This is a genomic window from Serratia quinivorans (assembly GCF_946227985.1).
Taxonomy (GTDB): Bacteria; Pseudomonadota; Gammaproteobacteria; order Enterobacterales; family Enterobacteriaceae; genus Serratia; species Serratia quinivorans_A.
On the sequence record NZ_CAMKGL010000003.1, the window covers coordinates 173,015 to 229,808 of the forward strand.

A 56,794-nucleotide genomic window follows, 5' to 3' on the forward strand; every position below is an offset into this window, starting at 1 on the left:
CGCACTGAAAGCAGTGGCGCCGGTACTGGTGCTGGTGCTGGTAATGGCCTCAATCGCCAATCACAAACACGGGCAGAAAACCAATATCCGGCCGATCCTGTTCCTCTATCTGCTGGGAACCTTCGCTGCGGCGCTGGTGGCGGTCGTGGTCAGCTTTATGTTCCCGTCCAACCTGGCGCTGGTGGCTGGCAATGCCGACATCAACCCGCCGGGCGGTATTATTGAGGTGCTGAAAGGCCTGTTGATGAGCGTGGTGGCCAACCCGTTCCAGGCGCTGATTAGCGCTAACTATATTGGTATTCTGGCCTGGGCTGTGGGTCTGGGGCTGGCGCTGCGTCACTCCTCTGACACCACCAAATCGCTGATTAACGATCTGTCACATGCAGTCACCATGGTGGTACGTGCGGTGATCCGCTGCGCCCCGCTTGGCATCTTCGGCCTGGTTGCTTCGACGCTGGCCGAAACCGGCTTCGGCGCGCTGTGGGGTTATGCGCAACTGCTGGTGGTGCTGATCGGCTGTATGCTGCTGGTCGCACTGGTGCTGAACCCGCTGATCGTGTTCTGGAAAATCCGCCGCAACCCTTATCCGCTGGTGTTCGCTTGCCTGCGTGAAAGCGGCGTGACCGCGTTCTTCACCCGCAGCTCGGCCGCCAATATTCCGGTAAATATGGAGCTGTGCAAAAAGCTGAATTTGAGTGAAGACACCTATTCGGTTTCTATCCCGCTGGGTGCGACCATCAATATGGCCGGTGCGGCGATCACCATTACCGTACTGACGCTGGCGGCGGTGCATACTCTGGGGATCCCGGTTGACGTGCCGACCGCGCTGCTGCTGAGCATCGTGGCTGCCGTCTGCGCCTGTGGCGCTTCAGGTGTGGCCGGGGGTTCACTGTTGCTGATCCCATTGGCGTGTAACATGTTCGGCATCCCGAACGACGTGGCCATGCAGGTGGTCGCCGTCGGCTTTATCATCGGCGTACTGCAAGACTCCGCCGAAACCGCACTGAACTCTTCTACCGACGTCCTGTTCACCGCCGCAGCCTGTCAGGCGGAAGACCAGCGTTTGGCAGATGAAGATCCGCTAAAGGTGCGTTAATTTCCGAGCTTATTCAACAAGGCGCTCATTATCGGGCGCCTTTTTTTGACCTCAATATCACAACCCTACAAGGTTACTCCGCTTTTAAAAATCGCTAACTCACGGAAATCATTCACTTCGTTACGTGTCGCCTGACCATTGGCAATCGCCACGATCAGGTCGACAAACTGCCCCAGCAGACTCTCCATTGAGGTGCCATGGATCAGCCTACCGGCGTCAAAATCAATCCAGTGGGGCTTCTTCGCCGCCAGTTCGCTGTTGGTGGCCAGTTTCACCGTCGGCACAAAGCCGCCATAAGGCGTGCCGCGTCCGGTGCTGAACAGCACCATATGACAACCGGCACCGGCCAACGCGCTGGTCGCTACCGCATCATTGCCAGGCGCACTGAGCAGGTTTAAGCCGGGCTGCCGCAGACGTTCGCCATACTTGAGCACGTCCACCACCTGACTCTGCCCGGCTTTCTGCGTGCAGCCGAGGGATTTCTCCTCCAGCGTGGTAATGCCGCCGGCTTTGTTGCCGGGTGAAGGGTTTTCATAAATCGGCTGATTATGGGCGATAAAGTACTGTTTGAAGTCGTTGACCATGCTGACGGTCTTCTCGAAGGTCTCCCGATCGCGACAGCGGCTCATCAGGATACGTTCGGCACCAAACATCTCCGGCACTTCGGTCAACACCGTGGTGCCGCCGTTGGCGATCAGGTAATCAGAAAAACGCCCCAGCAGTGGGTTGGCGGTTATCCCGGACAGTCCGTCCGATCCACCACACTCCAGTCCGAACTTCAACTCGCTCAGCTTACCCGGCTGACGGCGATCGTCGCGCATCACCTGATACAGCGCATGCAACTGCTCCAGTCCGGCTTCGACCTCATCGTCCTGCTGCTGGCACACCATAAAGCGCACCCGCTGCTCATCGACCCTGCCCAGCGTACTGCGGAATACATCCACCTGATTGTTCTCGCACCCGAGTCCAATCACCAGCACCGCCCCGGCGTTCGGGTGGCGCACCATATTTTGCAGCATGGTGCGGGTGTTCTCGTGATCCTGACCCAGTTGCGAACAACCAAATGGATGACTGAACAGATGCACACCGTCGATCCCCTGCGCATCCTGAGTTTCCTTCAGAAAACGCTGCTGGATCTGCCGGGCAATGCCGTTGACGCAGCCAACGGTCGGCACGATCCACAGCTCGTTGCGGATCCCCACCTCTCCGCTGGCACGGCGATAAAGCTGTACCTCACGGTCCGCAGCCTGTGGTGGCAGCGCACAAAAAGCGGGTTGATACTGATAGCTGTCGAGATCGCTCAGGTTGGTTTTGGCATTTTGCGAGTGAATATGTTCACCCGGCGCTATGGCGTCCAGCGCATGACCAATCGGCAAGCCGTATTTGGTGATGGCCTCACCGGCGGCGATCGGCTGCAGCGCAAACTTGTGCCCACGCGCCACCGGTTGCGCCAGCCGAATCGTCTGTGCTTCCAACGCCAACATTTCGCCGACAGCCAGATCGCGCAGCGCTACCGCGACATTATCCAGCGAATGAATTTTTACCATGCTTTGCATAAACCCACCTCGGGCAACGGCTACGCCAGTTCAATGGCGAAATAGTTTTTGGCATTGTCGAAGCAGATGTTTTTCACCATCTCGCCCAGTAACGTGATATCCGCCGGCGCTTCCCCGTTCTCCACCCAGCGGCCAATCATCTGGCAAAGGATGCGGCGGAAGTATTCATGACGGGTATAAGACAAGAAACTGCGGCTGTCGGTCAGCATGCCGACAAAGCGGCTCAGCAGGCCCAGTTGCGCCAACTGCGTCATTTGCCGCTGCATACCGTCTTTTTGATCGTTGAACCACCAGCCGGAACCAAACTGCATCTTGCCCGGCGTGCCCTCCCCCTGGAAGTTGCCGACCATGGTGCCGATCACTTCGTTGTCGCGCGGGTTCAGGCAGTACAGAATAGTTTTCGGCAGGCCGCCCTGGCGCGACTGGGCGTCCAGCAGGCGAGAAAGCGCCTCCGCCAGCGGCCGGTCGTTAATCGAGTCGAAGCCGATGTCCGGGCCCACACTTGCCAGCATGCGGCTGTTATTATTGCGCAGCGCGCCGATGTGATACTGCTGTACCCATTCGCGACGTTGATATTCGGCGGCCAGAAACAGCAGCACCGCACTTTTGAACTGGGCGCTTTGCTCCGGCGTCGGCAGCTTGCCACTCAGGCGCGCCGCTAAAATCGCGTCCAATGTGCTTTCGTCCGCTTCGCCATACACCACCACGTCCAGCGCATGGTCAGCCACCTTGCAGCCATGAGCGGCAAAATGATCCATTCGTTTTTTCAACGCGTCACACAGCGCACTAAAACGGCCAATATTGATATCCGCTGCTGCTTCCAGCTTTTGCAGGTAATCAGTGAAACCTGGCGCGTCGATATTGAACGCCTTGTCCGGTCGCCAGCTTGGCAACACCTTGATATCGAAGCTACTGTCAGCCGCAATCGCTTTATGGTGGCGCAAATCGTCGATCGGATCGTCGGTAGTACCAACCATCTTCACATTCATTTGCTGCATGATGCCCCGCGCCCTGAAATCGTCCTGCGCCAGCAGGGCGTTTCCGCGCTGCCAGATATCGTCCGCAGTCGTCGGGGAAAGCAGCGTACCGGTAATCCCGAACGGGCGACGCAGCTCCAGATGGGTCCAGTGGTAAAGCGGGTTACCTATGGTATGCGGCACGGTAGCGGCCCAGGCATCAAACTTTTCGCGGTCACCGGCATCCCCGGTACACAACCGCTCAGCCACACCGTTGGTGCGCATCGCCCGCCATTTATAGTGATCGCCCTTTAGCCAAATCTCATATAAATTTTTGAAGCGGGTGTTTTCGGCGATCTGCTCCGGCGGTAAATGACAGTGGTAGTCAAAGATCGGCTGGTCTGCCGCATAGTCATGATACAAACGCCGGGCAAATTCGCTGCCCAACAGAAAATCTTCGCTTAAAAACGTCGCCATCTTTTTTGGTTCCTCGCCTTGCTTGCCGTTCGATACTTTGTCCAATGCGACAAAGTTATCACACCAATTTTATTGAGCGTCCAGCAAAATATCACCCTCTGCTTTGGCACCATCAGCCATAAAAGGCCATTAACCGGCATTTTTACGGCAAAAAACCGCCTGTAACGCATAATTATCCAGCAATCAGTATTGCCCAATTGAAAAATGGCTTTTGTGATATCACTCAACTTTTAAATCTGTATGACAAGTTATTGTCTCGCCACCCAGTCGTTCATGCGGCGGGAAAACGTCGGTGACGGACAGGCCGGCGCAAATCAACGAAGAGGGGGAGCCCCCTAAAACGCTGCCGCCATCTCGGCGTCACCTATTGAAGACTGGGAGATATTTTGGATGCGTAAAATTAAAGGGTTACGCTGGTACATGATCGGGCTGGTGACCATCGGCACCGTGCTGGGCTACCTGACCCGCAATGCTATGGCCGTGGCGGCACCGACGCTGGAAGGCACCTTACATATCACCACGCAACAGTACTCGTACATTGTCGCGGCCTATTCTGCCTGCTACACCCTGATGCAGCCGGTGGCGGGATACGTGTTGGACGTACTGGGTACCAAGGTGGGTTACGCCATGTTCGCCATTCTGTGGGCGCTGTTTTGTATGGGCACAGCACTCGCCAACAGTTGGGGCGGTCTGGCACTGGCACGCGGTGCCGTTGGCATGGCAGAGGCGGCGATGATCCCCGCCGGGCTCAAGGCCAGCAGCGAGTGGTTCCCGGCCAAAGAACGTTCGATAGCCGTTGGCTACTTCAACGTCGGCTCGTCGATCGGCGGCATGATCGCCCCACCGCTGGTGGTCTGGGCCATAGTGGCACACAGTTGGGAAATGGCGTTTATCATCACCGGCGTGCTGAGCCTGATTTGGGCCATCTGCTGGCTGATTTTCTATAAGCACCCGAAAGACCAGAAGAAACTCAGCAGTGAAGAGCGCGAGTACATTTTGGAGGGCCAGGAAGCGCAGCACCAAACCGACAACGCCAAGAAAATGTCCGCCTGGCAGATTGTGCGCAACCGCCAGTTCTGGGGCATAGCGCTGCCGCGTTTTCTGGCGGAGCCTGCCTGGGGCACCTTCAACGCCTGGATCCCATTATTCATGTTTAAAGCCTATGGTTTTAATCTGAAAGAGATCGCCATGTTCGCCTGGATGCCGATGCTGTTCGCCGATCTCGGCTGCATCGTGGGTGGCTACCTGCCACCGTTTTTCCAAAAACACTTTAAGGTGAACCTGATCGTTTCACGCAAACTGGTGGTCACTATGGGCGCGGTGCTAATGATTGGCCCTGGCATGATCGGTTTGTTTACCAGCCCTTATGCGGCTATCGCGCTGCTGTGCGTCGGTGGTTTTGCCCATCAGGCGCTGTCTGGTGCGCTGATTACCCTGTCTTCAGACGTGTTCGGTCGCAACGAAGTGGCCACCGCTAACGGCCTGACCGGCATGGCAGCCTGGACCGCCAGCACCATGTTTGCCCTGGTGGTCGGCGCATTGGCCGATACTCTGGGCTTTAGCCCGCTGTTCGCCGCGCTGTCGGTATTCGATATTCTTGGTGCTATCGCCATCTGGACCATCCTGCAAAATCGACCGGCCTCCCAGCCGCAGGAAGATCCGCTGCAGCCGGCCTCGGCGCGCAGTTAACCCCACCGCCCGGCGACCGTGCCGGGCGTTACCCCGCAGCCACTGGTAGCTCTGCCGGATAAGTGGTATAACAAATCTATGGTTATGCGCCCCTCCCTACCCTAAGAGCATTCACTATGGAATTCACTGAAACCAGACGCCTGTATCAGCAACTGGCCGCCGAGCTTAAGCAGCGTATTGAAAGCGGCCGGTATCCGGTTGGCGATAAACTGCCGGCCGAACGCTATATTGCCGAAGAGATGAACGTCAGCCGCACCGTCGTGCGGGAGGCGATCATCATGCTGGAAGTGGAAGGCTACGTTGACGTGCGCAAAGGCTCCGGGATCCATGTGATGTCCAACCAGCAGAAAAACCTGGTGATTCCGGGCGACAGCATCGAGTTTGCCACCGCCGGGCCATTTGAACTGCTGCAGGCGCGCCAATTGATTGAAAGCAACATTGCCGAATTCGCCGCCACCCAGGTCACCAAACAGGACATCGTTCTGCTGATGGAGATCCAGGAACAGGCACGCAAGGAAGATCGCTTCCGCGACTCGCAGTGGGATCTGAAATTCCACGTTCAGGTCGCGCTGGCCACTCAGAACACGGCGATGGCCACCATCGTGGAAAAAATGTGGGTACAGCGCGTGAATAACCCATATTGGATCAAGCTGCATGAGCATATTGACGACCGCTCGATCGCCAGCTGGTGTGACGATCACGATCAGATCCTCAAAGCATTGATACGTAAAGATCCTTACGCCGCCAAACTGGCCATGTGGCAGCATCTTGAAAATACCAAGCAAATGCTGTTCAACGCCACCAGCGACGATTTTGAATATAACGCCGACCGCTATCTGTTCGCCGATAACCCGGTGGTTCATCTGGACGGCGTGGCCGCAGAAAATAAATAGCGCGAGCAGTCAGAAACCGTAGTGTTATGTCAGGTATTGTAAAATCCGCTGAATCGATGCCTGAACGGCGATTTGCCGTGTAGTATTTCACCGCTGGCAACGTAGATTTCCCTGTTGCCAATCGTGCTATTTTGGTAGAGTTGAGCCACTTTTTACCCTCTGCTACGGGGCGGGACGCGAATACATGCGCTGGTTGTTTGCCATGCTTATTGCTCTTTTTTGCTGGACCGGTTCGGTCTCCGGCCAAAAGCTATGCGTGGCGCCTTCCAAAGCTATTCCCACGGCTCTGAACGGTCAGCCATCGCTTGCCGGGTCGGTGTTTTCTCCTGATGACCCGGTTTACCGGTCACCGGCAGAACTGCGACGTAAAGCGCCAGGTAAAATGCCGTTGCTGCTGCCGCGGGTACATTCTTACCCCGGTTCGCTACCCGCCCCCGCCCAACTGCTGCCGGTTTATTCGTTAGCCACAGAGTTGGGTCACAGCACTCGACTCCCGCGCCAGAAATCACCTGCGCCAAACCGGCTTGCCCAGATGAACTGGACGCTGCATGCCCCGCAGCAGCAAAACAGGCTGGGTGGCTGGAAAGAAAGTAATATGCTTTATCGTGGCACGCTGACTTACCACTCTTGACCGGTGTCGCACCGATTAGAATTCACTAAAAGCAACGCCGTTTCATCATTATCAGCAGCCAGGATCGCCCGCGCTCAGCGCCCACTCCCGATCCGCCGCTGAGACAAAAACAAACAATGACGTTTTAGGAACACCGGATGGACATCATTAAAGAACTGTTACATGCCTTATGGCAGCAGGATTTTGAGACGCTGGCAAACCCTTCGCTGGTCTGGACGCTCTACGCCCTGCTGTTTCTGATTCTGTTCCTGGAAAATGGCCTGTTGCCGGCGGCGTTTCTGCCGGGTGACAGTCTGCTGATCCTGGTTGGCGTACTGATCGCCAAAGGCACCATGAATTTCCCGCTCACCATTTTTATCCTTACCGTCGCCGCCAGTCTGGGGTGCTGGGTCAGTTACATACAGGGCAAGTGGCTCGGTAATACCCGAACCGTGCAGGGCTGGCTATCCCATCTGCCGGCTCACTATCATCAGCGAGCCCATCAGTTGTTCCACCGCCACGGGCTTTCCGCTCTGCTGGTCGGTCGTTTCCTGGCGTTTGTCCGCACCCTATTGCCGACCATTGCCGGCCTCTCCGGTCTGAGCAACGCACGTTTCCAGTTCTTCAACTGGATGAGCGGTCTGCTGTGGGTGGTGATCCTGACCTCGCTGGGCTTTGCCTTGGGCAAAACTCCGGTGTTCCGCAAATATGAAGACCAACTGATGTTCTGCCTGATGTTACTGCCATTGGTGTTGCTGGTCGTCGGGTTGGTCGGCTCGTTGATCGTACTGTGGCGCAAGAAACGTGCCGATAGCCAAGATCAGGGGAAAGGGGCGTGATGTCCAAGCGCCCGCGCTGGCAGTACGTGTTGTTGATTGCGCTAGCTTTGCTGGCGCTCGCCACGCTGTTGGTGCCCTGCATGGTGCGTACCGAAAGCGAACTGCGCATCCGTGCCGGCCAGCAAGGCCTTTCGTTGCCTGACGGTTTTTATGTCTACCAAAGGCTGGATCAGCGAGGCATTCGCATCAAAAGCATCACCCCGGAAGGCGATGGCCTGGTGATCCGTCTGGACTCGCCGGAACAACAGTTGCTGGCGCGCGAAGCATTGCAAAACATTTTGCCGCCGGGCTACATCATTGCCCTCAGCGAATCCCCTGTTCCTACCCATTGGGTGCGTGAATTTGCACGCGCCCCACTCAATCTGGGATAATACCCACTTCAAATGAAAGGTTTTCCTTTCATTTAGCCTCTCTGTTCAATTAATCACCAATCACCATCGAACTAGGGCGGATTCTTTGGGGGTCTACGCTTTCCATGACTATGCTAAAGGTTAGCGTCAGTCAGCTGCGTAGACTTCTGTCGCACTGCCCTATTGGCAGTCAGGAACACAGGATGCATGCCAATGCATCCCATTAATAAGGAACTGTTAGTATGAAATTACGCCCAGCAATTTTAGTGGCTCTCCCATTATTCTCCTTACCGGCACTGTCGTTCGCAGCAGAAAACGGCTGTGTGACCAAGGCACAAGAAATTCAAAAGCAGATCGATTACGCCACCCAGCACGGCAATACTCAACGTGTGGCCGGGCTGAAAACGGCATTGAGCGAAGTGCAGACCCATTGCACACCAGCCAGCCTGCAGGCCGATCGTCAGAAAAAAATCGATGAAAAACAAGCAAAGGTGACCGAGCGTCAGCAGGAGCTGAAAGAAGCCCAGCAGACCGGCAACCTGGATAAAGTGGCCAAGAAACAGAAAAAACTGGCTGAAGCTCAAGCCGAGTTGAAACAAGCCCAAGCGGAATAATTTTTTTACACCAGCGGATTTATCGCTGAGAGCCACGCCACACGGGATTTTTATTGCATATAAAATGGATGCTTAGTGATATCAGCTACCCATCTGCCCTTTGCTCCGGCGAAAAAATCCGCTATGTTGAAAGTCTGTCGAAGTTAACGTTAAGGAATAATCACATGGCACATGATTCAAATGCAGAAAACTTACGCGCTGAACTTAAATCCTTAGCCGATACGCTGGAAGAAGTGTTGAACTCTTCCACCGATAAGCCAAAAGCTGAACTGGAAAAGCTGCGCTCCAAAGCCGAAAGCGCGTTGAAAGATACCCGCGTACGTCTGAGCGATGCCGGGGACAAGATTGCCTCCCACACCAAAGAATTCGCCGGTCAGGCAGATGATTATGTTCGTGATAATCCGTGGACCGGTATCGGGATTGGCGCTGCGGTCGGCGTAGTGCTGGGCGTTCTGCTAGCGCGCCGCTAATTATGGCAGAACAACCGCAAGTTCGTGCACAGGGCCCCGCTAAAGGGGTCCTGGATGTCGCCCAGCGCATCATCACTATTCTGGTCGGTATGGTGGAAACCCGGGTTCGCCTGGCCGTGGTCGAGCTGGAAGAGGAGAAAGCCAACCTCATTCAGTTACTGATTATGGCCGGCATGACCCTGCTATTCACCGCATTTGGCCTGATGAGTCTGCTGATCCTGATTTTCTGGGCTATTGACCCTATTTACCGTTTGATGGCATTAGGCGCGACGACCGGTGTGCTGTTGTTCCTGGCCGTGGTTGGGGCTATCTGGACGCTGGTCAAAGCCCGCCGCTCCACGCTGCTGGGCACGACGCGCAAGCAGTTGGAAATCGACCGTTCCGAGCTGGAAGGTGAAAAATGAATCGCCGCCGCTATCTGGAATGGAGAAAAGAGAAGCTCGTTCGCAAGATCCAGCAGCAAAGGCTGGATCTTGCCGAGAACAAAACCCTGTGGCTGGAAAAGACCGAGCGCATCGATCGCGGCTGGCAAACCCTTTTCGGCCTGCGTAAATATCTGGTGGTCGGCTCCAGCGTGATGGCGTTGTATGGCATCCGTCACCCCAGCAAGCTGATTCGCTGGTCACGCCGTGCCTTTGGTGCCTTTGGCACTATCCGCTTGATCCAGAAAACGTTTTCCAGCAAGTAACCGTCCACCACTCCATCAATACTTCCGATGTTTTGCCCGCCTTTTCACAGAGACTTTACGTTTCTGCCGGTGAAGGCTGGGCAACTTTCTGATTCCCCACGATTTGTTAGCAGGCTAAAGATTCAGTTTTTTTGAAAAAATACGACAGTTTTACTTGCTAACAAAGCGTACTCATCCCGATTAACATTCACTCCATCAAGACGAAACGGGCAGGACAGGGTCAGAGATCCGGCATACCGCTCACTAAACATGACAAACGCCAAGACTGGCAAACAAAAATCACTTTGGAGTAAATGATGAAAAAATTAGAAGATGCAGGTTTGCTGGTTGCTCGTATTCTGATGCCAATCCTGTTTATCGTGGCAGGCTACGGCAAAATGGGTGATGCCTATGCCGGCACCCAACAGTATATGCAATCGATGGGCGTACCTGGCTTCTTGCTGCCACTGACCATCCTGCTGGAATTTGGCGGCGGCCTGGCAATTTTGTTCGGTTTCCTGACCCGCACCGTGGCACTGTTTACCGCCGGTTTTACCATCCTGACCGCGTTACTGTTCCATACTAACTTTGCGGATGGCGTAAACCAGCTGATGTTCATGAAGAACCTGACCATCGCCGGTGGCTTCATCGTACTGGCCGTTGCCGGCCCGGGCGGTTTCAGCATCGACCGTATTTTGAACAAAAAGTGGTAAGGTTTTAACACCGACTCAGGGGCCCGCATGTCGGGCCTTTTTGCTTTTTACTCGGACACGAAGGAGATTCCCATGGGACAACTCGTCGATGGCGTTTGGCAAGACATCTGGTATGACACTTCATCCACCGGGGGCCGTTTCAAACGCTCAACCTCTCAGTTCCGCAACTGGGTGACCGCTGACGGTCAACCGGGCGAACACGGAGTCGGGGGTTTTAAAGCGGAGCAAGATCGTTATCACCTGTACGTTTCACTCGCCTGCCCCTGGGCACATCGCACCCTGCTGATGCGCAAATTGAAAGGGCTCGAATCACTTATTCCTGTTTCCGTGGTGCATCCACTGATGCTGGAAAATGGCTGGACCTTTGGCACCGATTTCCCTGAAGCGACTGGCGACGATCTGTATCACTCAGATTTTCTCTACCAGCTCTACCTGCGCGCCGACCCACACTATACCGGCCGCGTGACGGTACCGGTGCTGTGGGATAAGCAACGGCAAACCATCGTCAGTAACGAATCCGCCGATATCATCCGCATGTTCAACAGCGCATTTGATGGCGTTGGCGCACGCGCCGGCGACTATTACCCCACCGAGCTGCGCGGAAAAATTGATGAGTTAAACGGTTGGATTTACGATCAGGTAAATAACGGGGTGTACAAGGCCGGTTTCGCCACCAGCCAGGAAGCCTATGACGAAGCAGTGAACGGGGTATTTGACGCTCTGGCGCGGCTGGAGCAGATCCTGGGGCAACAGCGTTACCTGACGGGCGATCGCCTGACTGAGGCCGACCTGCGCCTGTGGACCACGCTGATACGCTTCGACCCGGTGTATGTCACCCACTTTAAATGCGACAAACACCGCATCAGCGATTATCTCAACCTGTATGGCTTCCTGCGGGACATTTACCAGATGCCGGGCATTGCCGAAACGGTCAGCCTGCCGCACATCCGCCATCACTATTACCGCAGCCACGCCACCATCAATCCGCACGGTATTATTTCCATCGGGCCGGCACAAGATTTGGATGAGCCACACGGCCGCGACCGGCGTTTTGGTTAACGCACGCCTCCCTTTTGCTTAACGGCAAGAGGGAGTTTTACTGGCGTTCCAGTTGGGCGAACAGTCGTGGAATTTCGCGCAGGAACCAGGCTTTCGCCTCCCCCATGCTGTCGCGTCGCCAGGCCATGATAATGTCGGCCTCACGGCTGTATTCTGGCCCCACAACGCGTAAGCGCCCTTCTTCGATGTCTTTCTCGACCATCGGGTAAGGCATGGTCGCCACACCCAGCCCTGCCAGCAAAGCCAGGCGCTTGTCTTCAATGGTGCTGACCGTTAGCCGCTGCTGTTTATCCAGTAATTGCACCGTCAGTACCGGGCGTTCCCGGGCGGTATCCGCGACCGCAATGCCGCGGTACTTCACGCGCGTCATTTCAGACAGCGGCTCCGGTTCCAGATGTATCGGATGGTTCGGTGCGGCCACATACACGCTCATTACCTTGTACAGCTTACGGGTATTTATTTCCGACGACGCGCGGAAATGCATATCCGGAGCGATAACAATATCGGCGCGCCCCTGCTCTAGCCTTTCCCAGGCACCGGCCAGCACTTCGGTCAAGATCGACACCTGGGTATTGGCCTTCAGCGCCAATTTGTCGACCAGCGGAAACAGCTTACTCGGCGGCGACAACGCTTCGCTGACAATCGTCAGGTGGGTTTCCCAGCCGCGTGCCAGCGCTTCCGCATCGGTGGTCAGCTTGTCTGCCGCCTCCAACAGCACCCGTCCACGCTCCAGCAGCATACGCCCGACGTTGGTGAACTTGGTACGGTGACCGGAGCGGTCGAACAGCACCACGTCCAATTCTTCTTCCAATTTTTGCATGGTATAGCTGAGCGCCGACGGCACGCGCCCCAGCTCATCGGCTGCCGCAGCGAAGCTGCCACGTCGGTCGATCGCATCCATAACCCTTAACGCTTCAAGCGTTAACGCCCGATCTCTGGCCATCGAATCTCTCTGTCAGGAAATTTGAATATACCGACCAGATTAACTGGCTAACAATCCGTCGTCCAGATGCTTACCATCTAGATAATGAATTTAGAGAGCCGATTGCCATGATTACATGCAGAACAGCACAACAATGCGGGCAAGCTGACTTTGGTTGGCTGCAGGCTCGTTACACCTTTTCTTTTGGACACTACTTCGATCCCAAGCTGATGGGCTATGCCTCATTGCGGGTGTTAAATCAAGAAGTGCTGGCACCGGGCGCATCGTTCCAGCCACGTACCTACCCCAGCGTGGATATCCTGAATTTAATCCTGCAGGGTAAAGCGGAATACCGCGACAGCGAAGGCAACACGGTGAGCGCCAAGGCCGGTGAGGCTTTGCTGCTGGCCACTCAACCAGGGCTGAGCTACAGCGAGCAGAACATCAGCAGTGATACGCCGTTAACCCGCTTGCAACTGTGGCTGGATGCCTGCCCAGAGCGCACCAACGAACGCGTACAGCGTCTGATGCTGCCAGAGGCCGGTCTGACCCTGCTGGCCTCGCCAGACGGTGCTCAGGGCAGCCTGCAACTGCGTCAACAGGTGTGGATCCACCATCTGGATTTACAGCCCGGTGAGCAACAAACGCTGGCGTTGAACGGACCCCGTGCCTATTTACAGTCGATCCACGGCACCATTGAAGCCCATGGCGAACGTCACGACGGCCAACGGCTAACCTGCGGTGATGGGGCGTTTATCCATGAGGAGAACCGTCTGACTGTCCGCGCCGAAACACCACTGCGCGCGCTGCTGATCGATTTGCCGGTGTAATGGGCATCCAGAAAGGAAAAAACCCCGCGTAACTTGCGTTACGCGGGGTTTTCTTTATAGAGGGAGCTGACCGGTAAGCCGGGTTCTGTCGTGGACAGTCATTCCTCTAGGCCAGCAATCGCTCACTGGCTCAAGCAGCCTACCCGGGTTCAGTACGGGCCGTACCATGTGAACCCCTATTTGGCCTTGCTCCGGGTGGAGTTTACCGTGCCACGAACTGTTGCCAGTCGCGCGGTGCGCTCTTACCGCACCCTTTCACCCTTACCTGATCCCGCTTGCGCGGGCCATCGGCGGTTTGCTCTCTGTTGCACTAGTCGTAGGCTTGCGCCTCCCAGGCGTTACCTGGCACCCTGCCCTATGGAGCCCGGACTTTCCTCCCCTCCATCTGTCTCCCCCGAAAGGGACGGCAATGAAGCGGCGACTGTCTGGTCAACTCCGGCGCGGATAGTAGCGTTGCGCTCACTGCAGGTCAACCGCTTTACTGTTCTTGTTGCTCTAAAGCATATTTATACAACGCATTTTTCTTCACGCCGTGGATCTCCGCCGCCAGTGCCGCCGCCTTTTTCAACGGCAGTTCTTTTTGCAGCAACGCCAGGGTTCGCAGCGCCTCCAGCGGCAATGCGTCCTCCTGCGCCTTGTGGCCTTCAACGATCAGTACCATTTCGCCACGGCGTCGGACTTCGTCTTCCTGCACCCAGGCCAGCAGTTCGCCAACCGGCGCGCCGGTAATGGACTCCCAGGTTTTGGTCAGCTCGCGCGCCAGCACCACATAACGCTGCGGCCCCCAGACGGTGACCATGTCCTGCAAACTTTCCAGCAAACGGTGGGTAGATTCGTAGAAAATCAACGTGCGCGGTTCCTCTGCCAGCGCCATCAGCGTATCCTTACGCCCCTTGGTTTTCGCCGGCAGGAACCCTTCGTAACAGAAGCGGTCTGAAGCCAAACCGGCGGCACAGAGTGCGGTAGTTGCCGCACAGGCACCTGGCAGCGGCACCACGCGGATGCCGGCTTCGCGGCAACGGCGCACCAGGTGATAACCCGGATCGTTGATCAACGGCGTACCCGCATCGGAAACCAGCGCAATGCTCTGGCCTTCCTGCAGTTTCGCCAACAGTTGATCGGCCTTTTGTTGTTCGTTATGGTCATGCAGCGCAAACAACCGCGCGCTAATCGCAAAGTGTTGCAACAGCAACCCGGTATGGCGCGTGTCTTCGGCCGCAATCAGATCAACGCTTTTCAGTACCTCTAACGCACGGTGGGTAATATCCCCTAAATTGCCGATTGGGGTGGGCACCACATACAGCGTTGATGCAGAAATGACTGATTGTTGGTGTTGATTCATTGTTTCATCCGGGTTGCCGATTTAATATTGAGCATCTTGAAAAAAACATCACTGGATACAGTATGCTTTCCTCAACATTCGTTCGTACCAAAGCAGGGCGTTCAAAGCCTGTCCGACTTACCGCAGTTATCGCAGCAGCCCTTTTCCTTGCAGGCTGTCCGAGTCAGGCCCCGCAGACGCCGCCTGCCAATATACAGGACGAAGCGAGCGCCAGTTCCGATTACTATCTGCAGCAGTTGCAGCAAAGCAGCAATGATAACAAGGCTGACTGGCAATTACTTGCTATTCGCGCGTTGTTACGTGAAGGGAAACTGCCGCAGGCCAGTGAACAACTGAACCAACTGCCGAAAAACCTCAGCAACGTGCAGCAGGTGGAAAGCCAGTTGCTAACCGCAGAACTGCAGGTGGCGAACAAAAGCTACGTCAGCGCGCGCAGCACACTGGGCCATCTCGATAGCGGCTCGCTATCAGCCAATCAGCTGGTGCGCTTCTACCAGGCGCAGATCGCGGCCAATCAGGGTAAACCTTCCCTGCCGCTAATCCGCGCTTACATTGCCCAAGAGCCACTGCTGACCGGCAAGGCACATCAAACCAACCTCGATCAAACCTGGCAGTCGCTGCTGCAGCTGACGCCACAGGACATGAACAGCCTGGTGATCAACGCCAATGAAAATGTGCTGCAAGGCTGGCTGGATCTGCTGCGGGTGTATCAGGACAACAAACAGGATCCTGACCTGCTGAAGGCCGGGATTAAAGACTGGCAGAACCGCTATCCGCAGAATCCGGCGGCAAAAACGTTACCGACCCAGTTGAACCAGGTGCTGAACTTTACCCAGGCTTCCACGTCGAAAATCGCCCTGCTGCTGCCGTTGAACGGCCAGGCCAAAGTGTTCGCCGATGCGATCCAAAAAGGCTTTGAAGCGGCTAAAAATGGCGTGACGCCTTCCACACCGGTTCAGCAACAGCAACCCGCCAGCGTACCTGAGCAGGCAGCGCAGCCTGCATCAACCGATCAAAACGCCAATGGGGCGGTCAGCACCTCAGCACCAGATGCGGCCCCGGTAACCGCCGCCCAGCCGTCTGCGCCTTCTACTGCGCCAATGACACCGCCGCAGGCCGCTAACGCACAGATTAAAGTGTATGATACCTCCAGCCAGCCGCTGGCCGCGTTGCTGACGCAGGCACAGCAGGATGGCGCGACCCTGGTGGTCGGTCCGTTGCTGAAAGAAAACGTCGACCAACTGGCCGGCAGCACCACTACGCTGAACGTGCTGGCGCTCAATCAACCGGAAACGCCAAAAGATAACCCGAATATCTGTTACTTCGCCCTTTCTCCGGAAGACGAAGCACGTGATGCAGCCCGTCACATTTGGGAACAGCAGAAGCGGCAGCCGCTGTTGCTGATCCCACGCGGTGCCTTCGGCGATCGCGTTGCCAAAGCCTTTAACCAGGAGTGGCAGAAACTCGGTGGCCAAACCGTGCTGCAGCAAGGCATTGGTTCCGCCAGTGAACTGCGCCAGATGGTCAACAGCGGTGGCATTCGCATGTCCGGTACGCCAATCTCCGCAGCACCGGCGCCGCAGGCGGTGACCATTGCCGGGCTGACTATTCCGGCACCACCAAGCGATACGCCTGCAACCAGCGGTGGCAGCGTAGACTCGGTCTATATCGTCGCCACCCAGTCTCAGTTGACGCTGATCAAACCGATGATCGACATGGCGACCAACTCGCGCAGCAAACCGGCAATGTACGCCAGTTCCCGCAGCTACCAGGCCGGTGCCGGTCCGGACTTCCGCCTGGAAATGGAAGGCCTGCAGTTCAGTGATATTCCGTTGTTGGCCGGCGCTAACCCGCAGTTGTTGCAGCAGGCAAGCAGCCAGTTCCGCAACGATTATTCGCTGGTGCGTCTGTACGCAATGGGGATGGATGCCTGGACATTGTCCAACCACTTTGCTGAAATGCGCCAGTTGCCTGGCTTCCAGGTCTCTGGCACTACTGGTGTACTCACCGCCGCGCCAGGCTGTGTGATCAACAGAAAGCTGCCTTGGCTGCAATACCGTCAGGGCACGGTCGTTCCGGTCTCTTGAGTCAACGCGCCATAGGGGCGGGCTATGAGTTACAGGCCCGCCACTATCTGGAACGCGCCGGGCTCACCTTCTGCGCCGCCAATGTGGTGATGCGCGGCGGTGAGCTCGATCTCATCATGCGCGATGGTCAAACCTGGGTGTTCGTTGAAGTCCGCTACCGCCGCAGTGACGCTTTTGGTGGTGCGGCTGCCAGCGTCACTTATCGCAAGCAGCAGCGGTTGCTGCATGCCGCCGCCGTGTGGCTGGCGGGACGCGGAGCCAGTTTTGACACATCGTCTTGCCGTTTTGATGTTTTGGCCATCACCGGTAGCCAGTTAGAATGGATACCCAACGCCTTCAATGCGGATTAATCGTGATTTACCGGTGCAGACCGGCCCTTTGACTTAGTGGATTAATACAACGTGCTGGATAGAATTAAAGCCTGTTTTACCGAAAGCATCCAAACCCAGATTGCGGCAGCGGAGGCCTTGCCCGACGCCATTTCGCGTGCTGCGATGACGCTGGTTCAATCCTTACTTAACGGTAATAAAATTCTGTGCTGCGGCAACGGCACCTCGGCAGCCAACGCGCAGCATTTCGCCGCCAGCATGATCAATCGCTTTGAAACCGAGCGCCCAAGCCTGCCGGCCATTGCGCTGAATGCCGATAACGTGGTGCTGACGGCGATCACCAACGATCGGCTGCACGACGAAGTTTATGCCAAACAGGTGCGCGCGCTCGGCCATGCCGGCGACGTATTGCTGGCGATTTCCACCCGCGGCAACAGCCGTGATATTGTGAAAGCGGTCGAAGCCGCAGTGACGCGCGACATGACGATCGTCGCACTGACCGGCTATGACGGCGGTGAACTGGCCGGCTTGCTCGGCCAGCAGGATGTCGAGATCCGCATTCCATCACACCGCAGTGCACGTATTCAGGAAATGCATATGCTTACCGTAAATTGCCTATGCGACCTGATTGATAGTACGTTGTTTCCCCACCAGGACGAATAAGGAACTGAAATGAAGCTGAGAGCCACATTTGCAGTGCTGTCCAGCGCCCTGCTGTTACAAGGCTGTATTGCAGGCGTTGTCGTTGGCAGCGCCGCCGTAGCCACCAAAACTGCCACCGACCCACGTAGCGTCGGGACTCAGGTAGACGACGGCACGCTGGAAGCCCGGGTTGAAAACGCCCTGAGTAAAGATCAGCAGTTGAAAAAAGATGCCCGGGTGGTTGCGACCGCCTATCAGGGTAAGGTGTTACTGACCGGCCAGGCGCCGAATACCGATCTGGCCGCCCGCGCCAAGCAGATCGCGATGGGTGTTGAAGGCACTACCGAAGTGTATAACGAGGTCCGTCAGGGTACGCCGGTCAGTCTGAGCACTGCGTCTTCCGACACCTGGATTACCACCAAGGTGCGTTCACAATTGCTCGCCAGCGATGCAGTGAAGTCTTCCAATGTGAAAGTCACCACCGAAAATGGTGAAGTGTTCCTGCTGGGTCTGGTCACGCAACAGGAAGCGCAGTCTGCGGCGCAGACTGCCAGCCAGGTCGGCGGCGTGAAACACGTTACCACCGCCTTTACCTATGTAAAATAACAGCTTGCCGGGGGAGATAGCTTCAGCGCTGTCTGATGCTCTCGCCCCGGCCCTCTCCCACTGGGGAGAGGAAAAGCTGACTCAATCCAGATTATTTTCTTTCAGAAACCCTTCGCCACCCAACTGACGCATCTGGCGCATGATCCACTGCTGCCGTTGTACCACGTAGCCGGAAGGCGCATTGGCTTTGAAGCGATGCGGGTTGGGCAATACTGCCGCCAGCAATGCCGCCTCTGAGGCCGTCAGACGTTTGGCCGGTTTATTGAAAAATCGCTGTGACGCTTCCTCCACACCGAAGACACCGTCGCCGAACTCCACGATATTCAGATAAACCGTCAGGATCCGTCGCTTGGTCCACACCAGCTCAATACCCGATGTCAACCCGGCTTCCAACCCTTTACGCAGCCAACTGCGGCCATCCCACAGGAACAGGTTCTTCGCCGTTTGCTGGGACAGCGTAGAGGCACCACGGATACGCGTGGGCCGCCGCTCGTTGTGGCTAAACGCCTTTTCGATCGCCGCCACGTCAAATCCCCAATGTTCCGGGAACTTCTGATCTTCCGCCGCCATCACCGCCAATGCCATCTGCGGGGATATATCGTCCATTGATACCCAATCGGAATGCGCCACATAGCCAAAGTCGCCCCTCAACCAGGCGCCGACCTGCCGTTCAACCATCACCGCAGAAAAAGGCACTGGCAGAAAGGCGAAGACGACGATCCCCAGTAGCCACGCGCCGACCAACGCAATTAATCCACGTTTCAGCCAAAACCAGGGCCGGGAAAATATCGATTTGCCCGCAGATTTTCTCATTCAGTCAAATCCAGCACCCGTGAAACCAGCTTATCAATTCCGCTGGCCGCCTCACCGATCGATTTCGCCAGCATATAGGCCGGCGTAGTCACCACTTTGTTCTCAGCATCCACTACGATGTCGTCAACCGGACAAATCACTGGCTCACCGCCCATGGCATCAATCACTTCACCAAGGTCAGGATCGTTGCCAATGGTCAGCCGCACTTGTTGATCCAGCAACTTCGGCAGCAAGGCAGGCGCAATGCACATAAAACCGATTGGTTTATTTGCCTTATGCATTTGCTGCGTTAACTTAGCCAGATCCTTATCAATCCAGCATTCCGCACCTTCACTGGCAAAACTGCTGAGGTTCTTTGCCGCACCAAAGCCACCGGGGACGATCAGGGCATCGAGTTGGCTGGCGTCGGCCTGCGAAAGCGGCTGGACGTTGCCTCTGGCAATGCGTGCAGACTCCACTAAAACATTGCGACTCTCCGGCATTTCATCGCCAGATAAATGATTAATAACATGAAGTTGAGATTTATCAGGGGCAAAGCACACCGCCTGCGCCCCCGCCCGGTCCAACGCCAGCAGCGTCAGGACGGCTTCATGGATCTCCGTACCGTCATAAACCCCACAGCCACTCAGCACTACGCCAACGTTTTTCATCACCCTTCCTCCCGTCGCTACTGTCAACTGGTAAGTGCTCTGAGTTGACAAACACTAATCTACATCACACATTTTAATGAATCTTCTAACAAGAGCGCTTACATTTGCTATGTTGTTGGCTGTATGATGTTTAGGAATTCTCTACAACCTGCTCGACCAGAACATTAAAACCAATACGCAGGTTCACAATTTCCCTGGTGTTGGCGCAATATTCGCGCACCCCGGCCTAGGTCGGGGTCATTTTTTTTCAGCTTCCGCTACCCACTCACGCAGTACCTGCACATCGTTGCGCCATTCCTGCTTCAACTCATCAACCCAATCTTGCACGTTATCCCACCACGCCGGCAGCGTCGGGGTTTGAATTTGCTGTGCAATCTGTTGCAGATGGCGCAGGCCAACCGAGCCGGCGGCACCTTTGATTTTATGCCCCTCTTCCGTGATGCCTTTCTGGTCGCGCGCCGTCATATTGGAATCCAGCACCGCCAGATAACCCGGCATCATCTGCTCAAACATCTCCAGGCTCTGATGAATCAACTGCGGCCCCACCAGGTCCATATACTGTTCCAGCATGGTGGTATCCAGTAAAGACTCATTAATCTTCATCGTCTTTTGCTCCGTTTTCTTTGTGGTGTGAGAGGGTTGATGATCCCAGTACTGTTTAATCACCCTGGTCAGCGCCGGTACCGACAGCGGCTTGCTCAGCACATCGTCCATTCCCGCGTCCAGGTACTCTTTTTTATCTTTCAGCACGTTGGCAGTCAGCGCAACCAGCGGCGGCAACGCCTGCCCGGCATAGCGCTCACGCAGTATCCGGGCGATATCCAGCCCGGTCATATCCGGCAGTTGGATGTCCAACAGCACCAGATCGAACTCGTCCGGATCAAACATGGCCAGCGCATCCTGGCCGTTCATCGCCACTTCAACGCTGTTACCCAGCTTCTCCAGCACCGAACGCGCCACAATCACGTTCAGCTCAATATCTTCCACCAGCAGGATATGCAGCGCCGGCAATGGCAGTTCCTCTTCGACTGCCGTTTCACTTTCAGCTTCCAGCACCGCCGGTGCCTTGATGGATAAGGTGAAGCAAGAACCCTGCCCCTGTACGCTGTTGACGGTGATATCGCCGCCCATGCTCTGCGCCAGACGTTTGGAAACCGCCAGCCCAATACCGGTGCCGGTGGCCGGACGGCCGCCGTGCTGATCCTTCACCTGATAATACATGGCGAAAATCTTGTCCTGTTCATCCTGCGGAATGCCCATACCGGAGTCTTCCACTTCAAACACCAGTCGATCCTGATCTTCACGCCGCACACGCACCACAATTTGCCCCTGCGGAGTAAACTTCACCGCGTTGCCGATCAGATTCCACAGGATCTGCCGCAGACGGGTGCCATCGGCGATGATTTGCTGCGGCAGCGGTTGCTGCGGCTCCATCACAAACTGCAATCCTTTCGGCTGCACCAGCAGGCCGGAGAGGTTTTCCAGATCGGCCAGGAAGCCGGTAAAGTCCACCGGTTGATTGTCGAGCTGCACTTTACGGCGCTCGAGTTTGTCCATCTCGATAATGTCATTGAAGATATTACCCAGCGTGATGGCGCTGACATGGATGGTTTTGAGGTATTTCAGCTGTTCGTCGTTTAACTCGGTGTCGAGGAGGATGCGACTCAGGCCGACGATGCCGTTAAGCGGCGTACGAAGCTCGTGGCTGATCGTTGAGATGAAGGTGGTCTTGTCCCTGCTGGCATTCTCCAGCGCGTCCTGATAGCGCTTACGTTCGGTTATATCGCGACCAAAGCCCATAAGGCCGTGGCGTTTGCCCACGCGGTCATAAAACGGCACCTTGCGCAGCTCAAAACAGGCCTTGCGACCATCCGGGTAAACCAGCCACTGTTCGTAGGTCAGTGAGACGTTGTGACGGAACACTTTCTCGTCGGTTTCAATGACCTTCTCGGCAATTTCCTGACTATAGACGTCAAAGGGGGTCAGACCGATCAGCTGCTTTTCGCTTTTGCCGGTCAGCAGTTCCATCGCCCGGTTACAGCCAGAGAACTCTTTGTCTTCATTGCGGTAATAGACCAGATCCGGTGAAGCATCGAGGAAGGAACGCAATAACGCCGACTGCTGACCCAGTTCGATCTGCGCCAGTTCGCGCTGCTCCATCTCACCCGTCAGTTTGTCCATCACCTGCTGACGTTCTTCTTCCGCCTTGATACGGTCGGCAATTTCCTGATTCAGTTGGCTGATGTTGTCCTTGAGCTGTTGGTTAAGCTCCAGGTCGCGGTGGCGCATCTCTTCGAGCTTATCCACCAGCCGCGTCAGGCGCTGGCGTGACTCCTCAAGCTGCTCGACCACCACCGACAGAAAGTAGACCGCCCATGGCGTAATCAGCAGGCCGAAGAAGATTGAACGCACCACGTCGATGCTTTCTACTTCCCCGCGCAGCAGCATGGTGACCGCCATCTGTACCACCATCGCCAGCACCACCAGCGCCGATGCCAGCAGCAGCGAAAAGCGCACCAGCCCCAGTTTTACCATTAAATCAACGTAGTACTGGGCTAACACCCGGATTTGCTTCATAGCCGCTCCCATCAGACAGAATCTTGTAAATCATACCGTAAAACCCCGAGGAGATAAGAAAGCAAACGCCGAAGTGTGGGAAAGATTGCAAATCAAAACAGTGCGCAAGGGCGATATTGCTGCTTTTCTGCCAATGCGCTGCCCTGGCCGCCATGGCGCTGCAGATAGCCCCCCACCGCCTGCATGCCGTTCCACCGGTTTTCGCACCATAATGGTGCCAACAGCGTCGGTCGGCGTGCGCTGGCAGAGATACGGTGATACACCACCTCTTTCGGCGTATGGCGGATCATCTCGCCGGCGCTGCAGGCATACTCTTCGAGCGCCAGCTCTGGCAAGCGCCCAGCCTGCCAGGCCCGCGCCAGGGTGCTGCCGGTCACGATATGCAGCGGGTGCAGCTTGATGCCGTCCACGCCGCTGTCCACCACCTGTTGCAGGGTCGCCAGATGGTCGGCGGCCGTTTCCCCGGGCAGCCCGACAATCAGGTGGCTGCAGACCTTCAACCCGCGTTCACGTGCCAGCCGGGCGGTGTGCTGATAACAGGAGAAATCATGGCCGCGATTGATACGTTTCAGAGTTTTATCGTGCGCGGTTTGTAGCCCCAACTCCAGCCACACCTCATAGCCCTGTTCAAGGTAACCTGCCAACAGATCCAGCGCGGTGGGCGGCACACAGTCCGGGCGCGTGCCGACGCAGATCCCGACCATATCCGCCTGCGCCAGCGCCTGCCGATACATCTGCGCCAGCAGGCTCACTTCGGCATAAGTACTGGTATAAGCCTGGAAATAGGCCAGATAGCGCTTGGCGCGATTGACCCTGACCGCCTGCAGCGCCAACTGCTCGGCGATACTTTGCTGCTGCATCTGTTCATCGGCGAAAGAGGCCACATTGCAAAAGGTACAGCCGCCGCGCCCAAGCGTGCCATCGCGGTTCGGGCAACTGAAACCGCCATGCAGCGTGAGTTTATGGATCTTTTCACCGTAGCGGCGCTGAAGATCGGCGCCAAACATATTGACTAATTGCGGCAACTGCATAATCTTGGGAGTCTCTGTGCTCAAAGCCCGTGATGCTAATAAGAAACGGCTTTTCCCGCGATGACAGAGATCAACGCTTTCCCCGCAAGGCTTCACCAGGCATAACTATTCATTATAAATGCAAATAAAATCACTCCGGCCAAGATGAATTTTTCTTATCCTCACGCAACCGTTCACGTCAATATGACAAAGCGATGAAAAATAGTTATAAACAACAAAAAAGAATGACTTATTAGAATAAAACTCTGACATTCCCACCCGCACTAGCATGGTGCAGAGATTCAGGCGTTGCACTATAGTGAGACAGCTCACATTTCTCCGGGGGTTACTGCTCTCCTGCACAAGCTCAAAAACTGATATAACATGTTAAATATCAATTAATTGACCGTAAGAAATCCCATAAGAAACCCCCTTAGGCCTATAGTTGACCTGCGTATTCTTTCTCGCTAAGTTGGAAGTCCGCTGGAAGCTTTCTGGACGGGCAAACGTCTCGTCATATTTATGCAGTAATTTAAGACTCCCTCTTAAAACAAGTCATTTACCACTTGTGAGAACCGTCACGAGAGGCCATTAACGGAGGGCGGAAAAGCAGATCGGCGCTATTAACCTTGCTGATTGGACTTCTGCCTGAAATTAAGAAGCCGCTCGCAGTGGGTTGTGAGAGTCACGCAGAGCCTGGGGAGGTTCACTGATATGTTGTACGATAAATCCCAAGAGCGGGACAACTGTGGTTTCGGCCTGATCGCCCACATAGAAGGCGAACCTAGCCATAAGGTGGTGCGTACCGCTATTCACGCACTTGCCCGTATGCAGCACCGTGGCGCAATCCTTGCTGACGGCAAGACTGGCGACGGTTGCGGCCTGTTATTGCAAAAGCCCGACCGCTTTTTCCGCATGGTGGCGGAAGAACGCAGCTGGCGTTTAGCCAAGAACTACGCCGTTGGCATGATGTTCCTCAGCCAGAACGAAGAGGAAGCCCGTGCCAGCCGCCGCATTGTCGAAGAAGAGCTGCAGAATGAAACGCTGTCGGTAGTCGGCTGGCGTGAAGTGCCGACCAACCCGGACGTATTGGGTGAAATCGCCCTCTCTTCTCTGCCACGCATTGAACAAATCTTCGTTAACGCCCCGGCCGGTTGGCGTCCGCGTGATATGGAACGCCGCCTGTTTATCGCGCGTCGCCGTATCGAGAAGCGCGTCCAGGACGACAGCTTCTACGTCTGCAGCTTCTCGAATCTGGTGACGATCTATAAAGGCCTGTGCATGCCTGCGGATCTGCCGCGTTTCTATCTTGATTTGGCGGACTTGCGTCTGGAATCGGCCATCTGCCTGTTCCACCAGCGTTTTTCCACCAATACCGTGCCGCGCTGGCCGCTGGCGCAGCCGTTCCGCTATCTGGCGCACAACGGCGAGATCAACACCATCACCGGCAACCGTCAGTGGGCGCGTGCCCGTACTTATAAATTCCAGACGCCGCTGATCCCGGACTTGCAGACTGCTGCCCCCTTCGTTAACGAAACCGGCTCCGACTCCAGCTCGCTGGATAACATGCTGGAACTGCTGTTGGCGGGCGGGATGGATCTGATCCGCGCCATGCGCCTGCTGGTGCCGCCAGCCTGGCAGAACAACCCGGATATGGACACTGACCTGCGTGCCTTTTTCGACTTCAACTCAATGCACATGGAGCCGTGGGACGGCCCTGCCGGCATCGTGATGTCCGACGGCCGCTACGCTGCCTGTAACCTTGACCGTAACGGTCTGCGTCCGGCACGCTACGTCATCACCAAAGACAAGCTGATTACCTGTGCCTCGGAAGTCGGTATCTGGGACTACCAGCCCGATGAAGTGGTTGAGAAAGGCCGCGTGGGCCCTGGCGAGCTGATGGTGATCGACACCCGCAGCGGCAGGATCCTGCACTCCGCCGAAACCGATAACGATCTGAAAAGCCGCCATCCGTATAAAGAGTGGATGGAAAAGAACGTCAAACGTCTGGTGCCATTCGAAGACCTGCCGGCCGATCAGGTTGGCAGCCGTGAGCTTGACGATTCACAGCTTGAGACTTACCAGAAGCAGTTTGGCTACAGCAGCGAAGAACTGGATCAGGTGATCCGCGTGCTGGGTGAGATCGGCCAGGAAGCCACGGGGTCAATGGGTGACGATACCCCGTTCGCCGTGCTCTCCAGCCGTCCGCGCATTATTTATGACTATTTCCGTCAGCAGTTCGCCCAGGTGACCAACCCACCGATCGACCCGCTGCGTGAAGCGCATGTGATGTCGCTGGCGACCAGCATCGGCCGTGAAATGAACGTGTTCTGCGAGGCCGAAGGCCAGGCGCACCGTTTAAGCTTTAAATCGCCGATCCTGCTGTACTCCGACTTCAAACAGCTCACCACGCTGGAAGGCGAATACTATCGCGCCGATACGCTTGATCTGACCTTTGACCCGGCGGAGCAGGATTTGGAGCAGACCATCCGCGCCCTGTGCGACGAAGCAGAACGCAAAGTCCGCGACGGTGCCGTACTGCTGGTGTTGTCGGACCGCGCGATCTCCACCAGCCGTCTGCCGGTACCTGCGCCCATGGCCGTAGGGGCGATCCAGACCCGTCTGGTAGAGAAGAGTTTGCGCTGTGACGCCAACATCATTGTTGAAACCGCCAGTGCCCGCGATCCGCACCATTTCGCCGTGTTGCTGGGCTTCGGTGCAACGGCGATCTATCCGTACCTGGCTTATGAAACCCTGGCCAAACTGGTAGATACCCAGGCGATCGACAAGAAATACCGTGAAGTGATGCTGAACTACCGTAACGGTATCAACAAAGGCCTGTACAAGATCATGTCCAAAATGGGCATCTCGACAATCGCCTCTTACCGCTGCGCCAAACTGTTCGAGGCCGTCGGTCTGCATCGCTCCCTGTCCGATCTGTGCTTCCAGGGCGTGGTCAGCCGTATCGGCGGTGCCAGCTTCAGTGATATCCAACAGGATCTGCAAAACCTTTCCAAGCGTGCGTGGCTGAAACGCAAACCGCTGGAACAGGGCGGCCTGCTGAAGTTCGTTCACGACGGTGAGTACCATGCGTACAACCCTGACGTGGTGAGCACACTGCAAACCGCGGTCCACAGCGGCAAATACAGCGACTATCAGGCGTATGCCAAGCTGGTGAATGAACGTCCGGTGGCGATGCTGCGCGACCTGTTGGCCATTACGCCGAAAGGCACGCCAATCCCGGTCGATCAGGTTGAGCCGGCAGAATCACTGTTCAAACGCTTCGATACCGCGGCCATGTCTATCGGTGCTCTGAGCCCGGAAGCGCATGAGTCGCTGGCAATCGCCATGAACAGCCTCGGCGGCTTCTCCAACTCCGGCGAAGGCGGCGAAGATCCGGCACGTTACGGCACCAACAAGGTGTCACGCATCAAGCAGGTGGCATCCGGCCGTTTCGGTGTGACGCCAGCCTACCTGGTGAATGCCGATGTGATCCAAATTAAAGTGGCGCAAGGAGCCAAGCCAGGTGAAGGCGGCCAGTTGCCGGGCGACAAGGTGACCCCTTATATCGCCAAGCTGCGTTACTCGGTACCGGGCGTGACTTTGATATCGCCACCGCCGCACCATGACATCTACTCGATCGAAGATCTGGCGCAGTTGATTTTCGACCTGAAACAGGTCAACCCGAAGGCGATGATTTCGGTGAAACTGGTGTCAGAACCGGGCGTGGGTACCATCGCCACCGGCGTGGCGAAAGCCTACGCCGACCTGATCACCATTGCCGGCTACGACGGCGGTACCGGTGCCAGCCCACTGTCTTCGGTAAAATACGCCGGCTGTCCGTGGGAGCTCGGCCTGGTGGAAACCCAGCAGGCGCTGGTGGCTAACGGCCTGCGCCATAAAATTCGCTTGCAGGTAGACGGCGGTCTGAAAACCGGCGTGGATATCGTCAAAGCGGCGATCCTCGGCGCGGAAAGCTTTGGCTTCGGTACCGGCCCTATGGTGGCGCTCGGCTGTAAATATCTGCGTATCTGTCACCTGAATAACTGCGCAACCGGCGTAGCAACTCAGGATGAAAAACTGCGCCGCGATCACTACCACGGCCTGCCGGAACGTGTGGTTAACTACTTCCAGTTTATCGCACGTGAAACCCGCGAAATCATGGCGCAACTGGGTGTCAGCCAACTGGTTGATCTGATTGGTCGCACCGAGTTCCTGACCGAACTGGACGGCATTTCTGCCAAACAGAACAAACTGGATCTGTCGCCGTTGCTGCAAACCGCCACGCCGCACCCAGGCAAGGCGCTGTACTGCACCGAAAGCAGCAACCCGCCGTTCGACCAGGGCTTGATGAACAAAGATCTGCTGGCGCAGGCGGAACCGCATATCGAAGCCAAGCACAGTAAGGCTTTCTACTTCGATATCCGCAATACCGACCGTTCGGTGGGCGCTACCCTGTCCGGGGCTATCGCAACCCTGCACGGGGATCAGGGCATGGCGGCCGACCCAATCAAGGCGTACTTCTCCGGTACCGCCGGCCAGAGCTTCGGCGTCTGGAATGCGGGTGGGGTTGAACTGACCCTGACCGGCGACGCCAACGACTACGTCGGTAAAGGCATGGCCGGTGGCCGTATCGCGGTGCGTCCGCCAATGGGTTCTGCGTTCCGCAGCCACGAAGCCAGCATCATCGGCAATACCTGTTTGTATGGCGCGACCGGCGGCAAGTTGTTCGCCGCTGGCCGTGCAGGCGAACGCTTTGCCGTGCGTAACTCCGGTGCCATCACCGTCGTCGAAGGTATCGGTGACAACGGGTGTGAATACATGACCGGCGGTATTGTCTGTGTCATGGGCAAAACCGGCATCAACTTTGGTGCGGGCATGACCGGCGGCTTCGCCTACGTACTGGACGAAGACGGCGAGTTCCGCAAACGTGTGAATCCAGAGTTGGTGGAAGTGTTGGATGTCGAACAATTGGCTATCCATGAAGAGCACCTGCGCGGCTTGATTACCGAGCACGTCCAGGCGACCGGTTCTTCGCGTGCGGAAGAGATTCTGGCCAACTGGCCGGAATGGGCACCGAAGTTCGCTCTGGTCAAGCCGAAGTCCAGTGATGTCAAAGCATTGTTGGGTCACCGTAGTCGAACCGCTGCCGAGCTGCGGGTTCAGGCGCAGTAAGAGGTCATTAATGAGTCAGAATGTTTATCAATTTATCGACCTGCAGCGCGTTGATCCGCCAAAGAAACCGCTCAAGATCCGTAAAATTGAGTTTGTAGAGATTTACGAGCCGTTTTCGGAAAGTCAGGCGAAGGCGCAGGCAGACCGTTGTCTGTCCTGCGGTAACCCTTATTGCGAATGGAAATGCCCGGTTCACAACTACATCCCGAACTGGCTGAAGCTGGCGAATGAAGGCCGCATCATGGAAGCAGCGGATCTGGCGCACCAGACCAACAGCCTGCCGGAAGTATGCGGTCGCGTTTGCCCGCAGGATCGTCTGTGTGAAGGTTCCTGCACCCTGAACGACGAATTCGGTGCGGTGACTATCGGTAACATCGAGCGCTATATCAGCGATAAAGCGATTGAGATGGGCTGGAAACCAGACATGTCTCACGTGCAGCCTACCGGCAAACGCGTGGCGGTGATCGGGGCCGGCCCGGCCGGTCTGGCCTGTGCCGATGTGCTGACCCGTAACGGTGTGAAAGCGGTGGTCTACGATCGTCACCCGGAGATCGGCGGCCTGCTGACCTTCGGGATCCCGGCCTTCAAGCTGGAAAAAGAAGTGATGGTGAAACGCCGTGGCATCTTCAGCGAGATGGGCATTGAGTTCCAACTCAATACCGAAGTGGGCAAAGACATCACCATGGAGACGCTGCTGAGCGAGTTTGACGCGGTGTTCCTTGGCGTCGGTACCTATCAGTCAATGCGCGGTGGCCTGGAAAACGAGGATGCGCCGGGCGTCTATGACGCCCTGCCGTTCCTGATAGCCAACACCAAGCAGTTGATGGGCTATCAGGCCGAGCAGCACGAGCCTTATGTCAGCATGGAAGGCAAACGTGTGGTGGTGCTGGGCGGTGGTGACACCGCGATGGACTGCGTGCGTACCTCTGTCCGTCAGGGGGCAACCGACGTTATCTGCGCCTACCGCCGTGATGAAGCCAACATGCCAGGCTCCAAACGCGAAGTGAAAAACGCGCGTGAGGAAGGGGTTGATTTCAAATTCAACCTGCAGCCACTGAGCATCGAACTGAACAGCGCCGGTCGCGTGGCCGGAGTGAAAATGGTTCGTACCCAGTTGGGTGCACCGGATGCCAACGGCCGCCAGATTGCTGAGCAGGTGCCAGGTTCCGAGCACATCATTGATGCCGATGCGGTGGTGATAGCCTTTGGTTTCCGTCCGCACCAGATGGACTGGCTGGCCGCGCACGACGTTGAGCTCGACAAGCAGGGCCGCATAGTGGCGCCGGAAAGCACCGATAATGCCTTCCAGACCAGCAACCCGAAAATCTTCGCCGGTGGCGATGCGGTGCGCGGGTCGGATCTGGTGGTGACGGCGATTGCCGAAGGACGTAAAGCCGCCGATGGCATCATGAGCTACCTGGAAGTCTAATCTTCCGCCAGCTTTTCCCCAAAGGGCCCGCAGGTGATCTGTCGGGCCCTTCGTTTTTTCCGCCGCATCCACACGCTTTGTAACAACCTCCCCCACAGCGCAACGCCTGAAGCGCTATAGTATTCAGTCAGCATCACTGAGAGGCGCGGTCGTGCCTGATATTTTGATAAGGATAGTTCACCATGAAATTGCCTATTCCCTTGTTAACCGGCGCACTGCTGGTTGTCAGCTTCAACTCACTGGCTTCATCACTGGATCCGCAAGAAGTGGGTTACAATATTGAAGCACGCGGTGCGGCACCGGTCGTCGCCCAACTGGCCAAGTCTGGTCAACTGGCGGCGGTAGAAAACAGCATAAAACTGGGTGACGACAGCTGGATCGCGCTGGCTCCCAAACTGGCCAATGGCGGCAACCCCGCCTTCACCACCGGCATTAAATCCGCCCTGTCCTTTGCATTGGCCTACAACCCGGCCGCGGTGCTGCATGCTCTCGACAAGGGCAATAACCTGCCAATCAACGACATCTGTACCGCTCCCCCTGAAGTGCAAGGCGACACAGCCATTACCTCGTTTAAACAGCGCGCGACCCACGCACTCACCACGGTGCGTATCGGTGACCTCAGCGCCCCGCGTGATGCCTGTATTGCGTCACTGAAAAGCTGAGGATTTCCCGGAGCGCAAGCCATAAAAAAAGGTCGCCGAAGCGACCTTTACTGTTCACCGCTGCGGGATTATTTCACCACGCGCAGTGCCGGGCGGCCACCACGTGGTGGCGGTGGCGGCTCATCGTCCGGATCGTTACCTTCATCCAGATCGGGGCGATCGCCATCAATCACCGACATCAGGCTTTCCGAAGGGATCGTCTCATTGTCCAAACCTTCAAACGTGCCTTCCGCTTCATAAGCGGCTTCCGGTTCGAACATGGTGCCTGCGCCGTTCTCACGGGCATAAATCGCCAGCACCGCAGCCATTGGCACCGAGACTTCACGCGGTACGCCACCGAAACGTGCGTTGAAATGCACTTCGTCGTTACCTAACTCCAGGCTGCCCACTGCACGCGGCGCGATGTTCAGAACGATCTGACCATCACGGGCGAATTCCATAGGCACCAGTACGTCAGGACGTGTCACATCCACCACCAGGTGCGGTGTCAACTGATTGTCCAGCAGCCAGTCATAGAACGCTCGCAGCAGATACGGACGGCGCGGAGTCATCTGAGACATATCCATAACGCTTAGCCCCGAGTCTGCAGGCGCATTTCGCGCTCGGCTTCGGTCAGGGAGGCCAGGAAGGCGTCACGCTCGAATACGCGAGTCATGTAGCCTTTCAGCTCTTTGGAACCGGCACCGCTCAGTTCAATGCCCAACTGCGGCAAACGCCACAGCAGCGGCGCCAGGTAGCAATCCACCAGGCTGAACTCTTCGCTCATGAAGTACGGAGTCTGACCAAAGATAGGGGCAATCGCCAGCAGTTCTTCGCGCAGTTGACGGCGAGCTGATTCAGCTTCCTGGCCGTTGCTCTGCTCGATTTTGTACATCAGCGAATACCAGTTTTTCTCGATACGCAGCATCATCAGGCGGCTCTCACCACGAGCAACCGGGTAGACCGGCATCAATGGTGGGTGCGGGAAACGCTCATCGAGGTATTCCATGATGATACGGGATTCATACAGGGTCAGTTCGCGATCGACCAGGGTAGGCACCGTCTGGTACGGGTTGAGGTCAATCAGATCCTGCGGCAGGTTATCCAACTCAACCTGCTCAATCTCAACGCTGACACCTTTCTCCGCCAGTACGATACGTACTTGATGGCTAAAAATGTCGGTCGGGCCAGAGAACAGCGTCATTACCGAACGTTTGTTGGCAGCGACAGCCATGAAAACCTCCAAGTTATCTAGAAAATACTGCGAATAGCCAACTGACAGGCTGCTATCCTGAATGATCTTGACCGCAGGCCAGCAACTTGCAGCGAAACCTTAGGTCATAAAAACGGCCTCGGAGGTAGACTGATAACTGCTGCATGGCGAACAGGCGCAAAAGTGGATGATAGTTTACCAGATTTTGCTTGTTTTGTGGGGGCTGTGCGGTGATTTCGTATTGAATTGTCTGATATACCAAAGATTTTAGTAGCGACAAGTTGATTTTCAGGCATAAAAAAACCCGGTGAAGCACCGGGTTTTTGGCGTAAATTCCACTGCCGAGGCAGTAAAAAATTAACGCTTGGAGAACTGCGGACGACGACGTGCTTTACGCAGGCCGACTTTCTTACGTTCAACCTGACGGGCGTCACGAGTAACGAAGCCAGCTTTACGCAATTCACCGCGCAGAGTCTCGTCGTACTCCATCAGTGCACGGGTGATACCGTGACGGATAGCGCCAGCCTGACCAGAGATACCACCACCTTTAACGGTGATGTACAGGTCAAACTTACCAACCATGTCGGTCAGTTCCAACGGTTGACGAACTACCATGCGGGCAGTTTCGCGACCGAAGTACTGTTCCAGACTACGCTGGTTAATTACGATGTTACCACTGCCCGGCTTGATGAAAACGCGAGCGGCGGAGCTTTTGCGGCGACCAGTGCCGTAGTATTGATTTTCAGCCATTGCCTATAATCCCGATTAGATGTCAAGAACTTGCGGTTGCTGTGCCGCGTGAGTGTGCTCGGTGCCCGCGTAAACTTTCAGTTTACGGAACATTGCACGACCCAACGGACCCTTTGGCAGCATGCCTTTAACCGCGATTTCAATCACACGCTCTGGGTTGCGGGCAATCATCTCTTCAAAGGTCGCTTGCTTGATACCACCGACGTAGCCGGTGTGACGGTAATACACTTTGTCTGTACGCTTGTTGCCGGTTACAGCAACTTTTTCTGCGTTCAGAACGATGATGTAGTCACCGGTATCAACGTGCGGGGTGTATTCCGCTTTATGCTTGCCGCGCAGACGACGAGCCAGTTCAGTAGCGAGACGGCCTAAAGTTTTACCATCTGCATCAACAACGTACCAGTCGCGTTTTACGCTCTCTGGTTTAGCTGTAAAAGTTTTCATTAGAAAGCTTACCCAATAATTAGTTACACGTTGGTGAACACCCAAACGCTCGAAAACAGTTGAGGCTCACACGACCATACAAGTCCAGCAAACCTACCCCTTCGAATAGCCATTGCCGGCACTAAAAAGTTTTTGGGAAAAAAACTTTGTTGTAACGTGGGGTCGCAAGATTATAGAGAAGTCGCTCACAAAGATCGAACGCTTTTTGAATAGAAACGCAATTAAACGCCAATGGCAGAAAACCGGGGACGCCAGTGGCCTGGGTCCCCGGGACGTCACGGCAGATGCGGCAACTTCAGATACTCCTCGCTCTGCATTTCTTGCAGCCGCGACAGACAACGCTGGTACTCGAACTTCAACCGCTCGCCCTGGTAGATATCGAACATCGAGGCTTCAGCAGCGATCACCAGTTTGACGTGACGTTCGTAAAATTCATCGACCAATGCCAGGAAGCGACGCGCGGTATTTTCCTTCAGCGGCCCCATCACTCGCACATTATACAGGATCACACTGTGGTACAGGCGCGACAGTGCAATATAGTCCAACTGGCTACGTGCCTCTTCGCACAACGTGTGAAAATCGACCGCCAGCACGCCGTCTACCGCGTTGATCGCCTGCAACGGCCGATGATTGATCTGTAATACCGGCGCCGCCTCCCCTTGCTTGCCGGCCAGCCTCACAAACATCCGGTCCATGGTCAGCTGGGTCTGTTCATCAAGCGGCGTCAGATACAAATGCGCCTGGGTCAAGGTGCGCAGGCGATAATCAATGCCGGCGTCGACGTTCATCACGCCACAGAATTCGTTAATCAGATCGATCGCCGGCAGGAAGCGCGCCCGCTGCAGGCCGTTACGGTACAAATCGTTCGGCGGAATATTGGAGGTTGCCACCAGCGTAATGCCTCGGGCAAACAGCGCCTGCAACAATGTAGCCAACAGCATCGCGTCAGTGATATCGGAAACGAAAAACTCGTCGAAACACAGCACGTCGGTCTGCGCCTTAAATCCATCAGCGATGATTTCAAGTGGGTTTTCCTGCCCCTGCAGTTCGGTCAGCTCTTCGTGCACCCGCAGCATAAAGCGGTGGAAATGCAGCCGCAGCTTGCGCTCCCCCGGCAGGCTATAGAAGAACATGTCCATCAGCCAGGTCTTGCCGCGCCCAACGCCGCCCCACATATATAAACCCTGGACCGGACGCTGCTGAGTCGTTTCACTTCTCTTGCCCAGCCAGCGGTTCAGTTTGCCGCGCAGGCCCCCGGCCGGCGCACCGACAGCGGGCGTCTGCTGCAATGCCTGATAGATATGATCCAGTTGAGTCACGGCCTTCAATTGGACCTCATCGGCCTGGTATTCTCCCGCAGCAAGCAGCCGCTGGTAGCGTGATAACGGTGATTGTGCCTGCATCTGTTCGATGTTCCTTCACAACGCTTAGAAATTATTTAGCCCATTTTCGCGGCAACTTTGGGTGGCTTCGCGCCCTTATCGCTACAAATACCCGCTCAAGGAGGCGCTAAAAACCCTGAAGAAATCAGGTCATGGCTCATCAGGATTCCACTCGGACAAGGTTAACGGTTATAGTGGATATTATTAAGTGAAAAATCCCTGCGGAACAACGAAGTCAAAATAGGAGTCATCATGACCTGGGAGTATGCGCTGATTGGTTTGGTGGTCGGTATCGTCATTGGTGCGGTAGCGATGCGTTTTGGTAACCGTAAATTACGTCAACAACAAGTTTTGCAGAACGAGTTGGACAAGAGCAAAACCGATCTTGAAGAGTATCGCCAAGAGCTGGTCGGCCACTTTGCCCGCAGTGCTGAACTGCTGGACAATATGGCACGCGACTATCGTCAGCTGTATCAGCACATGGCGAAAAGCTCCAACAACCTGCTGCCGGACTTGCCAATGCAGGAAAACCCGTTCCGCTATCGCCTGACCGAAGCCGAAGCGGATAACGATCAGACGCCGGTAGAGATGCCGCGCGATTATTCTGAAGGCGCATCAGGCCTGCTGCGTGGCGAACGTCCGCGCCGCGACTAAACGCTGTTCTTCGCCCGTGGGCCAGTCCCACGGGCTTTTGCTCCCCCATGCTTTTTCTTCTCCATGCCGAGCTATCCTTAAAGCTGGCGCCTGAGTGAACTTTTCGCGCAAATTCACGGTCTTACCCTTCACTATGGTATTGCTGCTGCATTATCATCACCCTTTCACCGGCAGGTATTGAGAGAGTTATAATCAATGAATAAAAAGTCGTTAATTCTTAGTGCATTGGCAATGAGTATTGGCCTCACACTGACCTCCGTACCGGCAGCCAACGCGGCGATGCCTGTCGCCGTGCAGGGGCAGCAGTTGCCAAGCCTGGCGCCGATGTTGGAAAAAGTATTGCCCGCTGTCGTCAGCGTGCATGTTGAAGGCACCCAGGTACAGCGGCAACAGCTCCCGGAAGAGCTCAAACGCTTCTTCGGCCCCGGCGGCCCTGGGCAGCAGCAAAGCTCACGCCCGTTTGAAGGGTTGGGCTCTGGCGTAATCATCGACGCCGCCAAAGGCTATGTGCTGACCAACAACCACGTGATCAACAACGCCGACAAAATCAGCGTGCAGTTGAATGACGGGCGTGAAGTGGATGCCAAGTTGTTGGGACGTGACGAACAGTCCGACATCGCCCTGTTGCAACTCAGCGATGTGAAAAATCTGACCGCGATAAAAATGGCGGACTCCGATCAACTGCGGGTCGGCGACTTTGCCGTGGCCGTCGGCAACCCATTCGGCCTCGGCCAGACTGCGACTTCCGGTATTATCTCTGCACTGGGTCGTAGCGGTCTGAACCTGGAAGGGTTGGAAAACTTCATTCAGACCGATGCTTCCATCAACCGCGGCAACTCCGGTGGCGCACTGGTTAACCTCAACGGTGAGTTAATCGGCATCAACACCGCCATTTTGGCACCAAGCGGCGGCAATGTGGGTATCGGCTTTGCCATCCCGAGCAACATGGCGCAAAACCTCAGTCAGCAATTGATTGAATTTGGCGAAGTGAAACGCGGCCTGCTTGGCATTAAAGGCAGTGAAATGACCGCCGATATGGCCAAAGCCTTTAATACAGATGCCCAGCGTGGCGCCTTCGTCAGTGAGGTCCTGCCGAAATCTGCCGCTGCCAAGGCCGGTATCAAAGCCGGTGACATTCTGGTTTCTGTCGATGGCAAGTCGGTCAGCAGCTTCGCCGAACTGCGTGCCAAGGTCGGTACCACAGCTCCTGGCAAAACCATCAAGGTTGGCTTGCTGCGCGACGGTAAGCCGCAGGAAGTTTCCGTCACCCTGGATAACAGTGAAGGTGCTTCCACCAATGCCGAAACGCTTTCTCCGGCTCTACAGGGCGTTTCACTGAGCAACGGAGCCATTCCAAGTGGCGACAAAGGCGTGAAGATCGACAGAGTCGATAAAGGTTCTGTAGCCGCGCAGGTCGGGTTGCAGAAAGACGATGTGATCATTGGCGTCAACCGTCAGCGCGTTGAAAACATCACGACCTTACGCAAGGTGCTGGAAGCCAAACCACCGGTGATGGCACTGAACATCGTGCGCGGCGGCGAAACCATTTATCTGCTGTTGCGTTAATCGGTAATTTGTTTAAAAACCGGGCTCGGTGACATACTGCGCCCGGTATTCTCATGCTATCCTCCGTGTATCTTTCATCTCACGTACTAAAACTCCATGTTTGCTAAGCTCTTGCGTTCCATCGTTATTGGTTTAATCGTTGCCGGCCTGCTGCTGGCCGCTCTGCCCGTGCTACGTTCTTCCAATACCCTGTTCGCAGAAAAACATGAAAGTACCCGTGATGAAACGCCGGTCAGTTACAACAAGGCGGTGCGCCGCGCCGCGCCTGCCGTGGTGAACATCTACAACCGCAATATGAATGGCGCCGCCAACGTTCTGTCTCTGGGATCTGGCGTGATCATGAATGAGCGCGGTTATATCCTGACCAATCGGCACGTAATCAAAGATGCGCAGCAAATCACCGTGGTATTGCAGGATGGCCGCCGCTACGAAGCGTTGCTGGTCGGCTCTGACAGTCTGACCGATCTGGCGGTGCTGAAGATAGATCCGGGCAACCTGCCGGTGATCCCCTACAACGATGCCCGCACCGCGCACGTGGGTGACATAGTGCTGGCGATCGGCAACCCCTATAATCTCGGCCAGACCGTCACTCAGGGGATCCTCAGTGCCACCGGTCGCATCAGTATGAGCACCACCGGTCGCCAGACCTTTCTGCAGACCGATGCCTCGATTAACCGCGGCAACTCGGGCGGTGCGCTGGTCAACTCGCTGGGCGAGTTAATCGGCATCAATACCCTGACCTACGATAAAATCACCGACGGGGAAACGCCGGAAGGTTTGGGCTTCGCCATTCCCATCGAGCTGGCCACCAAGATTATGGACAAACTGATCCGTGACGGCCGTGTCATCCGCGGTTATTTCGGTATTCAGGGTAAAGAGATTATCCCCCTGCGTTCGTCCAATTCCGGCATCGATCGCCTGCAGGGCATTATCGTGACTGAAATTACACCGAATGGCCCGGCAGGCAACGCCGGCTTCCATACCAACGACGTGATTATCAACGTCGATAACAAACCGGCCGTATCGGTGCTGGAAACCATGGACCAGGTGGCGGAGATCCGCCCAGGCACTGAAATTCCGGTGATTGTGTTGCGCGAAGGCAAACGCATCACGTTGAAGATGACCGTGGGTGAATTCCCGGAAGACAGCAATTAAAAAGGGCCCGGCAACGCCGAGCCCTCCAATACTGCATTGCGCCGGGGTAACCAACCCCCGGCATCCAACAGATTACTCGCCTTTCACACGCTCGATATTCGCACCCAGCGCACGCAGCTTGTCTTCAATGCGCTCATAGCCACGGTCAATATGGTAGATACGATCGACAACGGTCACGCCGTCGGCGATGCAACCGGCAATCACCAGGCTGGCTGAAGCGCGCAAATCGGTCGCCATGACCTGAGCACCGGACAGTTGCTCAACGCCGTGACAAATCACGGTATTGCTCTCGATCTCGGCGTGTGCGCCCATACGGATCAATTCAGGTACGTGCATAAAGCGGTTTTCAAAGATGGTCTCGGTGATCACACCGGTACCTTCCGCAACCAGATTCAGCAAGCTGAACTGCGCCTGCATATCGGTCGGGAACCCCGGGTGTGGCGCAGTGCGAATGGTCACCGCTTTCGGACGCTTGCCATGCATGTCCAGGCTGATCCAGTCTTCACCGACTTCGATATCCGCACCGGCTTCACGCAGTTTGGCCAGTACGGCATCCAGCGTATCTGGACGGGTATCACGGCACATCACTTTACCACCGGAAACCGCGGCAGCGATCAGGAAGGTACCGGTTTCGATACGGTCAGGCAGAACGCGATAAACACCGCCGCCCAGGCGCTCGACGCCCTCGATGGTGATGCGGTCACTGCCGGCACCGGTAATTTTCGCACCCAGCGTGTTAAGGAAGTTGGCGGTATCGACAATTTCCGGTTCACGTGCGGCGTTCTCAATCACGGTAGTACCGGTCGCCAGGGTGGCGGCGCTCATGATGGTCACGGTAGCGCCAACGCTCACCTTGTCCATAACGATGTGCGCACCCTTCAGGCGGCCGTCAACGGAAGCTTTTACGTAACCTTCTTCCAGTTTGATCTCTGCACCCAGCTGTTCCAGACCCGTGATATGCAGATCAACCGGACGTGCACCGATCGCACAACCCCCCGGCAGGGAAACCTGACCACGACCAAAACGAGCGACCAGCGGTCCCAAAGCCCAGATGGAAGCACGCATGGTCTTCACCAGGTCATACGGCGCACAGAATTCGTTCACGCCGCTGGCATCAACGAATACGGAACCGTTACGCTCAATCTTGGTGCCTAACTGGTTGAGTAGCTTAATGGTGGTATCGATGTCCTTCAGCTTCGGGACATTCTGCAGCTCGACCGGCTCTTCCGCTAATAACGCGGCGAACAGGATCGGCAGGGCAGCATTTTTGGCCCCGGAAATAGCAACTTCACCGCTTAGGCGGGTCCGGCCCTGCACACGAAATTTATCCATTTGACTACTCTCTATTATCTAAACTGACGCTGCCCGCCCCGCTGGGCAAACAGCCTTAAAATCCGTTGAGTTTGCGGTCTCGCTGCCACTCTTCTGGGGTGTACGCCTTGATCGACAAGGCATGGATCCGGTTGTCCGCAATGTATTCCATCAGCGGTGCATACACCGCCTGTTGTTTCTTGACGCGGCTCATGGCGGCAAACAGCTCGCCGACCACGATCACCTGAAAGTGGCTACCGTCACCGGTAACATGTGCTTCATCCAGTGCCAATGCTCGCATCAGCACGTCTTTAATCTCGTTATTTTCCATAGTATCCAGTTCTGCATCAAAAGGATCATAATCAGCCTGACATCTTAGTGGAATCAGACGTTTTCTTAAACTAAAGAAAAAGCCCCTGTCCAACAGGGGCTTTTTGCGGAAAAACCGTCTTTGGCCAGTCGAAAGTCGGGCTAACCAGCGGTATCGACAGGCATTATTGCTTGCAGGTTGTACAGCGTGATCAAGGTTTTCAGGCGATCGCCGGCACCAGAAATTTTTAATTCCACGCCGCGCTGACGCTGCTGTTCACGCAGATGTACCAGCAATGCCAGCCCGGAAGAATCCACACGCTGCAATTGCGTAACGTCGAGGACAGTTTTATCCGCCAGCAACGTTTCCCGCTGTTCCCACAGCGGCAACAGAGTTTCCCGATCCAGTTCACCGCGCAGGATCAGAGTCTGCTGCTGCGATTCAAAGCTGAGTGCGGTGGTCATCAGTTTTTCTGATCCAGCGTGATAGGACGCTGTGCCGCCGCCTGCAGTTGTTTGGTCAGGCCGTCAATCCCTTGGGTACGCAGTGTAGATGCCCACTCGTTTTGTTTGGTGGTGATCATGCTGACGCCTTCGGCGATCATGTCATACGCCTGCCAGTAACCGGTCTTGCTGTTTTTGCGCCACTGGAAGTCCAGACGCACCGGCGGGCGACCGCCCTGGTCAATGATGGTCACGCGGATGGCGACGATATCGGCATTATCCAGCGGCTTTTCAGGTTCGATTTGGTAAGTCTGGCCGTGGTACATCGCCAACGCCTGGCCGTAGGCCTGTTCCAGATAGGCCTGGAATGCGGTGAAGTAAGCTTCACGCTGCGCCGGAGTCGCTTCTTTGTAATAACGGCCCAGCACTAGCGCGCCGGCGTATTTAACCTGTACAAACGGCATCAACTCCTGATGCACCACGGAACGCAGGTAGTTGGGATCCTGCTTGATTTTCGGCTGCTCGGTTTTCAGACGGGTAAAGGTCTTTTGAGCCGCGTCCTGCATCAGGCTGTAAGGATTGGTTTGATCGACCGCATTCGCCAGCGGCGCAACCACCAGCAGAGCAACCATAAGTAAACGTTTAAACATGCAGGCTTCCTCTCTTAATGAATGGGGGCAGCAGGTTGCGGCGCAGTACCGGCAGCCGGGCTAGTAGCCGCGTCTCCCGCTTTATCTGCGTTATCCTGGCCGCTGCTCTTATACAAGAACTGGCCGATCAGGTCTTCCAGAACCATGGCTGATTTGGTGTCTTGAATGGTACCACCGTCCTTCAGAATGGTGGTGCCCATATCCGGGTCTTCAAAACCGACGTTCAATGCCAGATATTGCTCCCCCAGCAGGCCGGAGGTACGGATCGCCAGTGAACTGGTATCCGGTATCTGGTTGAATTTATCCTGGATGTCCAGGGCAACGCGCGGCGTATAAGTTTTAGGGTCGAGCGAGATTTCGGCCACCCGGCCAATCATCACACCGCCGATTTTCACCGGTGAACGCGCCTTCAGACCGCCGATGTTATCGAAAGTCGCATAAATGCGGTAGGTCGGCTCGTTACCGATCGACTTAATGTTCGCCACTTGCAGGCACAAAAACACGATAGCGCACAGCGCAATCAGCATAAATGCCCCAACCCAGATCTCACTCTTCTTCGTTTGCATCGAATCAATTCCCAAACATCAGTGCTGTCAGCACGAAATCCAATCCCAACACCGCCAGTGACGAATGTACCACGGTACGGGTCGTTGCCCGGCTAATCCCTTCAGAGGTCGGTACCGCATCATAACCGTTGAAGATGGCAATCCAGGTCACGGTGATGGCAAATACCACGCTCTTGATCAGGCAATTGAGCAAGTCTTTTTTCCACTCTACGGCACCCTGCATGGCCGACCAGAAGAAGCCGCTGTCAATGCCCTTCCAATCCACGCCGACCACCGAACCACCCCAGATGCCCAGCGCGACAAAGATCAGCGTCAGCAGTGGCATGCTAATTAAACCGGCCCAGAAGCGCGGCGCGACAATACGCCGCAGTGGATCGACCGCCATCATTTCCAGGCTGGAGATTTGCTCGGTTGCCTTCATCAGACCAATTTCGGCCGTCAGGGCGGAGCCGGCGCGGCCGGCAAACAGCAGTGCGGTGACCACCGGCCCCAGTTCACGCAGCAACGATAAGGCCACCATCATACCCAGACTGGCTTCGGCGCTGTAGGTGGTGAGCACCAGGTAACCCTGCAGCCCCAACACCATGCCGATAAACACCCCGGAAACCATGATGATCAGCAGCGACTGCACGCCCACGCTATGCATTTGCTTGAGCAACAGCGGCCACTGCTTGCGCGGCTCAGGCCGCCCGACCAACGCGTTGAACAGCATCAATCCGGCGCGCCCAAAGCTGGCGCTGGTGTTGATGCCACGGCGTCCTAACGACGCTAACGCCTGTAATAACATCAGCTTATTTACTCCCTAAACCTAACAACTCGGCCTGATAATCGCCGGCCGGATAACGGAAAGGCACCGGCCCATCGGCAATACCATCCAGGAACTGGCGCACGCGTGCATCAGGATTGTTCTGTAATTCTTGCGCCGTGCCTTGGGCAATCACCCGATGATCGGCAACAATGTACGCGTAGTCGGCGATGCTCAGCACCTCCGGTACATCGTGCGAAACCACAATGCAGGTGATGCCCAGCGCGTGATTGAGCTCATCAATCAGCTTCACCAGCACGCCCATGGTGATCGGATCCTGACCGACGAAAGGCTCGTCGAACATGATCATCTCTGGGTCAAGCGCAATTGCCCGCGCCAACGCCGCACGCCGCGCCATACCGCCTGACAACTCATTGGGCATCAGCTCGGCCGCGCCACGCAGTCCGACCGCCTCCAGTTTCATCATCACCGTGCTGCGCAGGATCGGTTCCGGCAAACGGCTGTGTTCACGCAGGGGATAAGCCACGTTTTCAAACACCGTCAGATCGGTAAACAGCGCGCCTGACTGGAACAACATGCTCATTTTCTTACGTGCTTCATACAGCTGATGGCGGGACAACGCGGGAATGTTATCGCCATCAAACCAGATCTCACCGCTGTCCGGCGCCAACTGGCCGCCAATCAGACGCAGCAGCGTCGTTTTACCAATACCGGACGGCCCCATGATCGCCGTCACCTTGCCACGGGGAACCGTCAGGTTGATGTCTTCGAATATGAGTCGATCGCCACGCGAGAAAGTCATGTCGCGAACTTCGACCAGATTCTCTGCCTTCTGGTGCATGTTAATGGATCCTTTGCGGCTTATTTTTGCCAAATCTACCCGCGATGTTAAAGCAACGGGCGCAATGCGTCTCATCTTTACAAAAACTTACCGGCATTTCGTTACCAATGGTGCGCTAAGGCTGTGCTTCTCCTTGTGCGTGGCACCGTCGCAGACCCAAAAGTCCGTAATCAAGGCGGAGGGTGATGGACATAGTGGACCTACGTTCAAGCCCGACAACGCAGAGTACGGGCTTTTGGGGCGCGACCCTAAGGGCTGGGGCCATTTGAGCGCGCCCCTGTGTTACGAGCCGCTTATTTGGCACACCAAATCTCACGACTCGCGCCTTGCTGCGCACTCAAATTGCCACCAGCGGTGTTCACGCACAAGGAGAAGCACAGCCTAATTTTACTTTTACGCGCCACCCGGTCAAAATTGGCACCATAACGAAAAAAACGAAAGTGTTCATATATTAGCCGGGAAATCCCGTTGCTGCGGCTTTAGCCTGCGCAACGGAGGGCAAAGCAAGATAGCCGAATTACGGCTTTTAACCAACGAACCGGGATAATTCCCAACAAAGGACCCTGCATGTTTCTCGCGATAGTTTTATTAATCGTTGGTTTATTTTTACTGGTGTATGGCGCAGACCGCTTAGTTTACGGTGCTGCGGTGATTTCTCGTTCCCTTGGTGTGCCACCGCTGATTATCGGCATGACTATCGTCGGCATCGGCACTTCGCTGCCGGAACTGTTTGTTTCGACCACCGCCGCGCTGAACGGGCAGATAGATATGGCGGTGGGAAACGTAATAGGTTCCAACATCACCAATATTCTATTGATCCTTGGCGTTGCCGCGCTGATCCACCCGCTGGCTGCACGTTCTGAAGTATTGCGCCGCGAACTGCCGCTGATGTTGGCGGTCACAGTATTGTGCGGTTTCGTGCTGATGGACGGCACGCTAAGTCGGCTGGATGGCGTGTTGCTGTTGGCCGCCGCAGCCGTCTTCATTCTGCTGATGTTGAAAATTGCCCGGCTGGCACAGCGTGAAGGCAACGATAGCCTGACCGTGGAACAAATGGCCGAGCTGCCGCAGGACAGCAGCAACACCGTGGCGGTGCTGTGGCTGGTGCTGGCGTTTATCATTCTGCCGCTGTCCTCCAAAATGGTGGTCGATAACGCCACGGTGATCGCGCACTTTTTCGGTATGAGTGAGCTGGTGGTCGGTCTGACCCTTATCGCTGTCGGCACCAGCCTGCCGGAGCTGGCCACCTCCATCGCCGGAGCACTAAAGGGTGAGGATGATATGGCCATTGGCAATATCATCGGCTCCAACATTTTCAATACGGTGATAGTGCTGGGTGTCCCCGCCCTGCTGTCCCCTGGCAGGGTCGATGGCGCCGCCTTCCACCGCGATTACTGGGTGATGCTGGCGGTCAGCATTGTGCTCACCGCCTTGTGCGTTGGGCGTAAACATCGCATCGGTCATCTGGCAGGGGCTCTGTTATTATGTGGCTTTATTGCGTATCTTGCGGTGCTGTTTTTTAACCCTTTCAGTACTTTCGGCTAAACCGAGGGGCGGGAATGAGTATGTCGAACATTCAGTTGCAACCAGGCTTTGATTTTCAGCAGGCAGGCAAAGAAGTGCTGCAGATTGAGCGTGACGGGCTGGCCCAGCTCGATCAATACATCAATGCAGACTTTACCCGCGCCTGCGAGCTGATCGCCGAATGCACCGGTAAAGTGGTGGTGATGGGCATGGGTAAATCCGGCCATATCGGCTGCAAGATTGCCGCCACCTTCGCCAGCACCGGCACGCCTTCGTTCTTTGTTCACCCTGCGGAAGCCAGCCACGGTGATCTGGGCATGGTGTCTGCGCAGGATATTGTGCTCGCCATCTCCAACTCCGGCGAGTCCAACGAAATCCAGGCGCTGATCCCGGTATTGAAGCGCCAGCAAATCCCGTTGATCTGCATGACCAACAACCCGGAAAGCTCAATGGGCAAGACCGCGGATATTCACCTGTGCATCAAGGTGCCACAGGAAGCCTGCCCGCTCGGCCTGGCACCGACCACCAGCACCACCGCCACCCTGGTAATGGGCGATGCGTTAGCCGTTGCCTTGCTGAAAGCCCGCGGTTTCACGCCGGAAGATTTTGCGTTGTCACATCCTGGTGGCGCTTTGGGCCGCCGACTGCTGTTGCGCGTGAGTGATATCATGCACAGCGGCGATGAAATTCCCCATGTCAGCCCCGATGCATCGCTACGCGACGCGCTGCTGGAAATCACCCGCAAAAATCTGGGCATGACGGTCATCTGTGACGATCTGATGAAGATCGCCGGTATCTTTACCGATGGTGACTTGCGCCGGATTTTTGATATGGGTATCAATCTCAACGAGGCCAGGATCGTCGATGTTATGACGCTCGGTGGCGTGCGAGTACGTCCGAACCTGCTGGCGGTCGACGCGCTGAACCTGATGCAGCAACGTCATATCACCTCAGTGCTGGTTGCCGATGGCGACCAGTTGCTGGGTGTGGTACATATGCATGACATGCTGCGCGCCGGCGTCGTTTAATTATGGAAGAGAACTCAATGAGTCTGGTTGAAACCTGCTACGGGCCTGTAGAACAAGACGTCATGGCTCGCGCCGGTAAAATCCGCCTGCTGATTTGTGATGTCGATGGCGTGCTGTCAGACGGCCTGATTTTCATGGGCAACAACGGTGAAGAATTAAAGGCGTTTAACGTACGCGACGGTTACGGCATTCGCTGCCTGAAAACCTCGGATATTGAAGTGGCAATTATTACCGGCCGCTCCGCCAAACTCCTGGAAGACCGCGCAAATACCCTCGGTATTACCCACCTTTATCAGGGGCAATCCGATAAGCTTTTGGCCTTCCGCGAACTGTTGGATACACTGTCGCTAACGGCAGATCAGGTAGCCTATATCGGTGACGACCTGATCGACTGGCCGGTGATGGCCCAGGTTGGCCTGGCAGTCGCGGTAGCAGATGCACATCCTCTGTTGCTGCCACGAGCCCACTATATTACCCGCATTGCCGGCGGCCGCGGTGCGGTACGCGAGCTGTGTGACATTATTCTTTTGGCTCAGAACAAGCTGGAGGACGCCAAAGGGCTGTCGATATGAGTAAAACCAAACTTTGGATCACCATCCTGCTGGCGGTGATCGCATTGGCGCTGATTGGCTGGAACATGACGGATGTCAATGATGATGCCACGCCGGGGCCGGTTAACAGCCAGGACCCGACTTATCAGAGCCAGCATACGGTCACCATAGTGTACAATCCGACCGGCAAGCTGAGCTATAAGCTGGTGGCGGAAGACGTAAAGTACTATGAGGCCGACGAATTAAGCTGGTTTACCCAGCCAGTGATGACGCTGTTTGATGAAAACGCGACGGCCACCTGGTCAGTTCGCGCCGATCGCGCCAAACTGACTAAAGACCGGATGCTGTATCTTTACGGCCATGTCGAGGTGAACAGCCTGACCACCACCTCACAGCTGGAAAAAATTAAAACAGACAATGCTCAGGTGAACCTGGTGACCCAGGATGTGGCTTCGGATGACGAAGTGACGCTCTATGGGACGAACTTCACCTCTAACGGCATGAAAATGCGTGGGAACCTGCGGGCCAAAACCGCTGAGCTGATTGATAAGGTTAAGACCAACTATGAAATTCAGAACCAACAAACAAAGCCGTAATCTGTTGATCGGCAGCTTGATTTTGGCCGCCAGCGCCCCCGCCTGGGCCCTGAAGTCCGACTCCAGCCAACCGGTAAGCATCGACTCGCTGAAACAGTCTCTGGATATGCAGAGCAACGTCAGCACCTTTACCGATAACGTGGTGATCAAGCAAGGCACTATCGATATCAAGGCAGACAAGGTTGTGGTGACCCGACCAGGCGGCGATCAGAACAAAACTTATATCGAAGCCTTTGGCAACCCGGTGACTTTCTATCAGATGCAAGACAACGGCAAGCCAGTGAAAGGCCACGCGCAGAAGGTCCGTTACGATGTGGCGTCGCAGTTGGTGACCCTGACCGGGAACGCCTATCTGGAACAGCTCGACAGCAACGTAAAAGGCGATCGCATCACCTATCTGGTGCAACAGCAGCAAATGCAGGCGTTTAGCGACAAAGGCAAACGCGTGACTACGGTTCTGGTACCGTCGCAGTTGCAAGACAAAAACGGGCAAAAGAAGAGTAACTAATCACTTATGGCTACACTCATCGCAGAAAACCTGGCGAAAGCCTACAAGGGCCGCAAAGTTGTTGAAGACGTCAGCCTGAAAGTGAAATCCGGCGAGATCGTCGGCCTGCTGGGGCCAAACGGCGCCGGCAAGACCACCACCTTCTACATGGTGGTGGGTATCGTTCAGCGTGATGCCGGGCGTATCGTGATTGACGAAGAAGACATCAGCCTGTTGCCGCTGCACGCCCGTGCGCGTCGTGGCATCGGCTATTTGCCGCAGGAAGCCTCAATCTTCCGCCGCCTCAGCGTGTATGACAACCTGATGGCCGTGCTGGAGATCCGTGAAGATCTCAGCAGCGAGCAGCGCGCAGACCGTGCGGTAGAGCTAATGGAGGAATTCCATATCACTCACCTGCGCGACAACCTGGGCCAGGCGCTGTCCGGTGGTGAACGCCGCCGCGTCGAGATCGCCCGTGCGCTGGCGGCTAACCCGAAATTCATCCTGCTGGATGAGCCGTTCGCCGGGGTTGACCCGATTTCCGTTATCGACATAAAAAAAATTATCGAGCACTTGCGTGACAGCGGCCTGGGCGTGCTGATCACCGACCATAACGTGCGCGAAACGCTGGACGTGTGTGAACGCGCCTATATCGTCAGCCAGGGCAAACTGATTGCCCACGGCACGCCGGATGCTATTCTGGCCGATGAGCAGGTGAAACGCGTTTATCTGGGCGAAGAATTCCGCCTCTGAGTGCCAGCGCGTCCTGATGGACGACTGTTAACGGAAGTAGACTGAAGATATGAAGCAAGGTTTGCAACTCAGGTTTAGCCAACAACTGGCCATGACCCCCCAGCTCCAGCAGGCGATTCGCCTGCTGCAGTTGTCCACGCTTGAGCTCCAGCAGGAGATACAGCTGGCGTTAGAGAGCAACCCATTGCTTGAACAGAGCGACCTGCACGAAGAAGTCGACGCCAAAGAAACTGTCGAAACCGAAGGTTTGGATACCCGCGAGGCGTTGGAACAAAAGGACATGCCCGAAGAGCTGCCGCTCGACGCCACCTGGGACGAAATCTACACCGCAGGCACGCCGTCCGGTACCCGCACCGATTACAGTGACGATGAGCTACCGGTTTATCAGGGCGAGACCACCCAGACCCTGCAGGATTACCTGATGTGGCAAGTGGATCTGACGCCATTTTCTGATACCGATGCCGCTATTGCCACCTCGATTGTCGACGCCGTTGATGACACCGGCTATCTCACCGTGCCGCTGGAAGACATTCTGGAGAGCCTGGGTGACGAGAATGTGACAATGGACGAAGTCGAAGCGGTATTGAAGCGCGTACAGCGTTTTGATCCGGTTGGCGTTGCCGCGCGCGACCTGCGCGATTGTCTGCTGGTTCAGCTTTCCCAGTACGCTAAAGACACGCCCTATCTGGCTGAAGCACGCCTGATCATCAGCGAGCATCTGGACCTGCTGGCTAACCACGACTTTCGCAGCCTGATGCGAACAACGCGCTCAAAAGAAGATACACTGAAAGAAGCGATGATGCTGATCCAGTCACTGGATCCTCGTCCGGGTCAGTCGATCAACACCGGCGAATCCGAATATGTGATCCCGGACGTGCTGGTGCGCAAAGTGCAGGATGTCTGGACGGTCGAGCTCAACAGCGACAGCATTCCACGCTTGAAGATCAACCAGCAGTACGCCGCGATGGGCAATAGTGCACGTAACGACAGTGACGGGCAGTACATCCGCAGCAATTTGCAGGAAGCGAAATGGCTGATCAAAAGTCTGGAAAGCCGAAACGACACTCTGCTGAAAGTTTCGCGCTGCATCGTCGAGCAGCAACAGGCGTTCTTTGAACAGGGCACAGAATTTATGAAGCCCATGGTGCTGGCAGATATCGCCCAGGCCGTGGAGATGCATGAATCGACAATTTCACGCGTGACCACGCAAAAGTTTTTGCACAGTCCGCGCGGCATTTTCGAATTGAAATATTTCTTCTCCAGCCATGTGAATACCGACAGCGGGGGCGAAGCCTCCTCTACGGCGATCCGGGCAGTGGTCAAGAAAATGATCGCGGCGGAAAACCCCGCCAAACCGCTCAGCGACAGCAAGCTGGCTACCCTGCTCTCCGACCAGGGGATCATCGTGGCGCGGCGCACCGTCGCCAAGTACCGAGAGTCTTTGTCCATCCCGCCGTCCAACCAACGTAAACAGTTGGTTTGACCTCTATTGAGAAGGAAGACATTATGCAGCTCAACATTACCGGACACCACATCGAAATCACCGAACCTTTGCGCGAGTTCGTGAACACCAAGTTCGCCAAACTCGAACAGTATTTTGACCGCATAAATCAGGTGTATGTCGTTCTTAGTGTGGAAAAAGTGCAGCAGATTGCGGAAGCGACGGTGCACGTGAATGGAGGCGAGTTGCACGCCACCTCGGAAGACGAGAACATGTATGCTGCAATTGACTCCCTGATCGACAAACTGGCGCGTCAATTGAACAAACATAAAGACAAACTGAAACAACACTGACATTCTGGGCCGTTTCCGTCAGCGGATACGGCTCAAACGTAGCCTCGGCCATCGGCGCGTTACCTGTATTACCTTAGATAATTGGAGTTGCATCAAGGCGGCAAGGGAACTTATCCCAATGAGCTTACTCAGGTAAGTGATTCGGGTAAGTGATCGCAGCCAACACAGAGGCGGCTTCAAGTATGACGGGTATGGGTACGCGCCGATAAGCCATCAAGGTTAAACAAGGCGAAAAATCACCTCACAAGCCTCCTGCTTGCTGGTGTGGTTTTAAGTGAAGATGAGATGAACAACGAAACAATGCAATTAAGCTCGGTGTTAAACATCGAGTGCACCAGAAGCTCCGTCCATTGCACCAGCAAGAAACGGGCTTTGGAAATTATCAGCGAACTGGCCGCAAAGCAGCTCAACCTGTCATCACAGGTCGTGTTTGACGCGGTTCTCACCCGCGAGCGCATGGGCAGTACCGGTATCGGCAATGGTATCGCTATTCCCCACGGCAAACTGGAAGAGGACACACTGCGGGCCGTTGGCGTGTTTATCCGTCTCGACCAACCTATCGCCTTTGACGCCATTGATAACCAGCCGGTCGATCTGCTGTTTGCCTTACTGGTACCTGCCGACCAATGTAAAACCCATTTGCATACTCTGTCGCTGGTCGCCAAACGCCTGGCCGACAAAACCGTATGCCGCCGCCTGCGTGCGGCGCAAAGTGACGAAGAACTTTACCAAATCATCACCGAGTAACGCCCGGCTGGCGTGACTTCCAGCCCAGATAACGATACTGTTTAGCCACGATGGATCCCGGCTCGTACAGGGATCCTAAAGTTTCTAACGGTGGCGATAAACGCCACTGAGATGCCAGGGGGAGTTGCCACATGGTGCTGATGATTGTCAGCGGCCGTTCCGGTTCAGGGAAATCCGTCGCCTTGCGGGCGCTGGAAGACATGGGTTTTTACTGCGTTGATAACCTGCCCGTGGTACTGCTGCCGCAGCTTGCCAATACGCTGGCGGAACGCAATAGCTCCGCTGCGGTAAGCATCGACGTACGTAACATGCCGGAATCGCCGGAAGTGTTTGAATATGCGATGACCCAACTGCCGGACAGCTTTTCGCCACAGTTGCTGTTCCTCGATGCCGACCGTAATACGTTGATTCGCCGCTACAGTGATACTCGCCGTCTGCATCCGCTATCGAGCAAGAACCTGTCGCTGGAAAGCGCCATCGATGAAGAGAGCGACCTGCTTGAGCCACTTCGCTCCAGGGCCGATCTGATCATCGATACCTCAGAAATGTCAGTGCATGAACTGGCCGAAATGCTGCGTACCCGCCTGTTGGGCAAACGCGAGCGCGAACTGACCATGGTGTTCGAATCCTTTGGTTTCAAGCACGGTATTCCAATCGACGCCGATTATGTCTTCGACGTACGCTTCTTGCCTAACCCGCACTGGGATCCGAAACTGCGCCCGATGACCGGTCTGGATAAACCCGTCGCCTCGTTCCTCGATCGCCACACTGAAGTGCACAACTTTATCTACCAGACCCGCAGCTATCTCGAACAATGGTTGCCTATGCTGGAAACCAACAACCGCAGCTACCTGACGGTCGCCATTGGTTGTACCGGCGGTAAGCACCGTTCAGTCTACGTGGCAGAACAGCTGGCCGACTACTTCCGCTCACGCGGCAAAAACGTGCAGTCACGCCATCGCACGCTGGAAAAACGCAAACAATGACGGTCAAACAAACGGTTGAAATCAAAAACAAGCTGGGTATGCACGCACGCCCGGCGATGAAGCTGTTTGAGCTGGTGCAGAGCTTTGATGCCGAGGTGATGCTACGCAACGACAGTGGCACCGAGGCCGAGGCCAGCAGCGTGATTGCGCTGCTGATGCTGGACTCCGCGCAGGGGCGTCATATCGAAGTGGAAGCCACCGGCCCGGATGAAGCGAAAGCACTGGCGGCGGTGATCGAATTGATCAATTCCGGTTTTGACGAAGACTAAAGAGTCAGGTGCGCTACATGCTGCGCACCTGCTTTACAACACATCATTCCTGCAGCTATATCCGGCTTAAACAGTCCAGCGCCACCGCCTTGAAGCTGTCGAAATTGTCACTGCCCAACAGGCGACTCATCGAACGTTCGCGCACAAAGGTGACGAACAGATCGTAGATTGCCATCGCCTCTTCGTAATCGCTCTTACTGATCGCCAGCAGGAAAATCACGTGAGCAATTTCACCCTCCCCCCAGACCACCCCCTGTGGTGCCAGCAGCGTCACCACGACGGTTTTTTTCGCCAGCAACCCCAGCGAGTGCGGCAATGCTATCCCTTCACCCAGCAGGGTGGAAACAATCGCCTCGCGCTCCACCACCGAAGGATAAAAATCATCGCCAACATAGCCTTCGCGTTCAAGCTGGCCGCACACCTTCTGGAACAATTCCGCCTGGGTCAGCGGCTCGTTGACCAACATAAAATGCTCGGCGTCGAAGAACTTCTCCAGCATATAGGGCTTGGTGCGATCCACCAGCACCAGTTTGCCGAGCTGTTCGAGCTGGTATTCGGTCGGGAACGGCGACATGACCACCACCGGCTTGTTCTTTTCGCTAACCCGCGCATTGGAAATAACGAAGTCTTCGTCGATATGGCTGAGTACCTCGTAATCACGCAGTGAAACGATGCGCGTCATCACCAACTGCGGGTATTTGCGTGCGATCTGCGCCTGGATCATCCGCACCGTCGAGTTACCGGTATCGCACACCAGCATCACCTGCGGATGTCGCTCATAGCCGATGTTGTAATGCCGCTCCAGCCCAACGCCAATGTGCAGTACCAGATAACCAATCTCGTTTTCACTCAGGGTGTAAGGCGTGTATTTCCCCCAGCTGGAGACCGCGGCCAACGTCACGTCATAGGCCATCGGGTAGTGCTGTTTAATGTTCGCCAGCAGCGGGTTGGGGATATTAATCTGGTATTTCACCCGGGTGATCATGGTCTTGATATGGGTCAGCAGATCGGCACGCAGCTGCTTGTCACCCTGCAGATTGTAGTTATAGTGCGCATTGATATACGACAGAATGTAATCTACCAACGCTTCTTCATCGTCGGCATTGATCTCGGTCGGTTGCACCTCCTGCACCCGCCGCGCGGCGATGTTCACCCGCAGGTAGGCCTCTTCCGCTATCGATATCTCTTTGCCACTGGCTTTGCGCAGTTCCCCGGCCAGCCAGGTCGAAACCTTGCGCACCGCGTCATCCCCGTCCTCTACGTCAAAGTCCGGCAGCGGATAACCATCGGTAATACGTCGCAGCGCCACTGCACAATAGAAAATCAGATACTGCTCACCTTCGTCCGTCAAACGAATGGCATATTGCGACAGCAACGGATGCAGCAAACCGGCAAAGGTCACCACCTGCGGTTGCCGCAGGATCTCATTGTTGAGCAGCGGATTTTCGGCATCGGCCAGATGCAATTGGAATAACAGATCGGTCAGACAGGCGCGGATCGCCATCTCCGAACCAAACAGCTTCATGCCGTAGCGCGGTTTGGTTTCAATGGTCAATTGGTAGTGCGCCAGACGCTCTCTTACCTCAGCCATGTCGTTTTGCAGCGTGCCACGGCTGACAAACCATTCATCGGCTAAATCTTCAAGTTTCAGAGAAAAGGCTGAGGTCAGAAAACGAATCAGCAAATAGTGCACCCGTTCCTGCGCGCTGCGTGGCGTGGCGTGTTTTTTACGTTCCTGATGTTGCAGGGCGCTAAACAGTACGGCGTCATCGACCTGCAGGCGATAACCCGCCCCACGGCTATGCACAAAGTGGGCACCATAGTTTTCCAGAATATCGTTCAGCGCGGTGATGTCGGTGCGCACGGTTCGGGTGGAAACAGCGAAGCGCTTCGCCAGCTCTTCCTGTGGCAAAGTCTCTGACTGCAAAGCATCAAACAGATAGGCCAAACGCGGGTAGGGAAATCGCACCATTCACTTTCCGTCATTAAGGTGCCCGCCTGGGGAATCAGGCAGGCAAAGGGTTACTTCACCACCGGCAAGAACACCATTTGCGAAGGGCTGCCCACCGGCGTATAGCCTTCAACAAAGCTGAGTTTACCGCTGGCCTTATCCACGCCAAAGCGGGTGACGTTATCGCTGCGTTGGTTCATTGCATACAGATAATGGCCGTCCGGGCTTAGCGTCAGGGATCGTGGATAATCGCCGCGCGTCCAGGTTTCCGCCACCGCGTGCAACTCGCCATCGCTGCCGACGCTGAACTGCGCGATGCTGTTATGTAGCCGGTTGGCAACATACAGATTTTTGCCGTCTGCGCTCAGAACCAGCCCGGCGGCGAAGTTGGTACCCTTATAATCGGCAGGCAGCGAAGAAACAACATGTAACTGTTTCAGAGTCCCTTTTTTGCTGTCAAAACGGTAGCTGGTCAGCGTAGAGGCCTCTTCATTCACCAGCAGCACAGTTTTGCCGTCCGGATGGAAGACAAAGTGACGCGGGCCGGCACCAGCAGAAGATGCGGCGACCCACGGTGGATCGTTCGGCGTCAGTTGGCCACTGGCATCGTCAAAGCGCCACTGGTAGATCCGATCCAGCCCCAGATCGGTAGAAAACACAAACTTGCCGCCAGGATCGCTGGCGATCATATGCGCATGCGGCCCGTTGTGATCGCTGATGGCAAAACTGCCTTCCACCGCACCTTCCGGCTTGCCGGCACCTGCGGGCCCTTGCTGTTGCTGTACCGAGCTGGCGTTACCCAGCTTACCGTCACTCTCCAGCGGGAAGGCCGCCACGGTGCCACTGACGTAGTTCGCTACCAGCAGATAACGGCCATTGGGCGTCGGAGAAAGATAAACCGGCCCCGCGCCTTGTGAATCGACCTGATTAAGCTGCGTCAGGCCGCCATCGGACGGATTGATATGGTAGGCAATAATGCCGCCGTGTTTGGTGCCGTTAAAATCCGCCACTTCACTGGCAACATACAGCGTCTGACCTTTGGCATCCACGGTAAGCTGTGCCGGATTGGCCTGCTTGCTGACCAGCGTTCTGGCGCTTAACGCACCGCTGGCCGAATCAACCTGCACCCGGTAAACGCCTTCACCGTTGGGGTTGTAGGTACCGATATAAGCAAAATGAGATGACGTAGATTTCATTGCATCCTCAGCATGCAGCACCGGGCTGGTCATCGCCAGTAGCGCCAGGGTTAACGCGGTGCGTAGGGTTGGAGACTGCCAGTTTCGCATAGTTATCCTTATGATAGAAAGCGGCGCGGAATGCCCGCGCCTGTGGATACAGAGCCTGTCGCCTCCCTGCCTTACGTCATCCGATAATGCGTTTACCCGACCAGTTTTTTGGTGATTGCCAGCAGAGTTTTAACGTCCTGCGGGCGAGTGTTGCCAGTAGCGGAGTCGATGATGGAGCTGTAGATATGTGGGATCACCCGTTTCACACCCGCAGCCAATGCGATCTCGACGATCGGCTCGAAGTTTTCCAGATCGATGCCGCCGGTCGGTTCCAGCATAAAGTCATGTTCGGCGCAGGCCTGGGCCACATACTGGTATTCTTCTTTGCATGCCAACCCGCCCATCGGGAAATATTTGATTGAGCTGCCGCCCATGTCTTTTAACAGGGCAATGGCGGTTTCCACAGGCACAATGCCGTCCGGTGCCGCTGCACTCAGCGGGCCGGTTGAGATCTTCACCCAGCCAACGCGGCCGGTAGGCGATACCAGGCCGTTGACCACGCTGTCATTTTGGCCCAGCAGCGCACGGCTGGCACCGACACCGGTAAACACCTGGTTTACGTGTTGCGGCTGCACCTGCTGAGAAATCAGGCTGACCATCGCCGATTGTTTCGGATCCCCCGCGCCCAGCCCCACTGACAGCGCATTTTCAATCAGCCGCGCATAGCGCTGCATGTCTGCCACCGCGCTGTCGACGTCCGGGTAGTTCTTGGACAGAACGCCCACCAGCACATGCCCTTCCGCCGCCGAATAAATGTCCTGCGCATTGTCTTTCGAGCCGGCCAATACGTTGAGGCACACGCGATCGCGATAGTAGTTAGGGTGCAGCTTCATGCTTGTTTCTCCGTGAACAGATTTTTAATACAGGTGAAGACGGTCATCAGCTGTTGCTGATCAACGCTGCGCACATCCACTTCAATCTTGCCTTCGTTAGCCTTATAGCCGCGGAAGTAGATGGCGATAGCGCCGGTTTTCAGCGCCTGCACGATGTCGTAGGTCGAATGCCCCAGCACCGCTTCGTCAAAGGTGATCTCTGCCCGCGCAATATCACGGCCGGCACTGTCCCAGACGGTTTTAGCGCTGATACCGGTCAGGGTGTTCAGGCTGTCGATAAACGGCGTCATTCTTTCCACCATTTGTTGACCGGTGGTTTTTTCCAACGTCAGATAGCTTTCGATCGCCTGCGTCAGGCCGAGAATGCCTTCTTTGCCCACTTTCATCGCCCGGCCGATGCCGCCGGACTGCAGCTTCACCCACTCGACGTATTGCTTCTTGCCGATCACCAACCCGCTGGTGGGGCCTTCGATGGCTTTGGCACCGCTGTAAATAACCAGGTCGGCCCCCATCTGGTAGTAGCACAGCAAATCTTCTTCCGCGGCGGCGTCGACGATCAGTGGCAGGTTATGCTTACGCGCCACCACCACCGCCTGCTCAACGGAAAGAATGCTTTTCTGCACGCAGTGGTGCGACTTGATATAGAGAATGGCGGCGGTCTGCGGCGTGATGCAGGCTTCGAGCTGCTCGGCAGAACACTCGTTGGCATAACCCGCCTCGACCACTTTGCCGCCCCCCAGCGCCACCATGGTGTCGACCGGTGCGCCGAAGTTGACGTTATGGCCACGCGGCAACACGATTTCCCGCGGTACGCTAATCGGCGCAGAGTGCAAATTCACCAGCAGGTTGGCGTTGTCTTTAACGATCAGTGCCGCCACCGACTGGGCGATACCTGC

General features: G+C 55.8%; 58 protein-coding genes and 1 other RNA gene (2 of these 59 cut by a window edge). 34 read left to right on the top strand and 25 right to left on the bottom strand.

Going from position 1 to position 56,794, the window contains the following annotated elements:
• Positions 1-1,096: the 3' portion of a serine/threonine transporter SstT gene (gene sstT, locus OCH02_RS12190; protein WP_261431485.1), read on the top strand. It extends 140 nt beyond the left edge of the window; 1,096 of the gene's 1,236 nt are visible here — the last part of the coding sequence; its start codon lies beyond the left edge, outside the window; the stop codon is at positions 1,094-1,096.
• 65 nt (positions 1,097-1,161) lie between these two features.
• On the opposite strand, the gene OCH02_RS12195 is transcribed toward sstT, so the two are convergent.
• On the bottom strand, positions 1,162-2,652 hold the full coding sequence (locus OCH02_RS12195; RefSeq protein ID WP_261431486.1) for a UxaA family hydrolase: 1,491 nt from the start codon (positions 2,650-2,652) through the stop codon (positions 1,162-1,164).
• A 20-nt stretch (positions 2,653-2,672) separates the two neighbouring features.
• Positions 2,673-4,085 (bottom strand): glucuronate isomerase, encoded by a 1,413-nt coding sequence (gene uxaC, locus OCH02_RS12200; protein WP_261431487.1) that lies wholly within the window; start codon positions 4,083-4,085, stop codon positions 2,673-2,675.
• A gap of 390 nt (positions 4,086-4,475) precedes the next feature.
• Between uxaC and OCH02_RS12205 the strand changes: the two genes are divergently transcribed.
• The 11 genes from OCH02_RS12205 to OCH02_RS12255 all read left to right on the top strand — a co-directional run bounded on the left by OCH02_RS12205 (position 4,476) and on the right by OCH02_RS12255 (position 11,989).
• The gene (locus OCH02_RS12205) at positions 4,476-5,774 is read left to right on the top strand and encodes an MFS transporter (protein WP_261431488.1); all 1,299 of its coding nucleotides are present in this window, start codon (positions 4,476-4,478) and stop codon (positions 5,772-5,774) included.
• A gap of 116 nt (positions 5,775-5,890) precedes the next feature.
• A complete protein-coding gene (gene exuR, locus OCH02_RS12210) occupies positions 5,891-6,667 on the top strand; it encodes a transcriptional regulator ExuR (protein WP_012147020.1) in 777 nt (258 codons plus the stop codon).
• Between the two features lie 184 nt (positions 6,668-6,851).
• Positions 6,852-7,298, top strand: coding sequence for a hypothetical protein (locus OCH02_RS12215; RefSeq protein WP_315899193.1), 447 nt, complete (start codon positions 6,852-6,854; stop codon positions 7,296-7,298).
• Positions 7,299-7,435: 137 nt separating this feature from the next.
• The gene (locus OCH02_RS12220; protein WP_261431490.1) at positions 7,436-8,116 is read left to right on the top strand and encodes a DedA family protein; all 681 of its coding nucleotides are present in this window, start codon (positions 7,436-7,438) and stop codon (positions 8,114-8,116) included.
• The gene (mzrA, locus tag OCH02_RS12225; RefSeq protein WP_261431491.1) at positions 8,116-8,487 is read left to right on the top strand and encodes an EnvZ/OmpR regulon moderator MzrA; all 372 of its coding nucleotides are present in this window, start codon (positions 8,116-8,118) and stop codon (positions 8,485-8,487) included. Before OCH02_RS12220 ends, mzrA begins: the two co-directional genes overlap by 1 nt.
• A gap of 221 nt (positions 8,488-8,708) precedes the next feature.
• Positions 8,709-9,080: a DUF1090 domain-containing protein gene (locus tag OCH02_RS12230; RefSeq protein WP_261431492.1), complete on the top strand. Its 372-nt coding sequence runs from the start codon at positions 8,709-8,711 to the stop codon at positions 9,078-9,080.
• A gap of 164 nt (positions 9,081-9,244) precedes the next feature.
• Complete coding sequence (locus OCH02_RS12235; RefSeq protein ID WP_261431493.1) at positions 9,245-9,550, top strand: YqjD family protein; 306 nt, start codon at positions 9,245-9,247, stop codon at positions 9,548-9,550.
• A gap of 2 nt (positions 9,551-9,552) precedes the next feature.
• Positions 9,553-9,954, top strand: a complete 402-nt coding sequence (locus OCH02_RS12240; RefSeq protein WP_261431495.1) for a phage holin family protein — start codon at positions 9,553-9,555, stop codon at positions 9,952-9,954.
• A complete protein-coding gene (locus OCH02_RS12245; RefSeq protein WP_261112020.1) occupies positions 9,951-10,238 on the top strand; it encodes a YqjK-like family protein in 288 nt (95 codons plus the stop codon). The genes OCH02_RS12240 and OCH02_RS12245 overlap by 4 nt, the downstream gene beginning before the upstream one ends.
• A 296-nt stretch (positions 10,239-10,534) precedes the next feature.
• The gene (locus tag OCH02_RS12250; RefSeq protein ID WP_202672031.1) at positions 10,535-10,930 is read left to right on the top strand and encodes a DoxX family protein; all 396 of its coding nucleotides are present in this window, start codon (positions 10,535-10,537) and stop codon (positions 10,928-10,930) included.
• A gap of 72 nt (positions 10,931-11,002) precedes the next feature.
• Complete coding sequence (locus tag OCH02_RS12255; RefSeq protein WP_261431496.1) at positions 11,003-11,989, top strand: glutathione S-transferase family protein; 987 nt, start codon at positions 11,003-11,005, stop codon at positions 11,987-11,989.
• 37 nt (positions 11,990-12,026) lie between these two features.
• On the opposite strand, the gene OCH02_RS12260 is transcribed toward OCH02_RS12255, so the two are convergent.
• Positions 12,027-12,932 carry a LysR family transcriptional regulator gene (locus OCH02_RS12260; RefSeq protein WP_261431497.1) on the bottom strand — a complete coding sequence of 302 codons (906 nt, stop codon included), beginning with the start codon at positions 12,930-12,932 and terminating at the stop codon, positions 12,027-12,029.
• Between the two features lie 107 nt (positions 12,933-13,039).
• Here OCH02_RS12260 and OCH02_RS12265 point away from each other — a divergent pair, with 107 nt between their 5' ends.
• The gene (locus OCH02_RS12265) at positions 13,040-13,741 is read left to right on the top strand and encodes a pirin family protein (protein WP_261431498.1); all 702 of its coding nucleotides are present in this window, start codon (positions 13,040-13,042) and stop codon (positions 13,739-13,741) included.
• A gap of 58 nt (positions 13,742-13,799) precedes the next feature.
• On the opposite strand, the gene rnpB is transcribed toward OCH02_RS12265, so the two are convergent.
• Positions 13,800-14,178: RNase P RNA component class A (gene rnpB, locus OCH02_RS12270), an RNA gene on the bottom strand.
• A gap of 41 nt (positions 14,179-14,219) precedes the next feature.
• Positions 14,220-15,083: a 16S rRNA (cytidine(1402)-2'-O)-methyltransferase gene (rsmI, locus tag OCH02_RS12275; RefSeq protein ID WP_012147032.1), complete on the bottom strand. Its 864-nt coding sequence runs from the start codon at positions 15,081-15,083 to the stop codon at positions 14,220-14,222.
• 62 nt (positions 15,084-15,145) lie between these two features.
• Here rsmI and OCH02_RS12280 point away from each other — a divergent pair, with 62 nt between their 5' ends.
• Genes OCH02_RS12280 through dolP form a run of 4 tightly spaced genes read left to right on the top strand, consistent with a single transcriptional unit; the run spans position 15,146 to position 18,747 of the window.
• A complete protein-coding gene (locus OCH02_RS12280; protein ID WP_261431499.1) occupies positions 15,146-17,170 on the top strand; it encodes a penicillin-binding protein activator in 2,025 nt (674 codons plus the stop codon).
• On the top strand, positions 17,167-17,520 hold the full coding sequence (locus OCH02_RS12285; protein WP_261431500.1) for a YraN family protein: 354 nt from the start codon (positions 17,167-17,169) through the stop codon (positions 17,518-17,520). Before OCH02_RS12280 ends, OCH02_RS12285 begins: the two co-directional genes overlap by 4 nt.
• Before the next feature lie 51 nt (positions 17,521-17,571).
• On the top strand, positions 17,572-18,162 hold the full coding sequence (gene diaA, locus OCH02_RS12290; RefSeq protein WP_004948462.1) for a DnaA initiator-associating protein DiaA: 591 nt from the start codon (positions 17,572-17,574) through the stop codon (positions 18,160-18,162).
• Between the two features lie 9 nt (positions 18,163-18,171).
• Entirely contained in the window at positions 18,172-18,747 is a 576-nt protein-coding gene (gene dolP / locus OCH02_RS12295; protein ID WP_261431501.1) for a division/outer membrane stress-associated lipid-binding lipoprotein, read from the top strand.
• Between the two features lie 81 nt (positions 18,748-18,828).
• Here dolP and mtgA read toward each other — a convergent pair whose 3' ends face one another.
• From mtgA to OCH02_RS12315, 4 genes are all read right to left on the bottom strand, one after another.
• Complete coding sequence (mtgA, locus tag OCH02_RS12300) at positions 18,829-19,560, bottom strand: monofunctional biosynthetic peptidoglycan transglycosylase (protein ID WP_261431502.1); 732 nt, start codon at positions 19,558-19,560, stop codon at positions 18,829-18,831.
• A complete protein-coding gene (gene elbB, locus OCH02_RS12305) occupies positions 19,557-20,210 on the bottom strand; it encodes an isoprenoid biosynthesis glyoxalase ElbB (RefSeq protein WP_261431504.1) in 654 nt (217 codons plus the stop codon). Before elbB ends, mtgA begins: the two co-directional genes overlap by 4 nt.
• Before the next feature lie 237 nt (positions 20,211-20,447).
• Positions 20,448-22,787, bottom strand: a complete 2,340-nt coding sequence (arcB, locus tag OCH02_RS12310; RefSeq protein WP_261431505.1) for an aerobic respiration two-component sensor histidine kinase ArcB — start codon at positions 22,785-22,787, stop codon at positions 20,448-20,450.
• A 92-nt stretch (positions 22,788-22,879) separates the two neighbouring features.
• On the bottom strand, positions 22,880-23,818 hold the full coding sequence (locus OCH02_RS12315) for a TIGR01212 family radical SAM protein (RefSeq protein ID WP_261431622.1): 939 nt from the start codon (positions 23,816-23,818) through the stop codon (positions 22,880-22,882).
• Positions 23,819-24,511: 693 nt separating this feature from the next.
• On the opposite strand from OCH02_RS12315, the gene gltB reads away from it, so the two are divergent.
• The 3 genes from gltB (at position 24,512) to OCH02_RS12330 (ending at position 31,063) form a co-directional block, all read left to right on the top strand.
• Complete coding sequence (gene gltB, locus OCH02_RS12320) at positions 24,512-28,972, top strand: glutamate synthase large subunit (protein WP_261431506.1); 4,461 nt, start codon at positions 24,512-24,514, stop codon at positions 28,970-28,972.
• 10 nt (positions 28,973-28,982) lie between these two features.
• Positions 28,983-30,401, top strand: coding sequence for a glutamate synthase small subunit (locus OCH02_RS12325; RefSeq protein WP_261431507.1), 1,419 nt, complete (start codon positions 28,983-28,985; stop codon positions 30,399-30,401).
• A gap of 182 nt (positions 30,402-30,583) precedes the next feature.
• Complete coding sequence (locus OCH02_RS12330; protein ID WP_261431508.1) at positions 30,584-31,063, top strand: hypothetical protein; 480 nt, start codon at positions 30,584-30,586, stop codon at positions 31,061-31,063.
• A 68-nt stretch (positions 31,064-31,131) separates the two neighbouring features.
• Here OCH02_RS12330 and sspB read toward each other — a convergent pair whose 3' ends face one another.
• The 5 genes from sspB to zapE form a co-directional block, all read right to left on the bottom strand.
• Positions 31,132-31,629 carry a ClpXP protease specificity-enhancing factor gene (gene sspB / locus OCH02_RS12335; protein WP_261431509.1) on the bottom strand — a complete coding sequence of 166 codons (498 nt, stop codon included), beginning with the start codon at positions 31,627-31,629 and terminating at the stop codon, positions 31,132-31,134.
• A 5-nt stretch (positions 31,630-31,634) separates the two neighbouring features.
• Positions 31,635-32,276, bottom strand: a complete 642-nt coding sequence (gene sspA / locus OCH02_RS12340) for a stringent starvation protein SspA (RefSeq protein WP_012147043.1) — start codon at positions 32,274-32,276, stop codon at positions 31,635-31,637.
• A 336-nt stretch (positions 32,277-32,612) separates the two neighbouring features.
• Positions 32,613-33,005, bottom strand: coding sequence for a 30S ribosomal protein S9 (gene rpsI / locus OCH02_RS12345; RefSeq protein ID WP_012147044.1), 393 nt, complete (start codon positions 33,003-33,005; stop codon positions 32,613-32,615).
• A 15-nt stretch (positions 33,006-33,020) separates the two neighbouring features.
• Positions 33,021-33,449 (bottom strand): 50S ribosomal protein L13, encoded by a 429-nt coding sequence (gene rplM / locus OCH02_RS12350; RefSeq protein WP_012147045.1) that lies wholly within the window; start codon positions 33,447-33,449, stop codon positions 33,021-33,023.
• Between the two features lie 275 nt (positions 33,450-33,724).
• Positions 33,725-34,852, bottom strand: coding sequence for a cell division protein ZapE (zapE, locus tag OCH02_RS12355; protein WP_261431510.1), 1,128 nt, complete (start codon positions 34,850-34,852; stop codon positions 33,725-33,727).
• Positions 34,853-35,083: 231 nt separating this feature from the next.
• On the opposite strand from zapE, the gene zapG reads away from it, so the two are divergent.
• The 3 genes from zapG to degS all read left to right on the top strand — a co-directional run bounded on the left by zapG (position 35,084) and on the right by degS (position 38,206).
• Positions 35,084-35,485, top strand: coding sequence for a Z-ring associated protein ZapG (zapG, locus tag OCH02_RS12360; protein ID WP_012147047.1), 402 nt, complete (start codon positions 35,084-35,086; stop codon positions 35,483-35,485).
• Positions 35,486-35,680: 195 nt separating this feature from the next.
• Positions 35,681-37,051 (top strand): serine endoprotease DegQ, encoded by a 1,371-nt coding sequence (degQ, locus tag OCH02_RS12365; protein WP_261431512.1) that lies wholly within the window; start codon positions 35,681-35,683, stop codon positions 37,049-37,051.
• Between the two features lie 96 nt (positions 37,052-37,147).
• Positions 37,148-38,206: an outer membrane-stress sensor serine endopeptidase DegS gene (gene degS / locus OCH02_RS12370; protein WP_261431513.1), complete on the top strand. Its 1,059-nt coding sequence runs from the start codon at positions 37,148-37,150 to the stop codon at positions 38,204-38,206.
• Positions 38,207-38,278: 72 nt separating this feature from the next.
• Here the strand turns inward: degS and murA are convergent, their stop codons facing one another.
• The 7 genes from murA to mlaF all read right to left on the bottom strand — a co-directional run bounded on the left by murA (position 38,279) and on the right by mlaF (position 43,093).
• On the bottom strand, positions 38,279-39,538 hold the full coding sequence (gene murA / locus OCH02_RS12375) for a UDP-N-acetylglucosamine 1-carboxyvinyltransferase (protein ID WP_012147050.1): 1,260 nt from the start codon (positions 39,536-39,538) through the stop codon (positions 38,279-38,281).
• Positions 39,539-39,593: 55 nt separating this feature from the next.
• Positions 39,594-39,848: a BolA family iron metabolism protein IbaG gene (gene ibaG, locus OCH02_RS12380; RefSeq protein ID WP_017894138.1), complete on the bottom strand. Its 255-nt coding sequence runs from the start codon at positions 39,846-39,848 to the stop codon at positions 39,594-39,596.
• 140 nt (positions 39,849-39,988) lie between these two features.
• Positions 39,989-40,291 carry a lipid asymmetry maintenance protein MlaB gene (mlaB, locus tag OCH02_RS12385; protein WP_261431515.1) on the bottom strand — a complete coding sequence of 101 codons (303 nt, stop codon included), beginning with the start codon at positions 40,289-40,291 and terminating at the stop codon, positions 39,989-39,991.
• A complete protein-coding gene (mlaC, locus tag OCH02_RS12390) occupies positions 40,291-40,920 on the bottom strand; it encodes a phospholipid-binding protein MlaC (RefSeq protein WP_261431516.1) in 630 nt (209 codons plus the stop codon). The genes mlaB and mlaC overlap by 1 nt, the downstream gene beginning before the upstream one ends.
• A gap of 14 nt (positions 40,921-40,934) precedes the next feature.
• Positions 40,935-41,486 carry an outer membrane lipid asymmetry maintenance protein MlaD gene (gene mlaD, locus OCH02_RS12395; RefSeq protein WP_261431517.1) on the bottom strand — a complete coding sequence of 184 codons (552 nt, stop codon included), beginning with the start codon at positions 41,484-41,486 and terminating at the stop codon, positions 40,935-40,937.
• A gap of 4 nt (positions 41,487-41,490) precedes the next feature.
• Complete coding sequence (gene mlaE, locus OCH02_RS12400) at positions 41,491-42,273, bottom strand: lipid asymmetry maintenance ABC transporter permease subunit MlaE (RefSeq protein WP_099062103.1); 783 nt, start codon at positions 42,271-42,273, stop codon at positions 41,491-41,493.
• 4 nt (positions 42,274-42,277) lie between these two features.
• Positions 42,278-43,093: a phospholipid ABC transporter ATP-binding protein MlaF gene (mlaF, locus tag OCH02_RS12405; protein WP_261431519.1), complete on the bottom strand. Its 816-nt coding sequence runs from the start codon at positions 43,091-43,093 to the stop codon at positions 42,278-42,280.
• Positions 43,094-43,660: 567 nt separating this feature from the next.
• Between mlaF and OCH02_RS12410 the strand changes: the two genes are divergently transcribed.
• The 11 genes from OCH02_RS12410 (at position 43,661) to npr (ending at position 51,828) form a co-directional block, all read left to right on the top strand.
• Positions 43,661-44,638: a calcium/sodium antiporter gene (locus OCH02_RS12410; RefSeq protein ID WP_261431520.1), complete on the top strand. Its 978-nt coding sequence runs from the start codon at positions 43,661-43,663 to the stop codon at positions 44,636-44,638.
• A 20-nt stretch (positions 44,639-44,658) separates the two neighbouring features.
• Positions 44,659-45,645: an arabinose-5-phosphate isomerase KdsD gene (gene kdsD / locus OCH02_RS12415; RefSeq protein WP_261431623.1), complete on the top strand. Its 987-nt coding sequence runs from the start codon at positions 44,659-44,661 to the stop codon at positions 45,643-45,645.
• Positions 45,646-45,662: 17 nt separating this feature from the next.
• Positions 45,663-46,217, top strand: a complete 555-nt coding sequence (gene kdsC, locus OCH02_RS12420; RefSeq protein ID WP_017894144.1) for a 3-deoxy-manno-octulosonate-8-phosphatase KdsC — start codon at positions 45,663-45,665, stop codon at positions 46,215-46,217.
• On the top strand, positions 46,214-46,792 hold the full coding sequence (lptC, locus tag OCH02_RS12425; RefSeq protein ID WP_261431521.1) for an LPS export ABC transporter periplasmic protein LptC: 579 nt from the start codon (positions 46,214-46,216) through the stop codon (positions 46,790-46,792). Before kdsC ends, lptC begins: the two co-directional genes overlap by 4 nt.
• Positions 46,761-47,300 carry a lipopolysaccharide ABC transporter substrate-binding protein LptA gene (gene lptA / locus OCH02_RS12430; RefSeq protein ID WP_135318175.1) on the top strand — a complete coding sequence of 180 codons (540 nt, stop codon included), beginning with the start codon at positions 46,761-46,763 and terminating at the stop codon, positions 47,298-47,300. The genes lptC and lptA overlap by 32 nt, the downstream gene beginning before the upstream one ends.
• A gap of 6 nt (positions 47,301-47,306) precedes the next feature.
• Positions 47,307-48,032, top strand: coding sequence for an LPS export ABC transporter ATP-binding protein (lptB, locus tag OCH02_RS12435; RefSeq protein ID WP_135318176.1), 726 nt, complete (start codon positions 47,307-47,309; stop codon positions 48,030-48,032).
• 49 nt (positions 48,033-48,081) lie between these two features.
• Positions 48,082-49,515: an RNA polymerase factor sigma-54 gene (gene rpoN, locus OCH02_RS12440; protein ID WP_261431522.1), complete on the top strand. Its 1,434-nt coding sequence runs from the start codon at positions 48,082-48,084 to the stop codon at positions 49,513-49,515.
• Between the two features lie 23 nt (positions 49,516-49,538).
• On the top strand, positions 49,539-49,826 hold the full coding sequence (hpf, locus tag OCH02_RS12445; RefSeq protein WP_012147063.1) for a ribosome hibernation promoting factor: 288 nt from the start codon (positions 49,539-49,541) through the stop codon (positions 49,824-49,826).
• A 285-nt stretch (positions 49,827-50,111) separates the two neighbouring features.
• Positions 50,112-50,573, top strand: a complete 462-nt coding sequence (gene ptsN, locus OCH02_RS12450) for a PTS IIA-like nitrogen regulatory protein PtsN (protein WP_012147064.1) — start codon at positions 50,112-50,114, stop codon at positions 50,571-50,573.
• Between the two features lie 131 nt (positions 50,574-50,704).
• A complete protein-coding gene (rapZ, locus tag OCH02_RS12455) occupies positions 50,705-51,559 on the top strand; it encodes an RNase adapter RapZ (RefSeq protein WP_012147065.1) in 855 nt (284 codons plus the stop codon).
• Positions 51,556-51,828: a PTS phosphocarrier protein NPr gene (gene npr / locus OCH02_RS12460; protein ID WP_012147066.1), complete on the top strand. Its 273-nt coding sequence runs from the start codon at positions 51,556-51,558 to the stop codon at positions 51,826-51,828. Before rapZ ends, npr begins: the two co-directional genes overlap by 4 nt.
• Positions 51,829-51,883: 55 nt before the next feature.
• Here the strand turns inward: npr and OCH02_RS12465 are convergent, their stop codons facing one another.
• From OCH02_RS12465 to OCH02_RS12480, 4 genes are all read right to left on the bottom strand, one after another.
• Positions 51,884-53,800, bottom strand: a complete 1,917-nt coding sequence (locus tag OCH02_RS12465) for a BglG family transcription antiterminator (protein WP_261431523.1) — start codon at positions 53,798-53,800, stop codon at positions 51,884-51,886.
• A 50-nt stretch (positions 53,801-53,850) separates the two neighbouring features.
• The gene (locus OCH02_RS12470; protein WP_261431524.1) at positions 53,851-55,065 is read right to left on the bottom strand and encodes a lactonase family protein; all 1,215 of its coding nucleotides are present in this window, start codon (positions 55,063-55,065) and stop codon (positions 53,851-53,853) included.
• A gap of 92 nt (positions 55,066-55,157) precedes the next feature.
• Positions 55,158-55,898, bottom strand: coding sequence for a 2-dehydro-3-deoxy-phosphogluconate aldolase (gene dagF / locus OCH02_RS12475; protein WP_261431526.1), 741 nt, complete (start codon positions 55,896-55,898; stop codon positions 55,158-55,160).
• Positions 55,895-56,794: the 3' portion of a DgaE family pyridoxal phosphate-dependent ammonia lyase gene (locus OCH02_RS12480; RefSeq protein WP_261431527.1), read on the bottom strand. 219 nt of this gene lie beyond the right edge of the window; the window shows 900 of its 1,119 coding nt (coding positions 220-1,119); its start codon lies beyond the right edge, outside the window; its stop codon occupies positions 55,895-55,897. Before OCH02_RS12480 ends, dagF begins: the two co-directional genes overlap by 4 nt.

Coding starts and splice junctions, on each gene's coding strand:
- OCH02_RS12195 (WP_261431486.1), bottom strand. CDS start 2,652: ATGCAAAGCATGGTAAAAATTCATTCGCTGGATAATGTCGCGGTAGCG.
- uxaC (WP_261431487.1), bottom strand. CDS start 4,085: ATGGCGACGTTTTTAAGCGAAGATTTTCTGTTGGGCAGCGAATTTGCC.
- OCH02_RS12205 (WP_261431488.1), top strand. CDS start 4,476: ATGCGTAAAATTAAAGGGTTACGCTGGTACATGATCGGGCTGGTGACC.
- exuR (WP_012147020.1), top strand. CDS start 5,891: ATGGAATTCACTGAAACCAGACGCCTGTATCAGCAACTGGCCGCCGAG.
- OCH02_RS12215 (WP_315899193.1), top strand. CDS start 6,852: ATGCGCTGGTTGTTTGCCATGCTTATTGCTCTTTTTTGCTGGACCGGT.
- OCH02_RS12220 (WP_261431490.1), top strand. CDS start 7,436: ATGGACATCATTAAAGAACTGTTACATGCCTTATGGCAGCAGGATTTT.
- mzrA (WP_261431491.1), top strand. CDS start 8,116: ATGTCCAAGCGCCCGCGCTGGCAGTACGTGTTGTTGATTGCGCTAGCT.
- OCH02_RS12230 (WP_261431492.1), top strand. CDS start 8,709: ATGAAATTACGCCCAGCAATTTTAGTGGCTCTCCCATTATTCTCCTTA.
- OCH02_RS12235 (WP_261431493.1), top strand. CDS start 9,245: ATGGCACATGATTCAAATGCAGAAAACTTACGCGCTGAACTTAAATCC.
- OCH02_RS12240 (WP_261431495.1), top strand. CDS start 9,553: ATGGCAGAACAACCGCAAGTTCGTGCACAGGGCCCCGCTAAAGGGGTC.
- OCH02_RS12245 (WP_261112020.1), top strand. CDS start 9,951: ATGAATCGCCGCCGCTATCTGGAATGGAGAAAAGAGAAGCTCGTTCGC.
- OCH02_RS12250 (WP_202672031.1), top strand. CDS start 10,535: ATGAAAAAATTAGAAGATGCAGGTTTGCTGGTTGCTCGTATTCTGATG.
- OCH02_RS12255 (WP_261431496.1), top strand. CDS start 11,003: ATGGGACAACTCGTCGATGGCGTTTGGCAAGACATCTGGTATGACACT.
- OCH02_RS12260 (WP_261431497.1), bottom strand. CDS start 12,932: ATGGCCAGAGATCGGGCGTTAACGCTTGAAGCGTTAAGGGTTATGGAT.
- OCH02_RS12265 (WP_261431498.1), top strand. CDS start 13,040: ATGATTACATGCAGAACAGCACAACAATGCGGGCAAGCTGACTTTGGT.
- rsmI (WP_012147032.1), bottom strand. CDS start 15,083: ATGAATCAACACCAACAATCAGTCATTTCTGCATCAACGCTGTATGTG.
- OCH02_RS12280 (WP_261431499.1), top strand. CDS start 15,146: ATGCTTTCCTCAACATTCGTTCGTACCAAAGCAGGGCGTTCAAAGCCT.
- dolP (WP_261431501.1), top strand. CDS start 18,172: ATGAAGCTGAGAGCCACATTTGCAGTGCTGTCCAGCGCCCTGCTGTTA.
- mtgA (WP_261431502.1), bottom strand. CDS start 19,560: ATGAGAAAATCTGCGGGCAAATCGATATTTTCCCGGCCCTGGTTTTGG.
- elbB (WP_261431504.1), bottom strand. CDS start 20,210: ATGAAAAACGTTGGCGTAGTGCTGAGTGGCTGTGGGGTTTATGACGGT.
- arcB (WP_261431505.1), bottom strand. CDS start 22,787: ATGAAGCAAATCCGGGTGTTAGCCCAGTACTACGTTGATTTAATGGTA.
- OCH02_RS12315 (WP_261431622.1), bottom strand. CDS start 23,818: ATGCAGTTGCCGCAATTAGTCAATATGTTTGGCGCCGATCTTCAGCGC.
- gltB (WP_261431506.1), top strand. CDS start 24,512: ATGTTGTACGATAAATCCCAAGAGCGGGACAACTGTGGTTTCGGCCTG.
- OCH02_RS12325 (WP_261431507.1), top strand. CDS start 28,983: ATGAGTCAGAATGTTTATCAATTTATCGACCTGCAGCGCGTTGATCCG.
- OCH02_RS12330 (WP_261431508.1), top strand. CDS start 30,584: ATGAAATTGCCTATTCCCTTGTTAACCGGCGCACTGCTGGTTGTCAGC.
- sspB (WP_261431509.1), bottom strand. CDS start 31,629: ATGGATATGTCTCAGATGACTCCGCGCCGTCCGTATCTGCTGCGAGCG.
- sspA (WP_012147043.1), bottom strand. CDS start 32,276: ATGGCTGTCGCTGCCAACAAACGTTCGGTAATGACGCTGTTCTCTGGC.
- rpsI (WP_012147044.1), bottom strand. CDS start 33,005: ATGGCTGAAAATCAATACTACGGCACTGGTCGCCGCAAAAGCTCCGCC.
- rplM (WP_012147045.1), bottom strand. CDS start 33,449: ATGAAAACTTTTACAGCTAAACCAGAGAGCGTAAAACGCGACTGGTAC.
- zapE (WP_261431510.1), bottom strand. CDS start 34,852: ATGCAGGCACAATCACCGTTATCACGCTACCAGCGGCTGCTTGCTGCG.
- zapG (WP_012147047.1), top strand. CDS start 35,084: ATGACCTGGGAGTATGCGCTGATTGGTTTGGTGGTCGGTATCGTCATT.
- degQ (WP_261431512.1), top strand. CDS start 35,681: ATGAATAAAAAGTCGTTAATTCTTAGTGCATTGGCAATGAGTATTGGC.
- degS (WP_261431513.1), top strand. CDS start 37,148: ATGTTTGCTAAGCTCTTGCGTTCCATCGTTATTGGTTTAATCGTTGCC.
- murA (WP_012147050.1), bottom strand. CDS start 39,538: ATGGATAAATTTCGTGTGCAGGGCCGGACCCGCCTAAGCGGTGAAGTT.
- ibaG (WP_017894138.1), bottom strand. CDS start 39,848: ATGGAAAATAACGAGATTAAAGACGTGCTGATGCGAGCATTGGCACTG.
- mlaB (WP_261431515.1), bottom strand. CDS start 40,291: ATGACCACCGCACTCAGCTTTGAATCGCAGCAGCAGACTCTGATCCTG.
- mlaC (WP_261431516.1), bottom strand. CDS start 40,920: ATGTTTAAACGTTTACTTATGGTTGCTCTGCTGGTGGTTGCGCCGCTG.
- mlaD (WP_261431517.1), bottom strand. CDS start 41,486: ATGCAAACGAAGAAGAGTGAGATCTGGGTTGGGGCATTTATGCTGATT.
- mlaE (WP_099062103.1), bottom strand. CDS start 42,273: ATGTTATTACAGGCGTTAGCGTCGTTAGGACGCCGTGGCATCAACACC.
- mlaF (WP_261431519.1), bottom strand. CDS start 43,093: ATGCACCAGAAGGCAGAGAATCTGGTCGAAGTTCGCGACATGACTTTC.
- OCH02_RS12410 (WP_261431520.1), top strand. CDS start 43,661: ATGTTTCTCGCGATAGTTTTATTAATCGTTGGTTTATTTTTACTGGTG.
- kdsD (WP_261431623.1), top strand. CDS start 44,659: ATGTCGAACATTCAGTTGCAACCAGGCTTTGATTTTCAGCAGGCAGGC.
- kdsC (WP_017894144.1), top strand. CDS start 45,663: ATGAGTCTGGTTGAAACCTGCTACGGGCCTGTAGAACAAGACGTCATG.
- lptC (WP_261431521.1), top strand. CDS start 46,214: ATGAGTAAAACCAAACTTTGGATCACCATCCTGCTGGCGGTGATCGCA.
- lptA (WP_135318175.1), top strand. CDS start 46,761: ATGAAATTCAGAACCAACAAACAAAGCCGTAATCTGTTGATCGGCAGC.
- lptB (WP_135318176.1), top strand. CDS start 47,307: ATGGCTACACTCATCGCAGAAAACCTGGCGAAAGCCTACAAGGGCCGC.
- rpoN (WP_261431522.1), top strand. CDS start 48,082: ATGAAGCAAGGTTTGCAACTCAGGTTTAGCCAACAACTGGCCATGACC.
- hpf (WP_012147063.1), top strand. CDS start 49,539: ATGCAGCTCAACATTACCGGACACCACATCGAAATCACCGAACCTTTG.
- ptsN (WP_012147064.1), top strand. CDS start 50,112: ATGAACAACGAAACAATGCAATTAAGCTCGGTGTTAAACATCGAGTGC.
- rapZ (WP_012147065.1), top strand. CDS start 50,705: ATGGTGCTGATGATTGTCAGCGGCCGTTCCGGTTCAGGGAAATCCGTC.
- npr (WP_012147066.1), top strand. CDS start 51,556: ATGACGGTCAAACAAACGGTTGAAATCAAAAACAAGCTGGGTATGCAC.
- OCH02_RS12465 (WP_261431523.1), bottom strand. CDS start 53,800: ATGGTGCGATTTCCCTACCCGCGTTTGGCCTATCTGTTTGATGCTTTG.
- OCH02_RS12470 (WP_261431524.1), bottom strand. CDS start 55,065: ATGCGAAACTGGCAGTCTCCAACCCTACGCACCGCGTTAACCCTGGCG.
- dagF (WP_261431526.1), bottom strand. CDS start 55,898: ATGAAGCTGCACCCTAACTACTATCGCGATCGCGTGTGCCTCAACGTA.